Here is a 57302-nt window from a genome sequence, read left to right as displayed (position 1 = left end):
CGGTGCCTGAAGATAAACGCCGGGTGGCCGTGCTCGACGACGACGCGGCGGCCGCACTTGCCCGGCAGGGAACGGCCATTGCGCAGCACTTCGGGGTGCCGCAGGACATCGAGTGGGCGCAGGCGGCAGGGGACTTCTTCATCCTGCAGGCCCGTCCCATCACCGCGCTGCCGGAGCCCTCGGCCGACGCTCCGACGGAGTGGCCGCTGCCCTATCCGAACGGGATGTACTTCCGGGCCAGCATCGTCGAGCAGCTGCCGGACCCGTTATCGCCCCTGTTCGCCGACCTCATCGACGGCGCCGTGGTGCGGTCGCTGAACGCGCTGCTCAACGAGGCATTCGCCAAGAGCGTGGTGCGGCCCGGGGACGTCTCGCTGCCCACGGTCAACGGCTACGCGTACTACTACTACAACAACGCCGGGATGCGGCGGGTCATGGGCAAATCGCTGACGGCGATGCGGGCGCTGGCCCAGGGCAAGGCCAACATGGGAATCAAGGGATGGCGCGACCACTCGCACCCCATGTACCGCGGGCTCGTGAAGTATTGGGCGGCCAAACCGCCGTCGGACCGTCCTGCTCCCGAACTGCTTGAGGGCATTTCCGCGCTGCTGGACGCGGGCGCGGCGTATTACACCGCTGTGCAGTCCATCATCCCCATCGCCGCAACCAGCGAGATCATGTTCCGGGGCTACTACGACAAGCTCGTCCGGCGGCCCGGCGACCCGTCCGCGGAGGTCTTCCTCATCGGCTACGACAGCGAGCCCATCCGAGCGGAGAAATCCCTGTATGACCTGGCGGTGTGGACCCGCGAAAGGCCGCAGCTTGCCTCGGCCATCACGGAGGGATCAGCGGCCGGCATTGCCGAAGCTCTCCGCAGCGGCGAGCCTCCGGCGGGTGTGGACGGGATTGCGGGGGTGGATCAGGGCCAGTGGGACGAGTGGCGTTCCCGCCTCCAGCGGCACCTGGACCGCTACGGACATGCCGTCTACAACCTTGACTTCGTCAACCCTGTGCCGGCCGATGACCCCTCTGCCCTGCTCGAGACCCTGAGGTATTTCGTGCGGGGGCAGGGGAAGGACCCGCACCAGCGCCAGCAGCGGTCTGCCGACCGGCGGGAGGAGCAATGCCGGCTGATCAGCGCCAGGCTGGGGCCGCGCCGCCGCGCCGTCTTCCGTAAGCTGCTGCGCTGGGCGCAGAAGGCGGCGCCCGTCCGTGAGGACGCACTGGCCGACGTCGGACTGGCCTGGCCGCTGATGCGCCGGATGCTGCTGGAACTGGGGGAACGGCTCACGGCCTCGGGCGTCATCGCCGCGCCGTCCGACATCTTCTGGCTACGCTTGGACGAACTCCGCAACGCCGTCGACTTCGGGCTGGCTACGCCCGGCGCGGCCATCACCGGCACGGACCGGCCCGTGCGGGCAGAGGCCGTTGAGCAGCGCAAGATGCTGTGGCGGGGCCAGCGGAAAGCAGCGGCCCCGCAGCTGCTGCCCGAAAGCCGCTGGATGGAACGTGCGTTTGGCAGCATGATGCCCGCACGGACCCAGCAACAGGCGGGGGACGTCATCACCGGAGTTGGCGCCAGCACCGGGCACGTGAGCGCACCGGCCCGGCTGCTGCACGGCCCCGACGACTTCGCCACCATGCAGCCAGGCGAGGTGCTGGTGGCACGCATGACCACCCCCGCCTGGACGCCGCTGTTTGCGATGGCGTCCGGCGTCGTCACGGACGTTGGCGGCCCGCTGAGCCACAGCTCGATCGTCGCCCGGGAGTACGGCATCCCCGCCGTCCTGGGAACGGGCGTGGCCACCCAGCGCGTGTCCAGCGGACAGCAGGTCAAGGTCGACGGCGACGCCGGCACCGTCACGCTCGGCGGCTAAATGGTCAACTAGGTAGCAGTTCAGGGCATTCTCAGGGCTGGGAACGCCCTGAGCTGCTACCTAGTTGGGGGTGAGCACCCGGATCGGGGAGCCGGCCAGCCACGCCGTGACGTCCTCGAGCGCGCCGCCGAAGAAGGCCCGGTAGCTGGCGTCGGTCACATATCCCAGGTGCGGAGTCAGCAGGGTCCGGGGCGCCCCGAGGAGGGGATGGCCGGCGCGTAGCGGTTCCTGGTCGAACACGTCCAGCGCCGCTCCGCGGATCCACCCCTCATACAGAGCGGTGACCAGCGCCTGCTGGTCCACCAGGGGACCGCGGGCAGTATTCACCAGCACGCCGTCCGGGCCGAGCAGCCGCAGTTCACGTTCACCGACTGTTCCCTCCGAACGCGGCGACAGCCGCAGATGCAGGGACACGACGTCGGACTCCCGGAACAACTCGTCTTTGCCGACCTTCCGGGCGCCTGCCGCCGTGGCGGCCTCTTCGGTCAGGTTCTGGCTCCAGGCCAGCACCTCCATCCCGAAGGCCCGGCCGTAGCCGGCGATGCGCGTTCCGATTTTCCCCAGCCCCACAATGCCGAGGGTTTTGCCGGACAGTTCGAAGCCGACGCCGGTCTGCCAGCGCCCGTTGCGCAGGCTGGCTTCCTCCTGTGTCAGGTTCCGGGCGAATGCCAGCAGCAGCGCCCACGTCAGTTCGGGCGCGGCGGTGGGGGAGCCGCCCGTTCCGCAGACGGTGATTCCCAGCCGTGAAGCTGCCTCCACGTCGATCGAGGCATTGGCGGCGCCGGTGGTGACGAGCAGTTTCAGCCGGGGCAGCTTTTCGAGGACCCGGCCGGGAAAGGGCGTTCGCTCCCGCATGGCAATGACGATGCTGGCTTCCTGCAGGGTCTCCACAACCTCAGCTTCAGTGGCGAGGTGCTGGTTGAACACCCTGACGTCGACGCCACGCTGTTCGAGGGAGCCCCAGTCGGCGAAGCTGTGGGCCACGCGCTGGTAGTCGTCGAGAATCGCGAGCTGGTGCATGCTGTCCTTCTGCCTTAAGACCAAAAGAGGCAGGAACCCGCCGGTGCGGGCCCCTACCTCTTGAGGCTAGTCGAGTGGTGCCTGGTTATGGGATCAGCTGGCCTTGACGGCCAGCACCGGGCAGGATGCCTCCAGCAGGATCTGCTGCGCAGCACTGCCCATGATCAGCTTGCCCACGGGAGTGCGGCGCCGGAGGCCGATCACAATAAGGTCAGCCCGGTACTTCTCCGCCGCCTCCAGCACCTCGTTGGCCGCATCGTTGCCGCGCACCGGCTGCAGAACCAGATGCTCAATCCCTTCCCGCTCCAGCCGCGCCGTCAAGGCGGACATGTCCTCAGCCTGGGCGTAGCGCTTGTCAACGATGGCGTCTCCCCGGGAGGAGTTGATGATAACCAGCCGGCTCTGGCTCTTCTGCGCCTCGGTGATGGCGCGGTCCAGGGCTGCGGTGCCCTCGGCCGTGGGGATGTAGCCGACAATGATGCTCATGATTTCTCCTGTCCGTGGTTGGCATGGGCGGCGTCCGCGCGGCGGCGGCCCGCATCAGGCCCCCGATCAGCGGGTGCCTCAACAGCAGGGCCCTCGACGGCGGCCGGGGCAGCAGGCGCCGCGACTGAGGGTGCGGTAGCGGGCCCGGCAGCGGGTCCGTCCACAGCAGGTCCGCCGGCCACGACGAGTCCGCCAGTCCGGGGACGCCGGGCACGCCAGATCCGTGCCGCCAGCGGCCAGAGGAGTACCAGTGCCACGATGACGTAGACCACGACGGCGACCGGCTCGTTCCAGAGGCCGGACACGTCGCCGGCGCTCAGCTGCAGCGCCTGGCGGAGCTGCTTTTCGAGGCGAGGCCCCAGGATCACGCCGAGGATGAGCGGCAGGACAGGCAGCCCATAGCGGCGCATCATGAAGCCGAGGGCGCCCAGGACCAGCAGAAGCATCAGGTCGAACGCCTGCAGGTTCACCGAGTAGGCGCCCAGCGTGGCGAAGAAGAGGATGCCGGCGTACAAGTAGGGGCGCGGCAGCCGGAGCAGCTTCGCCCAGACCGGGGCCAGGGGGAGGTTGACCAGCAGCAGCAGGAAGTTGCCGATGAACAGGCTGGCGATCAGTGCCCACACCAGCGGACCCTCGTTCTGGAACAGCAGCGGCCCCGGCTGGATGCCGAACTGGGTGAACGCGGCCAGCATGACGGCGGCGGTGGCGTTGGTCGGCAGGCCAAGGGCCAGCATCGGGGTCAAGGTGCCGGCTGCAGCCGCGTTGTTGGCTGCCTCGGGCCCGGCGACGCCCTCGATGGCGCCCTTGCCGAACTCCTCCGGGTGCTTGGACAGCCGCTTCTCGGTCACATAAGAGAGGAAGGTGGGGATCTCCGCGCCGCCGGCGGGCAGCGCACCGAAGGGGAAACCGAGGGCAGTGCCGCGCAACCACGGCTTCCAGGACCGCTTCCAGTCCTCCTTGCCCATCCACGGCCTGCCGACCGGGATGATCTGCAGCGGGGTGCGGCGCAGGTGCGCCGCCACCCACAGGGCTTCACCGACGGCGAAGATCGCCACGGCGATCACGACGACGTCGAGGCCGTCGGAGAGCAGCGGCAGGCCGAAGGTGAGGCGGGCCTGGCCGGAGACGAAGTCGAGGCCAACGAGGCCGATTGCCAGACCGAGTCCAAGGGAGGCGAAGCCGCGCAGCTTGGACGAGCCCAGGACGGCGGTGACGGCGAGCAGGGCCAGGACCATGATGGCGAAGTAGCTTGGGGCGCCAAGGCTCACAGCGAACTGCACGACGATCGGCGCGAAGACCACAAGGAGCGAGGTGCCGATGGCGCCGGCGACGAACGAGCCGATGGCCGCCGTCGCCAATGCCTGGGCCGCCTTACCGGCCTTTGCCATCAGGTTGCCCTCGATGGCGGTGATCACCGAGGACGATTCGCCGGGGGTGTTAAGCAGGATCGAGGTGGTGGAACCGCCGAACATGCCGCCGTAGTAAATGCCGGCAAACATAATGAACGCACTGGTCGGTTCAAGGACGGTGGCCACCGGGAGCAGAAGTGCCACAGTCATGGCCGGGCCGATGCCGGGCAGGACGCCGACGGCGGTGCCCAGGATGACGCCGATCAGGGCGTACAGGAGGTTCATGGGGGTCAGCGCGGTCGCGAACCCGTCCATGAGTGAGGACAGGACGTCCATCTAGAGAATCCCTTCAAGGAGCCCGGCGGGAAGGGCAATGCCCAGGCCGAGGTAGAAGCCGTAGAAGGTCAGGAGCGCCAGAGCCAGGGAGATCAGTCCGTCGCGGACATAGTGTCGGCTTCCGAGCGCCCAAACGCTGCCCCAGAAGAGCACCGTTCCGGAGATGACCCAGCCGGCCCAGTCGATCAGCAGGATGTTGGCGATGAAGGCGCCGGCCAGAGGCAGGACGGTCTTCCAGTCGCTCGGGTGGGTCAGGTCGACGTCCTCGCCGGCCTCGGCCTCACCGCGTCCGCCCCGGAGAACGTTCACTGCCAGCAGCACGGCGCAGATGAGCAGGAGTCCTCCCACGATGATCGGCAGGGCCTTGGGGCCCACCGGATCCGACTGGGAGTACGGCACAACCAGGCGCGCTGCGTCAATGAGGACCAGGGCGCCGACCGCCCCGAGCAGGGCTGCGACGCCCAGCTCGGAGCGGCCTTTGAGGCGGGAGGCCAAGGAGGTCACGCCAGGCCGAGCTTCGTCAGGACGTCGGCAACGCGCTTGTCCTGGTCGGTGAGGAAGGACTTGAATTCGTCACCCGTGACGAAGGCGTCGGTCCAGCCGCGCGTCTTCAGCGTTTCCTTCCATGATGCTGACTCATGCATCTTCTCCAGCGTGGCGATCAGGGCGTCGCGGTCGGCGTCGCTGATGCCGGGAGGGGCCACGATGCCGCGCCAGTTGCTGAAGACCAGGTCGATCTTGGATTCCTTGAGCGTGGGGGCGTCAACTCCTTCAAGGCGGTTCTCGCCGCTGGTTGCCAGGACCCGGATATCGCCGGCCTTGATCTGCTGGATGTATTCACCGGCGCCGGAAGCCGCGAAGCCCAGCTTGTTGCCGATGATTGCCGGAAGCAGATCGCCGCCGCCATCGTAGGAAACGAAGTTAACCTTCTTGGCATCGATGCCCACGGCACCGGCAAGCTGCATCGGCAGGAGGTGGTCCGGACCGCCGGCCGAGGAGCCGCCGCCGACGCTGACCTTGGACGGGTCCTTCTTCCACGCCGTCACCAGATCGTCGATGGTCTTGTACGGCGAGTCCTTGGACACCATGATGGCGCCGGGCTCTTCGATGAGCCGGGCCAGCGGGGTGGTATCGGTCAGCTTCGACTGGGACTTGTTGGTGTAGCTTGCGCCGACGACGCCAAGGCCCATGAGCATGGCGAGGTCGCCGTTGCCCTTTTCGTTGACGATGCGGGCCAGGCCAACAGTGCCGCCGGCGCCGGCCAGGTTGAAGACCTCGGGGTTGGTGGCAAGCTTCTCGTCCTCGAGTACCTTCGCCGCGGCGCGCGCCGTGGTGTCGTAGCCGCCGCCGGGCGTGTTCGGCACCATGATGCGAAGCCCGGCGAGGGGTGCGGTGCTTGCTCCGCTCGTGGAGGGGCCGGCGGCAGTCTTGCCGGTAGCTCCGCAGCCGGACGCCATCAGGGCGATGCCTGCGGCTACTGCGGCCACGCGCAGTGCGCTCATTCCGCGCATCTTGTTCCTCTTCTCGTTTTGAACCGTTTTGAACCGTTTTGATCGGGTGCTTCCGATGCTAAGGCCGAACGTGACGGGGCTCACGCTTGTGTAAGCAGAGAAAGTTAAGTTCATTTCGTTCACGTTTCCGGCTCCCCACCACGTTGCCCGCCGAGGTGTTCTGTACGGGGTTCACGCGTTGTGGACTCCGCGGAACACACCGCCCAATGTCCGGTAGCGTGTCCCGTATAGTTCACCCCCACCCGCAGACTCACAGGAAGAACAGCAGCACATGACTCGACGGCGAGGAATGTCCCTTGCGGGGCAGTATCTTCGGCTGCAGCTCCTGATTGTGCTGGCCGTGCTGGTGGCCGTGGTGGCGATTTCGCTGGCCCAGTCGGCGGCAGCTTTTGAACGGGTCGAGGGCCGGCGGGCCCTCTCTGCTGCGGAGACGCTGGCTGCTACGCCCGCAGTGCGAAGCCTCCTGCCGGATGCCCAGCCGCAAAGCGGATCGGTGCTTCCCTCAGTGTCCGAAGCGGTGCGCACGATTTCGGGGTCCTCCCAGGTTGCGCTGGTCCGGTCCGACCGGACGATGGTGACGTCGTCGGATCCGTCTCTGGTGGGCCACCAGCTGGAACTCGGCGACAGTGCGGTGATGTCCGGGCGGGCGTGGACCGGGGTGGTCGGAACCGGGGCAGAGGAGGCCGTAGTGGCCCACGTGCCGGTGCTGGACGACGCCGGCAAGATGGTGGGGATCGCCGTCGTCGGCAGGAGCTACCCCTCGGTGCTCGAGCGGCTGGGCGACGCTGTTCCGAACCTGCTGACGTATCTGGGCGTGGCCAGTGTCCTGGGCGTGGCCGGCTCGCTCCTGCTGGCCCGCCGCGTCAAACGCCAGACGCTGGGCATGGAGCCGGACGAAATCACCGGCCTCGTGGAGAACCGGGAGGCGATGCTGCACGGGCTCAAGGAAGGCGTGGTGGCGCTGGACCCCCAGCAGCGAATCACAGTGGTCAACGACAGTGCGCGGAGCCTGCTGGGTCTGCCGCACGACTGCGTCGGGAAGAACTTGGCCGCTCTGGAGGTGCCGCCTGTGCTGCGCGAGGTCCTCACCCAGGACCAGCCCGGCCCGGACCGGCTGGTCCTCGTGGGGGAGAAGCTGGTGGTCTTGAACCGGATGCCGATGCGCTCGCACGGGCGCGTGATCGGCTCCGTCACCACCCTCCGCGACCGGACCGAGCTGGCTTCGCTGGAACGCGAGCTGGGCACGACGCGGACGGCCACCGACACCCTCCGGGCGCAGGCGCACGAGTTCGCCAACCAGCTGCACACCATCTCGGGCCTGATCCAGATCGGCGAGTATGACGCCGTCGTCCAGTTCGTCAACGGCACGACGTCCAACCGGACGCGGCTGAACGACGACGTGACCAGCAGGATTGAGGATCCGGCCCTCGCCGCGCTATTCATCGCCAAGTCGAGCCTCGCCGCGGAGCGCGGGGTTTCCCTGCAGCTCGTTGAGGAATCCAGGCTGGGCAAGGTGGATGAGGAACTGTCCAGGGACCTGACCACAGTGGTGGGCAACCTGGTGGACAACGCGCTCGACGCCGTCACCAACACCTCCGAAGCGAAGGTCGAGGTGCATATCGAAGAGAACGACGGCGGCGTGCGGGTTGACGTACGGGATTCGGGACCCGGGGTCCCGGTGGAGGTCATGGACGACATTTTCCGGCAGGGGTTCAGTACCAAAAATTCACCCGACGGTGGCCGCGGATACGGCCTGGCGCTCGCCAGGGTGGTCTGCCAGCGGCGCGGCGGGCGGCTCGCGGTGCGGAACGAGCACGGCGCCGTGTTTACGGCACTGCTGATGCGCAGAACTGCCGATGCTTAGGGAGGAACGGCCTTGATCAAGGTACTCATCGTCGACGACGACTTCATGGTGGCCAAGGTCCACGCAGGCTTTATCCAGCGCACGCCGGGGTTTGCCGTCGTCGGGGTGGCGCATACGGGCGCACAGGCGGTGCTGGAGACCGAACGGCTGCAGCCGGACCTGGTGCTGCTGGACATCCACCTGCCCGACGTCAACGGCCTGGACCTGATGCACCAGCTGCGTGACGTGGCGCCCGAGCTGGACGTGCTGGTGATCAGCGCCGCGCGCGAGGTGGAGACGGTGCGGAAGGCGCTCCGCGGCGGGATCGTGCATTACCTGATCAAGCCGTTTTCCCAGACCGACCTGCAGGAGCGGCTGGAGCACTACCGCACCACGTACCAGAGCCTCGATGCGTCGAAGGACGTGGCGGAGCAGTCGGACGTCAACCGCGTGTTTGGGCTGGATCGCGCAGACCGGCCGCTGCCGAAAGGCTGCAGCGCCGAGACCCTCCAGGTGGTGGAGAAGGCGCTGCGTGCCGGTGGCGCCGACGTGTCGGCCGCAGAACTGGCTGTGCAGGTGGGGACGTCGCGCGTCAGCGCGCGGCGCTATCTGGAGTACCTCAACGACGAGGGGCTGGTGGACGTGACACTGAAGTACGGCGTCGGACGTCCCGAGCGGAGGTATGTGTGGAAAGCAGGGTGAACGGCGCGAAGTTCTGGAGGGCCGTCGCTTTCAGGGCTGGGCCCTGACGGCCTCGATGCCCTCCAGTGCGCTGACGGTGACCGCGTCAATGTCCGCCGTGCCGTCGACGCTGACCAGCAGGCTGCGCCGGCCGTAGCGGGCGATGACGGGTTCCGTTTCCTGCCGGTACAGCTCAAGCCGGTGGCGGATGACGTCTTCACTATCGTCGCTCCGACCCTCGGCCTGGGAGCGGAGCAGCAGCCGCCGGACGATCTCGTCGTCGTCGGCGGTAATTTCCACCACGGCGTCGAGCCTGCTCCCGGCGGCGTCCAGGATGCCGTCAAGGTCGTCCATCTGGCTCACGGTGCGGGGGTAGCCGTCCAGGAGGAAGCCGTTCCTCGCGTCCCGTTCCTGCAGCCGGTCCCGCAGCATGGCAGTGGTGAGATTGTCCGGGACGAGGTTGCCGGCGTCGAGGAATCCCTTGATTTCCCGGCCCAGGGGTGACCCGTCGGCAAGGTGGCTGCGGAACATGTCCCCGGTGGAGATCTCCGGAATGTGCAGCTGTCCGCTGAGCCGGTGCGCCTGGGTGCCCTTGCCCGAGCCGGGCGGGCCGATGAGCAGGATGCGGGTCATGCTTTTGGTCCGATCTGCCGAGAAAGCACGCTAGGGCCATTCTTCCGCCCGCCCGGTCCGCCTGCAAGGGTGGGTGCTCATGTGCGGGGTGTTCACAACGTCCGGGGTGTTCCCAACGGTGGCGGCGGCTCCTAGGCTGGTCCCACCAGTCACCGGGCAAGGAGACCCTCATGACCACGCTGCCGGACCGGCCCAACACCGCCCTGGTGGTGCTTGATGTGCAGAAGGCGGTGGTGGCCGAAGCGCACCAGCGGGACGCCGTGGTGTCCAATATCGCCCTGCTGGTGGACAGGGCACGCGAAGCCGGGGTCCCGGTGGTCTGGGTCCAGCATTCCGATGACCGGCTGGAGAAGGGGAGCGAGGCCTGGGAATATGTGCCCGAGCTGGGGAGACGCGAGCAGGAACCGGTGGTGCACAAGTCATTCAGTGACGCCTTCGATGACACCGATCTGGAACAGGTGCTGGCCGCCGCGGCGGCCGGCCGGCTGATGGTCGCCGGAGCTCAGACGGACGAATGTGTCAGGTCCACCATCCACGGGGCGTTCGTCCGCGGCTACGACGTGACGCTGGTCAGCGACGCCCACACCACGGAGGACCTGACCGAATGGGGCGCCCCGCCGCCGGACCAGGTCATTGCCTTCACGAACCTCTACTGGAAATACCACCAAGGGCCGGGCCGGACCGCCGCCGTGGAAGAGACCAAGGACGTCACCTTCAGCGTCTGAACCGGGCTGAGCCCGGCTGAGCCGAACGGGTGCCGGTCAGGTGCCGGGTGCCGGCAATATGCCGGCTGCGCGCTCCTCCAGAAGCTCCCGAGTGCGCTGGTTCCTGGCCAGGCCGGCCGCCGCCATGAATTCGGAGCGCGCCTCCCCGGTCCGCCCGAGCCGGACCAGCAGTTCCCCGCGGACACTGGGCAGCAGGTGCGTTCCGCGCAGGGCGCCCCCGGAGGCGAGGCCGTCCACGATGGCCAGCGCGGCCGCCGGTCCGGTGGCCATGGATACCGCCACGGCCCTGTTCAGTTCCACCACCGGGCTGGGCGCGATCCTGCCCAACGCCTCATAGAGCAGCACGATGCGCTGCCAGTCAGTGTCGTCCACGCTGGGCGCCATCGAGTGGCATTCGGCAATGGCGGCCTGCAGCGCGTAGTTGCCGCGGCCCCGGCCCAGCGCGTCGCAGCGGCGCAGGGCGGCGCGGCCCCGGCCGATCTGCGCCCGGTCCCACCGGGTCCGATCCTGGTCCGCCAGCAGGACCGGAGACCCGTCGGGAGTGGTGCGGGCAGGGAAGCGGGACGCCTGGAACTCCATCAGGGCCACGAGCCCGTGGGCCTCGGGTTCGCGGGGAACCAGCCCGGCCAGGATGCGCCCGACCCGCAGGGCCTCGTTGGCCAGGCCGGGCCGAATCCACGCGTCCCCCGAGGTGGCGGCGTAGCCTTCCGTGAACACCAGATAGACGACGCCGAGGACCGCTCCCAGCCTGGCGCCCCACTCGTTGGGCTCGGGAACCTCGAAAGGCACCCGGGCCGCCGCGAGCGTTTTCTTGGCCCGCACTATGCGCTGCTGCACGGTGACGACGGGAACCAGGAACAGCCGAGCAATCTCCTCGGTGGTGAGGCCGCCCACCACCCGCAGCGTCAGGGCCATCTGGGCCTCCCGGGAGAGGACAGGGTGGCACGCGGTGAACACGAGCCTGAGCACGTCATCCTCCAGCGGAACCCAGGCGACGCCGTCGTCGTCCTCCAGGTCCCGGGCTATGGCCCTGTACCGCTCATCGAGCCGCTCAGAGCGTCGCCACGCATCGATGGCCTTGCGCTTGGCGACGGCGGTGAGCCAGGCGGCAGGGTTGTCCGGTGTCCCGGATTCCGGCCATTGGGCCAGGGCCTCGGCCAGGGCTTCCTGAGCCAGGTCCTCGGCGAAGCCCATGTCCCGGGTGGCGCGGGCGAGGGCCGCGACGATGCGTGCACCCTCGATGCGCCACAGGGCATCTATCCGGCGCCGTACCGCGGCTCCCGCCTGTTCGTTCACAGGGTCTTCACTTACCGTCAGCCGGCTCAGGGCTGGTTCAGCTCCTGGCGCCACAGGGCTTCCTTCTGGATGTACTCGTTGTCCTTGAAGTCAGCGAAGTCGTCGGCTTCAGCTATCCTGCGGACCTCAAGCTTCGATCCGGGACCAAGCGGGCAGCGGCTGGCCCACTCCTTCGCCTCTTCCCTGGAGGCTACCTGGACAATCCAGAAGCCGTTGAACAGTTCATGGGTTTCGCCGTAGGGGCCGTCTGTCACCACTGGCGGTTCCTCGTCGAAATTGACCACGAAGGCCGAGCCTTCGGACAGGTCGGTCAGGCCCTCACCGGCGAGCATGACGCCGGCCTTGATGAGTTGTTCGTTGTAGGCGCCCATCTGGTTGAGGATCTCCTCGAACGGAACCTGCTTCGACGCTTCGATGGCTTCGTCCGTGGCGCGCATGATGAACATGTACTTCATGGTTCTCTCCTTGCGTTGACGTGGACGCCGTGTGCGTCCGTCTACTATCCCGTCGAACGGGTCCGGCGGAAATCGACAGGCCGCCGTAAAATTTTTTCGCGGATCCGGTTCGGCCGGATTGCAGCCCGGATCCTGGCTTTGACCCAGGCTGCGGTTCAGGCGGTGCCGAACGGGTTGTCGATGGCGATCTTCCAGCCCTCGGGTCCTCTGCGCAGGACGTCGGCTGTATTGCCGTGGAGGTCCACCTCGCTGCCGTCGGCCGCTGTGCCTTTGATGGCCCACTCGGCGATGGCCAGGGCAATGTCACCGATGACGTAGACATGGCGCGTGGCCAGACTGATAGGCAGCCCTGCCTGCAGGAATCCCATCATGGCGTTAACGCTGTCTTCGCCCGTGGTGGGCATGCCCGGCTGGGGGACAAAGACCGCATCCGGCTCGAATAATTCCAGCATTCCGTCGATGTCCATGGCGTTGAAGCGCGCCGCCCAGGCCATCTGCATGGCGTGCGGATCCGTTATTCCCACGGTGCCCTCCCCAGGACTCCTGCCGGTCTGAGGTGTGCAATCTATCAGCAGCCGGGTGCGGAAGCTAGGGGAAACTGCGCGCTCCCGGACGGTCCCTGCTATCCACGCCGGCGGACCTCAATCCGGCCATCGGTCATCCTGGCTTCATAGCTTGGCTGGGGCGTGGTTGCCGGCCCGCGGATTATGTGGCCGTCCTCAAGCCGGAACGTGCTGCCATGCCAGGGGCAGGTGACGCAGCCGTCTGCGATTGTTCCCTCGTCGAGCGGACCTCCCATGTGGCTGCACACGCTGTCCAGGGCCAGGACCCGGGATCCGGAGCGGTACAGAAGGACCGAGACTTTGCCCGCGTCCACTTTCCGGTGCTCACCGTCTGCAAGTTCGGACTCCGCCAGAACGGGCTTCCAGTCCCGGGGGCCCGTCCTGCCCGCCGTCTTGTTGACGTTGACCGCGTTGCCGTAGCTGAGGTGGCCGCCGAGGAAGCCGCCAAACATCAGGACGCCGAAACCGGCGAGTCCCAGAGTTTTTCCGACAGTCCGGCTGCCGGACGCCCGGGCCACGGCCGACGACGAGAACAGGCAAAGCGCCGTTCCGTTGGCGACCGCGTGGACCAGCCCCACCCGCCGGGACTTTCCCTGCGTGTCGGACCAGTCGTTGAGGCCGGCGGCCGCGGTTGGAACGGCCGTCGCGATTCCGACGGCGACCAGGATGTCGGCGGCCGGCTCGGAAGCGGGCCCTCCCACGGTGTCCAGGACGGTGGCCATGGTCCAGGCCCCGATCGGGAAATCGGTCAGGACGGGGTGCAGCGGATGGCCCAGTAACGTGCCGCTGAGGGTGTTGCGGACGGGCCGCGGCTGGACGGCTCTTCCAACGGCCTTGGAGATGGCGGACGCCACCCCGTCCAGCCGGTCGAAGTGTTCGATGGCATCAACTAACGCGTGCAGCGGGTTCATGGTGGACTCCTTCGGCCTGGCAGTCAGGACAGGTGGTGCACCAGTCTGCATCGCCGGAGACGCGATGACAAGGTGCCGGCCGCTCCGTCTCCGGTAACGTACTTTCACATGCCGCTGTCTTCGCCACGAATATCCCGCGACCCTGCTGCCCCCGTATCCGAGGGGCTGGTAAGGCCGGTCATGGCGGGCATCGTGACGGCGCTTGTCGGCTTCACCTCGACCTTCGCCGTGGTCCTCTCCGGCCTCCGTGCCGTGGGGGCAAACCCGGAGCAGGCGTCGAGCGGCCTCCTGGCCCTCTGCCTGATGGTTGGCGCCGGGGTGGTGCTCCTCGCCTGGCGGAACCGGATCCCGGTGACCCTCGCCTGGTCAACACCGGGGGCCGCCCTGCTGGCCGTCGCGGGAGTTCCCGACGGCGGGTGGCCGGCCGCCGTCGGCGCCTTTCTGGTGACCGGGGTTCTGATCGCCGGGACCGGACTCGTCCGCCCTTTGGGGCGGCTGGTCAGCAGCATCCCGACACCCCTTGCGCAAGCCATGCTGGCCGGGGTTCTCCTGCCGTTGTGCCTCGCCCCGATGGAGGGCGTGCAGAGCGCTCCGCTGCTGGTGGTACCGGTGTTGCTCTGCTGGCTGGTGCTGTCACGGTTCGCGCCCCGCTGGTCGGTCCCGGGCGCGCTGGCCATCGCGCTCGCCGGCATCGTGGTCCAGTTGGTTGTTGAAGGCCGGGCCGTGCCAACGGCGGGCCTGCTGCCGGCGATGGTGTGGACAACGCCTTCCTGGTCGCTGGGTGCGGTGGCGGGCATCGCACTGCCGCTGTACATCGTCACCATGGCGTCCCAGAATGTGCCCGGGGTGGCGGTGCTGGGGTCCTTCGGTTACCAGGCGCCGTGGCGGGCCTCCATGCTGGTCACCGGTACCGGCACGCTGCTGGCCGCGCCGTTCGGCGGCCACGCCATCAACCTTGCCGCGCTCAGCGCCGCACTGGCGGCCGGGGACGAAGCAGGCGCGGACCGCGGCTGGCGCTGGGTGGCAGGTTTCGTGTCGGGTCTGGCCTACCTGCTCCTGGGAGCCTTCTCCGCCGGGCTCGCCGCCCTCGTGGCTGCGGCTCCCCCGGGGGTGCTGGAAGCCGTCGCCGGACTCGCCCTGCTGGGCACACTCGCCGGGTCTGCCGCCTCGGCGCTGGCAGAACCGGGTGAGCGGACCGGCGCCGTGGTGACCTTCCTCGTGGCCGCGTCAGGGCTGAGCTTCCTGGGAATCGGCGCGGCGTTCTGGGCCCTGCTGGCAGGGCTCCTGGTCCGGGCGGTCCTCCAAGACCGTAACCGGCCGCAGGGCAAAACTGCGGGCTAGTTGCTGGCCGCCCGCTGCGTTCTGTGGTCGGCGGCGGGGTAGACCCCGAGGATCCACAGCTCGGTGGTGAAGAAGCCCAGTTCCTCCAAGGCCAGGCTGAGCGGCAGGTCCTCGGGGTGGCCTTCCACATCTGCCATGAACATGGTCGCGGTAAACTCGTTGCCCACCATGTAGCTTTCAAGCCGGGTCATGTTCACGCCGTTCGTGGCGAAACCGCCCAGGGCCTTGTAGAGCGCGGAGGGGACGTTCCGGACACGGAACACGAAGCTGGTGACTGCCGGTCCGGGCAAGGCTTCCCGGGCCGGCAATTCCGTCTCCCGCGCCAGGACCACAAAGCGGGTGGTGTTGGAGGGGTCGTCCTCGACCGCTGAGGCCAGGACCTCAAGTCCGTAGAGTTCGGCAGCGAGCGGCGGCGCGAGGGACAGCTTGGTGGGATCGTTCCACTCGCGCACCTCGCGGGCTGACCCGGCTGTATCGCCCGCGATCACGGGTTTGAGGCCGGCCTCGCGGATCAGCTTCCGGCACTGGCCCAGGGCGTGGATGTGGCTGTGGACCTCGGTGGCCCCCTCGATGGTGCTGCCCGGGATGCCGAGCAGGTCGAAGTGGATGGGCAGGAAGAACTCTCCCACGATCTGCAGGCCCGAGTGCGGCAGCAACAGGTGGATATCCGCCACCCGGCCAGCGATGGAGTTCTCGATCGGGATCATGGCCAGATCCGTCTCGCCGCTGGACACCAGCTCGAAGGCGTCCTCGAAGCTGGCGCACGGAACGCTCTCCAGCCCCGGGAACATCTGCTTGCAGGCAATATCTGAGTTGGCGCCGGGCTCACCCTGGAACGCAATTTTCTGGGCCATGCTCCGTATGATGTCACGCCCGGCGCCGGCTAACCCAAACGCGGGTTGCCGCGGCACCGGGGTGCTGCTCACCTCTTCGCGTAGTCCGAGAACCCCTGCCAGTCGATTACAACGCAGGCTTCATCGCCAACGGTCCAGGCATCATGTCCGGGCTGCATGATGGCGAAATCGCCCGGCCCGTACTCCATCTCCTCGCCGTCGTCCATGACCACCTTCATCCGGCCGGAGATGAAGTAGCCCATGTGGGCAGCCTGGCAACTGTCGGTCCCTGCGATCGGTTTTACGTGCTCGGACCACCGCCATCCCGGCTCGAACGTGGCACGGCCGACGCCGCCGCCCTCCATGTTGACCAGTTGGAGTTGACCCTTGCCGTCCTCAAACGGCCGGGTCTCCTCGGGCGAGTCAAAATTTTTGCGGATTAAACCTGGCATCTGGACCTCCTGTTGTGGATATTTCTGTTCCGGGGATGAAGGCTTGAATCGCAGTTGCTGCTGCCTGTTATGCCACGTTCTAGGCCTGCCCTGACGGCATGTCAAGGACCGGAAACATAGGCCTCTTCCGCTCGCCGGAATTTCTGCCACGCTTGAGAACGGAAGGGAGTTTTCCCATGTCCGTCCTGGTTGCCTATGCAAGCGCGTTCGGGTCCACCGCCGAGATCGCGGAGCGCATTGCCTCGCGTATGCGGGAGGCCGTGAACGACGTTGAGTGCCGGCCGGTGGACGACGTCGAGGCCACCTCCGGGTACGACGCCGTCATCCTGGGCAGCGCCATTCATAACCAGGAATGGCTGCCAGGGGCAGTGTCCTTTATCAGCCGGTTCTCCGCTGAGCTGGAGGCGATGCCGGTGTGGTGTTTCAGCGTGGGGATGTCCGATGGGCTGCCCAAGTTTCTTCGCGCGCGCGGGGCAGCGCTGCAGCAGGAACGCCTGGCACAGTATTTGCGGCCACAGGTCCCCCTTCGGGACCACAAACTGTTCTCCGGCGTCTACCCGCCCGCCCAGATGCCGGCCATGCTCCGGGGCTTGTTCCGTCTTGCCGGCGGGAGGTTCGGCGACCTCCGTGACTGGGACGCCATCGATGCGTGGGCCGGCGAGGTCAGTGCGCAGCTGGCCGGCCCTCCTTCGCCCGGCCCTCCTTCGCCTGGCCCTCCTTCGCCCGGCCAATAGACGCCGCAACCGATGGCCGCGCGGCGCTACGGAAGGCTCTGGCCGGCGCTACGTTGGTCAAGGAGCCGGCGCAGGGTCCGCAGCGCGGCAAGCGCCCGGTGGTTTACCGAGTCCGCGGGAATGCCCAGCTGCTGTGCCGCTTCGGCCACCGTGAGCCGGCAGTAGTGAAGTGCCACCAGGACGTCCCGCTGCTCGCTCTCAAGCTTCGTCAGGGCTTCCCGGATTCCGTGGTCATTGAGCATGGCATCAGACTCGCGTCGCGGCCTTCGAGAATTCCTAGGGACGCACCCCCACAGTTGGGCAGCATCGCGCGCCCTACCGGGCCGCATCGCCTTCGTCGGTCAGTGCCCGGTCCACCCAGATGCGAAGCAACGAGCGGATGCTTTGCAACAGCTCGCGGAGCACCTGGTTGCCCGAACTGACGGCGATCTCCCGGTGGAACGCGGCGTCCGCCTCGAGGGACGCGGCAAGCGTCCGTTCGGTTGGAAGCCTGGTGCCGACCGCTATGTCTCCGCTGGTGAAGTACGCCAGCAGGCGCTCCGCGAGCCATTGCCATTTAAGCGCTGCCGCAAAAGATTTCCGGCACGTTAAATCTTTGCCGGCTGATCCGCCGTCGGACGTGTACGGCCTCAATGTGACTTGATCGGCGGCCGGTTTTCCTGCCCGACGGGGACCCCTTGCGGCATGGGGGAACTGCCCCTGATGAAGCAGTACGGCGTTTATGCAAACGAATGGATTAGCGCCCTAGTTTTCGCATTATGACCGGCCTGACCTCGTGTTTCTTCTCACGGGCCGTATCCTTGCGGCCTCTGGCGGGGCGTCAATACCGTGGATAAGGACCCTTCGAACGAGCTAAGGACTTATATGCCCTCGCCAGCCGCCACGGATCCACAACCCACCCACCCCGGCAGGAGCCGGATACCAGACCTCGCTCGCCTGACCTCGGGCCTCCGCTGGGACCTGCCGGCGTCCCTCGTGGTGTTCCTCGTTGCCGTTCCGCTGTCGCTCGGCATCGCCGCGGCGTCGGGCGCGCCGGTCATGGCGGGACTGATCGCGGCCGCAGTGGGAGGCATCGTTGCGGGCAGCCTCGGCGGATCTCCACTGCAGGTCAGCGGCCCGGCAGCAGGCCTGACGGTCATCGTCGCCGGCCTCATTGAGCAGTTCGGCTGGCCCGTCACTTGCGCCATCACCGTGGCCGCCGGCGTCCTCCAGGTGCTGCTCGGCATGGCCAAGGTGGGGCGGGTGGCGCTTGCCATTGCGCCGGTGGTGGTGCATGCGATGCTTGCCGGGATCGGCATCATCATCGTCCTGCAGCAGCTGCATGTGATGCTCGGCAGCGAAGCCGGCGAAGCGGCCCTGCACAATATTGTGGCACTGCCGGACAGCCTGGCCGCCGTGGATCCGCAGGCCGCGTTCCTGGGGGCTGTGGTGATCGCACTGCTCGTCGCGTGGAAGCACATGCCGGCCGCCGTCCGCCGCGTGCCCGGCCCGCTGGTGGCCGTGGTGGCCGCGACGCTGCTGTCCCTTCCGTTCAATTCCGACGTCGACCGGATCACCTTCGATGGTTCGCTGCTGGACGCCCTCGCCCTCCCGCACCTGCCGCAGGGGGAGTGGACCGCCATCGCCGTCGGCGTCGTCACCATCGCCCTGGTGGCGAGCGTGGAGTCGCTGCTGTCCGCCGTCGCCGTCGACAAGATGCACCACGGCGAGCGTACAAATTTCAACCGTGAACTGCTCGGACAGGGCGCTGCCAACGTGACGTCAGGCATGCTGGGCGGCCTGCCGGTCACCGGTGTGATCGTCCGCAGTGCCACCAATGTCGAGGCCGGGGCGCGCACCCGCAAGTCCGCCGTCCTCCACGGCATCTGGGTTCTGGTCTTTTCCCTGCTGCTGGCGGGAGTCATCCAGCTGGTGCCGCAGGCCGTGCTGGCCGGGCTGCTCATCATGATCGGCATCCGCCTCGTGAAGGTGGCCGATTTCCAGACGGCACGCATCACCGGTGACCTGGCCGTCTATGCCGCCACGCTGCTCACGGTGGTGTTCGTCAACCTGCTGGCCGGGGTGCTGATCGGGCTCGCGCTGGCAGTGCTGCTGGTCCTGTGGCGTGTGGTCCGGGCCAGCATTCACGCGGAGCCCCTCGGCGGAAGCGCAGAAGGCCGCTGGCGCGTGGTCATCGACGGCTCCTGCACGTTCCTGTCGCTTCCCCGCCTGAGCAAGGTGCTGGCCGCGGTGCCGCCGGCGGCGCAGGTCACGGTGGAGCTCGACGTCGACTACCTCGACCACCCGGTGCACGACACCCTGGAGGCGTGGCGCGTGCGGCACGTGAACAACGGCGGCAGTGTCGAGTTCGAGGAAACCGGCACCGCGACGCTTCACGCCGCCGTGGCGGGAACTCCCGCACGCGGCTCGTCGCGCTCCGCACTGCGCGGCGGCTTCGCTCCGTGGCGGAGCTGGCAGCGGGACGCTGCACCGTTGGCCACGGCGGCAGCCGGACACGTCCCGGCCCCGGTACGCTCCGTGCTCAACGGCGTGGACAGCTACCACCGCCGCCACGCCCACCTGCTGCGTCCGCACGTCCAGGAGCTGTCCACCTTCCAGGATCCGGACACGCTGTTCATCACCTGCGCCGACTCCCGGCTGGTGCCCAACCTGATCACCAGCAGCGGCCCGGGGGACCTGTTCACGGTCCGGAACGTGGGCAACGTGGTGGGAAGCGACCGCCTCGAACCGTCCGTTGAGGCATCGCTGAAGTTCGCCCTCAACGAGCTGTCGGTCACGTCGGTGGTGGTCTGCGGCCACTCCGGCTGCGGCGCCATGACCGCCCTGCTCGCCGGACCTGCCGCTGACCGGAAGGCCGCTGACCAGGAGGCCGCTGGCCAGAGGCCGGAAGGGCAGAGGCCGGAAGGGCAGGAAGAACGTTGCCCCGTTGAGTCCTGGCTGGACCACGGACGGCCGAGCCTCGAGTCGTTCCACGCGGGCCACCCCGTCCAGGCTGCAGCCGAGGAAGCCGGGTACGGCGCGGTGGACCAGCTGGCCATGGTCAACGTTGCCGTCCAGCTCGAGCGGCTGCGGCAGCACGCCAGCCTGCAGGACTCCGTCCGGAGCGGTGACGTCCATGTGACCGGCCTGTTCTATGACATCGCCACGGCCCGGGTCCTGCAGATCACGCCCGCGGGCATCAGCCACCTGGATCCGCTGCCGCAGGCCGAAGAGCTGGCCCCGGCCTGACGGGCCCTAATCCACATCTGAACGGAGTACGCAGTTCGGCGGCCAGTCACGACCGGCCGCCGAACTGCGTACCGCTGCGTAGAGACGAGTGATGCTGGCGGCAAACACGGGTAGCCAACCCCCGTGACTCAAAGTGGACGGGCGCCGTTGAATGGTCTGACACACGCAGGGGTACAGGAAGCAGTGCAAGGAATAGCGCAAGCGAGGAGGGGCACGGCATGGAAGGGTGCAAACCATGAGTTCCGGGCTGGCGTCAGCGGTACAGTTCGCAGGGTCCCTGCCGGGGTCCATCCTGCTCACGCTGGGACAGGCCGTGGTGGTGGTGTGCGCCTGTTCCGACATGGTCCGGCTGCTCTCAGTGCCGCGCTCCCACCGGCGGTACCAGGCCAACACCGTCTTCCGCACGCTGGCCCCGGCGGCGATCCTGACCACGGCGCTCAAGGCGCTGATCGACGCGGCCTCCGGCGCCTGGCCGAACGTCACGGCCGGGATGTTTGTGCTGGTGGTCCTGATCTACCGGTGGCGCACCGACACGGACGAGGACAGCTGGTGGAAGGGCAAGGGCAAGGCGCTTGGGCGGTGGTTCAGTAAGCGGACTTCATTCGGGTTGCGCCCCGCCCCGGCCGCGGCGATGTCCCTCGACGGACGGCCAAGCGGGCATCAGCCGGGACCGTACCCCGCAGCAGCCGTCAGTCGTTGAAGAGTCCCGCCAGGTCCTCCGCGGTGAGTGCACCGCCGGAGAGCGCATCGCCCTCCATCACGTCGGCGAACAGCTGCGACTTCTTGGCCTTGAGTGCCATGACCTTCTCCTCGATGGTGTCCTTGGCCACCAACCGGTAGACCATGACGTTCCGGGCCTGACCAATGCGGTGCGTGCGGTCCACCGCCTGTGCCTCTGACGCGGGATTCCACCACGGATCGAGCAGGAACACGTAGTCGGCCTCGGTCAGGTTGAGGCCGAACCCGCCGGCCTTGAGGCTGATCAGGAACACCGGGGCCGTGCCGTTCTTGAACTCATTGACGACGTCGGTACGGTTCCGGGTGCCGCCGTCGAGATAGCAGAACTCGATGTTCTCCTCGCGGAGGCGCTCGCGGACCTTGCCCAGGAAGCCGGTGAACTGGCTGAAGATGAGCGCGCGGTGGCCCTCGGCCACGAGGTCCTCGAGCTGCTCGAACAGCACGTCCAGCTTGCTGGACCGCACGCCGGACAGCGACTCGTCCACCAGTGAGGCGTCCAGGCTGAGCTGGCGCAGCAGCGTCAGCGACTGGAAGATGGTGAAGCGGTTCTTGTTCACGTCCTCGATGAGGCCCAGGATCTTCTGCCGCTCGCGCTGCAGGTGCGTCTGGTACACCTTCTGGTGCCGCGGGTTAAGCACCACCTCAAGGATTTGCTCCTGCTTGGGCGGCAGATCCTTGATGACCTGCTCCTTGGTCCGGCGCATCATGAGCGGACGGACCCGACGGCGGAGCTTGTCCAGCTGCCCCCTGTCACCGTTCTTCTCCACCGGCTTCTGGTAGTACTCGGCGAACCGCGAAGGGCTCGCGAACAGCCCCGGCGCCACGATGGAGGTCAAGGCCCAGAACTCCATGAGGTTGTTCTCCAGCGGCGTGCCGGTGATGGCCAGCTTGAACGCCGCCGGAAGCTTGCGGGCGCACTGGTAGGCCTTGGACTGGTGGTTTTTGACGAACTGCGCCTCGTCCAGCACCAACCCGGCCCAGCGCCGTCCGGCGTAGGACTCGTAGTCGATCCGGAACAGCGCGTAGGACGTGATGACGATGTCCGCCCCGGCCAGGGCCTCGGCGGGGTCGGCGCCGCTCTTGGCAAAAGTCTCGCCGACGGCGCGGACGGTAAGGCCGGGCGCGAAGCGGGCTGCCTCGGCCTCCCAGTTGCCCACGACGCTGGTTGGCGCCACCACCAAAAAGGGCGTGCCGCCGTCGTTCTCAGTTTTGGCGTCCGCTTCCTTAACGACCCCGGCAGACGCGGCGTGTTCCTTGGCCGCGCACATCAGGGCCAGCGCCTGCACGGTCTTTCCCAGGCCCATGTCGTCGGCGAGCACGCCGCCGAGGCTGTGGCGGTACAGGAAGCTGAGCCAGTTGTAGCCCTCCAGCTGGTACGGACGCAGCTCGGCGTTAAGGGTGGCCGGGAACGGCAGGCCCTGGACGCCGTCCGCCAGCAGCCCGCCCACCGCTGCGCGCCAGGCGGACGCCTGCTCGTCCACGATCCCCAGCTGGGCAAGTTCATCCCACAGGCCAGCCTGGAAGCGGCTGATCTGCAGAGGAGCGTCCTTGTCGCCGGGGTTGTCCTGGAGACTGCGGGCTTCGTCGATGAGGGCCCGGAGCTGGTGCAGCTCCGGAAGGTCGAGGGAGAAGTAGGCGCCGCTGGGCAGCAGCATCCGTGTCTGCCCCGCCGCGAGGGCGGAGAAAAGGGCTGCGAAGGACACCGGCTGGCCCTCGAGGGTGATTACGATGCCAAGGTCGAACCAGTCGCGCTGGTCGGTCGCCTTGGTGGAAATCGCCACCACCGGCGCCTCTTCCGCCTCCCGGTAGTCGGCGATGTCGCCCGAGGTGTCGACGGCGACGCCGGGCGTGTTCCGCAGCCGGGGGAGCACCTCCTCCGTGAAGGCGAGCGTGTCCAGCCCGCTCAGCTCCGCGGCGGCCGCGAGGCGCGGCGTGCCCCAGCCGCCGGTGGCGGATTCACCCAGCTTGGGCACCACGTCCCACGGCTGGCCCACTGCCTCCAGGATCCGGGCTTCCGCCGGATCGTCACGGTAGCCGTGGTCGCCGGGATGGCGCCAGAGCGGCTGTGCCGTGACGATGGTGCCCGACTTGTAGTGCCATTCCCAGTGCAGGCGCACTCGGTGGTCGGCGCCGTAGTTGGCCAGCAGCGAGAGCGTCGGCAGGGCGAGCTCGGGGAGCTCGACGGACTCGTCCGCCGCCGTCACGCGTGCGGTCTGCTTGAGCTTGGGGTAGAAGCCCGTGAGGAAGCGGCCCTCATCCCGGGCCGGGATGTGCAGCGTGCTGCCCGCCGTGACGAAGGCCAGCAGCTCCTCGCTCAGTCCGCTCTCCAGCGGGGCCAGGGTGATGACCTCGTCCGCGGCGACCCCCGGCAGCGCGTCCCCGCTGGAGGTGAGGAAAATGCCGTGCGCCGGGCGTCCGATGGTGCCCACCGACGCCGGATCAACCTCGGTGCCGTCAACCGTGATGGTGGATGCGAGCTCCAGGCCGCCTTCCTGCCCGTCGCTTCCGTAGCGGCCCAGGTTGAGCCCGACCGCCGCCGGCTCCGCCGCCACCTTCACCGGTTCCTGGCCGCGGCTGTGCACCAGCGCGACGCCGATCTGCCGTGCTTCCTCCAGCAGGCCCCACAGGTTCTTGCCGGCGAAGGTGTTCAGCCCCAGCCAGAGGGACGCCGACGAGTAAGGCCGGTTCGCGCCCGCGGTGTGGGCGGCGAGGAAGGCCTGCAGCCACTCCACATGGGCCTGGTTGCACTCGCGCTTGAAGTTCAGGTAGCTCAGGGTGTTCCACGAGACATCGCCGCGGATCCATTTGCCCTTGGCCCCCATGATCACCGGGCGGGCCTTGAGCTGGCGGACGCTGCGGAGCGGATCCCGGCGGCCGGTGTAGGAGAAGTGCGGGGCCGGTTCCTCCACTTCGAACTGCAGGGCCAGGGGAGTGCCACCGCTTTGCTGCGCAGGGCCGGCCTGCGAGATCAGGGGGCTGAGTGCCTGCTCCCAGTCCGAGAGCGCCGGCACGGACTTTTCACGCGACACCCGGGAGACGTCGGCGGGGGACAGGAGCTGCACCCTCACGGCCGGGTTGTCTTCGGCCGCGAACAGCAGCGCGGCCACATGCTTGCAGTCTTTGCGGACCGGGCAGCTGCAGACGCCCACCGTGCAGCTCCAGCCGCCGCCCTTCCGGACCAGTTTGGCCGTGGTGGAGTACGGCACGTCGGAGCCGCCGCGGACCTTGCCGAGCATCAGGCCGGTGGCGGAGTCGAACGAGATCCCGGAGACACGGCCGCCCATGGCATAGGCGAGCCCGGCCGCGAGGGAGCGGTCGTTGATCGCGGGGGTCTGGATTGCCAGTGCCGCACTGTCGTCCGGTTGGGAAGGCATGGGTGCGCGCTACTTTCGGCAGGTCGAAAATCTGCAGGTTATCTGATCCATCTTAGTCGGGCGGAAGGGGCCCTCAAATTGCGCAAACTTCGCCTGGCGTTCACTTCGCCCTCAACCTGCGGGCGCAGGCGGCACGTACGTTGAGAGAGTCCTGAGCACCACCGGCTTTCTGCAGTGAGGATCTCCCATGACTACCAGCGAATACCCCGTTGTCCTGACCGTCAAAGTCGTCGCAGGCGGCAGCAGTGCCAGTGACGCGGAGATTGTTGATTCCAACGTCGCCGTGGTGAACAGCATGTACCAGGAGCTCCTCGGCCCGGGGGAGATCGCACCCAACGCCCTGCGCAGCTACTTCGTGGACTTCTACCTCACGCAGTCCCTGGGCGGCGGCTTTGCGCAGTATGTCTTCACCGCCCCGGACCGTGAGGAGCTTGACGCCTACATCCGCGAGGGCCTGGAGGGCATGGGCGCCGCGGGGCACGTTGACCTCTTTGACCGTACCGCGGAGGCATTCGACGCCCTGTCCGAGGAGGAAGCCGACATCTACCTGGACGGCGCGGCCGACGCCGAGGAGGGCAACGAACTCCCCGAACGCGTGCAGGCCATGGAGGACCTCGACGCCGAATTCGAATCGTTGCTCGAAACGGAGGACATCGTGGCACTCAACGCGGCGTGGCTGCGCGGGCAGGAAGGCCTGCTGGTCCTGAACGACGACGAGCTGACCGGTCACATCGCCCAGCGTGTGGCGGCACTGCCGGACCTTGAGGAGCGGCGCGCCGAGGCCGAGGAAGAGGCCCTCGAGAACGCCCCGGAATTCGAAGTCATCATCCGCGAACTGTGTGACATCGCCGGGTACGAGCTGAGGAAAATCACCATGGGCGATCCGAACTACGACCACAACGGCGAGACCGTGCTCGCATGGCGTTTCAGCACCGACCACGGCGACTTCCTCATGATCGAGGAGGACGAGGAGGCCTTCATGCTCAACCCGGATACCAAGGAAATTGTGGCCGCCGTCGAGTTCGAAGAACTGGACGCCGACCTGGACGAGGACCTGGTGGAGGCGTAGCGCCACCCCAGCTTCCCGGGCCGAACTTGCGCCGTTAGGGCGGCGCGCGTGGACAGCGAACCCCGGTTCTGCGGGACCCAGTTGAGGGGTCCTGCAGAACTAGGTTAAAGGTTTCCGCAGGGTGGCGTCCGGATACTGGCATCCTCTTCAGATCATGGACCTGGAGAGGATCACCCTCGCTGGGTCTCGGCCGGGTGAAGTCTGGGGCCTCTGAGGGGAGCTTTCCATGAAGTCTGCAAGAAATCGTCCACGCCTGGCAGCGGCCATCACGGCTGGCGCGCTGATGGCCTTGGCCGTTCCGACTGTGGCTGTTCCGGCTTTCGCCGTCATCAATAACCCGGTGGCGGCTCCGCACATCATCACTGTTTTCCCGGAACGGGACATGGTCTCCGCTGAAGGTTACGCGGCCAGCGACCGTCCCACGATCCAGGTGCTTCGAGGCGGCGCAGTGATCGGCACGGCGTCCAACCTGGTACCGGCAGCCGGCATCGTTGAGGTCAACCATCCCGGCGGAGGATGCTGGGAAGGCACCACTCCGGACATCCGCTCGGGTGACGTGATCCGTGTCCTGACGGCGCCCGACGTCGGCGACCAAACGTTCGTAGGAAACGTCGTCGTCACGCAGCGGGCTACGAAGATCAACGCCGGCACCGTGGTGATGAAGGGGACGGCTGTTGCCCCCGGCGGCGGGCAGCTTCCAGCGGACCAGCTGGAAGCCAGGATCGTGGCAGCCAACCAGTCGTTCGCACTGAACGGGCGGCGCACGCTTCGTGCCAGCGCCCTCGGGGCAGGGGACGACGGCGACATCACCTACGACGGGCCGGGCCTCACCACCTGGACGGCCACGTGGACGGGTATGGCCGGCGTCGGGGCCGACGGCATCTCCGACGCAGACCGGGCAGCATCGCCCACCAGCTCCGAAAGCCGGGGCATGTGGCTGGGACGCGACCCCGCCGCGGGTGCGGAGGTTACGATTTTCGAGTACGCGGCGATCGGAGGCCCGGCCGGCCCCGAATGCACGGCACCCCTGGCCAAGGGTCCGAGCGTACCTAACCTGGTGGCCGCGAGTGACACGGGCCGGATCAGCACCGATAACATCACGCGAGATACCACGCCCACTTTTGCCGGTGCTGTCGCCTTGACCGACGCTGCAAGCGTCAACCTCTACATCGACGGCGTGGCCAGCGGCTCGGCGTCGGTGGTGAACGGCAGCTACTCGATCACGTCCAACCGGGTGCTGGCCAACGGACGCCACACCGTGACGGCCGGTGAGTTCAGCCCGGACGGAGTCGAAACGCGCTCGGTCGGGTCCCTCGCCGTTACCGTTGATACCGTGGCGCCGGCGGTGACTGCCAAGGCGCCGGCCCTCAACTCGATGATGGCCAGCCAGACTGCAAACGTCACGGCAACCTTCAGTGAAGCGATTACAGGTCTGGGGACGGCATCCTTCACCCTGAAGAACTCCGCGGGAGCGCTCATTGCAGCTCCTGTCACGTGGAATGCCACCACCCGGGTTGCCACCCTGAACCCAAATGCCTCGCTGGCAGCTGACCGGAAGCACACCGCAACGCTGACCGCTGGCATCACGGACATCGCCGGCAACCCGATCGCCGCCAACTCCTGGGCGTTCACCACCGGGCCGCGGCCGACTGTGACTGCCACCACCCCCGGAGCAGGCCGCACCGGCGTGCCCCGGGCGGCGAACTTCGCAGCCTCCATCAGCGAGAACGTGACGGGCGTCGGTGCAGGATCCTTCACGTTGCGGAAAGCAGGCTCAACAACCGTTATTCCTGCCACAGTGACGTACAACTCCGTCACGAAGGTCGCCACCTTGAACCCGAATGCGACCCTCGCTGCGAATACCCGATACACCGCCGCCTTGACCACGGCGATCAAGGACGGGGTTGGAAATCAGCTGCTCCCGGCATCGTGGAGCTTCACGACAGGTCCGTAAGCAGGGGTAGCACTGGCCCTGCAGCAACCAGCGATCGTCCGGCCCGGTGCCGCCTGAAAGGGCAGTGCCGGGCCGGAGCTGTGTTCGTCGGGGCCGCGCCCGCCGCCGTGACCGAGTTTGCGAGCTAAGGGTAGGGCGCGGGTGGGCAGTGATGCTTGACACATGCAAAACGTTTTGTGTACTCTCGTTCACACCGATCCAAAACGTTTTGCAAAGGAAGTCGATGACGACGAGAGTGGGCATACGCGAAGTGGCCAAGGCCGCAGGAGTTTCAGTGACCACTGTCTCCCACGCCCTCAACGACGCCACCAGCTCCCGGGTCAAAGCGGAAACCCAGCAGCACGTCCGGGACGTGGCCAGGAACCTTGGCTACGCTCCCAACCGGCTCGCCAGCGGGCTGCGCAACCAGCGCTCCCAGATCCTGGGCCTGGTCAGCGACGAGATCACCACCACGCCATTCGCCGGGGCAATGATCCGCGGAGCGCAGGACGCGGCCTACGAGCGGGGCTACGTGGTCATGGTGGTGAACTCGGGCCTGGACAGCGAGCTCGAGCACCGCGAAATCACCATGCTTCAGCAGCACCAGGTGGACGGCGTGGTGTACGCCAGGCTGTACCACCAGGGAGTCGAACTGCCGCCGGCGCTCTCGGGGATCCCCACCGTGCTGCTGGACGCCGTCACCGGGGACCCCGCGGTCTCCTCCATCGTGCCGGACGAGGTCGAAGCTGCTGAAACCGCCGTCGAAGCACTCATCAGGGCGGGCCACACGCGGATCGGAATGATCAACAATGTGGACGACATTCCCGCAACGCACGGCCGGCTGGAAGGATTCCATAATGCGCTGCGCCGCCACGGCATCGAGCACGATCCGCGGCACCTCGTCATCGGGCAGCCGATAACTTCCGGCGGCCGTGAAGCGGCACTGGGTCTCCTGAGCCACCCGGACAGGCCAACGGCCCTGTTCTGCTTCAGCGACCGGGTGGCCATGGGCGCGTACCAGGCGGCCGCAGCTCTGGGACTGACCGTCCCGGAGGATGTTTCGATCGTCGGCATCGACAATCTGGAGCTCATTGCGGACTCGCTGTGGCCGGGGCTGACCACGGTGGCCCTGCCGCACTACGACATGGGGCGATGGGCGGTCAACCGCGTTCTTGACGACATTGAGCGCCCGGGGGCGCCGCCCAAACAGGTGCGGCTCGCCTGTCCCCTGATCGAACGGGGATCCGTAGGACCGCCCAGGACCTGACGGCATTTTTCGTAACCAACCACTACCCGGTGTCCGCCTGAAAAGGGACGCAGCCGTTGCAGCGGCCGCGCCCCTTCCGGACCCGGGCCAATCATCCACGCGCAAAATCAGCAGAAAGACTGGACCTTCATGAACAAGCGATTCACACGGATCCTGGCCACCAGCATAGCCGCGGCGGCCCTGATGGGCGGTCTCGCTGCCTGCGGCAAGGGCAGCGCGTCCGCCACGTCCGAGGACGGCAACGAGATCACCATGTGGACCCACAACGCGGGAAACCCTGACGAGCTCGCGGCCATCAAGTCCATCGTCGACAAGTACAACAAGAGTGGCGCAGCCAAGGCTCAGATAAAGGTGCAGGCGTTCCCGCAGGACTCGTACAACGACTCGGTGGTCTCGGCCGCCGCTGCCGGGAAGCTCCCGTGCATTGTGGATATCGACGGGCCCAACGTGCCCAACTGGGCCTGGGCCAAGTACCTGACGCCGCTCAAGCTCTCAACAGACCTGTCCAAAAGCCTCCCCAGCACCGTCGCCAAGTGGGAGGGCGAAACGTATGCGGTGGGCTACTACGACGTTGCCCTCGCCATGTTTGCCCGCGCCTCGGACCTCAAGACGGCCGGCGTCCGCGCCGCCACGGTTGAGAAGCCGTGGACCAAAGAGGAGTTCCAGGACGCGCTGACCAAGCTTAAGGCTCTCGGCAAGTGGCAGTACCCCCTCGACATGGGGACGGCCGGCACCGGTGAATGGCTGCCTTACGCGTACTCGCCGCTGCTGCAGTCCTTCGGCGGAGACCTCGTCAACCGCGACGGCTTTCAGTCAGCGGACGGAGCCCTCAACGGCGACAAGGCCGTCGAGTGGGCCGCGTGGTTCCGCGGACTCGCCGACCAGGGCTTCATGGCCAAGAAGAGCGGCAAGGACTCCACCCAGGACTTCCTGAACAACAAGAGCGGCCTCGTCTACACCGGCTCGTGGGCCGCGGACAAGGCGCGCAAGGCTCTCGGCAAGGACCTGGCTGTCATGCCGTCTGTGGACCTCGGCAACGGCCCGAAGATCGGCGGCGCCTCGTGGCAGTGGGGCGTGACCAGCGGCTGCAAGAACTCCGAGGCCGCGATGGACTACCTCTCCTACTCGCTGAAGCCGGAAAACATCGCCGCCGTAGCCAAGGCCACCGGAACCATCCCGGCCACCGATGAAGCCGCGGCCCTGATCCCCGCCTTCGCAGAGGGCGGCGAAAACCGGGTGTTCATGGAACTCTCCCGCCAGCAGGCCGTCATGCGCCCCGAAACGCCTGCCTACCCGTTCATCGCGACGGAGTACGGCAAGGCCGTCCAGGACATCCTGGCCGGGGCCGAGCCCAAAACTGTCCTGGACAAGGCGGTCAAGGCGATTGACGCCAACATCAAGTCCAACGGCGGCTACAAGAACTAGCCGGCCGCCGGACGGGAGGACGACGGCGGGCGGCACCTGCCGCCGTCGTCCTCCACCCGGCACTGACTGTCAACGGAGACTCCCATGACAACCACCCAGCTTCGCTCCCGTCCCTCCACCTCTCCGGCGCCGGGCGGAACCACCCCGGCGGCGGCCCGCCGCAAGCGCCCGGGCCGCCTGCGCGAACAGCTCAGCGGCTGGGGGATGATCGCGCCGGCCGCGGTCCTCCTGCTCGCCTTCGTGTTCCTGCCGGCGATCCTCGGCTTCGGCCTGGCCTTCACGAACGCCCGCCTCATCTCCCCGCGGCCGGTGGAGTTCGTCGGCATGGACAACTTTGCCCGGCTCTTCACCGACCCCACCTTCTGGCGCGCGCTCCTGAACGTCAGCTACTTCGCCGTGGTGGTGGTGCCGGTGCAGTCCGGCCTCGCCCTGGCCATGGCCCTGCTGATCAACAAGAAGTTCCGCGGCGTGAACTTCTTCCGCACCGTGTACTTCTTGCCCGTGGTCACGTCCATGGTGGTGGTGTCGCTGCTCTGGCTCTTCATGTACCGCAAGGACGGGCTGATCAACGAGCTGCTGTCCACGTTCAGCTTCGGCCTGATCCAGGGCGCGGACTGGCTGAACGACCCCGCCACCGCCATGCCGGCCATCATCGCGCTGTCCATCTGGCAGGCCGCCGGCTTCCACATGATCATCTGGCTCGCCGGGCTGCAGAGCATCTCCGGTGAGCTGTACGAGGCCGCGCAGCTGGACGGGGCCAGCCGCTGGCACCAGTTCCGGTACGTGACCTGGCCGGGCCTGAAACACACCCGCAGCCTTGTGCTGGTGACCATCACCATCCAGGCCCTCGGCCTCTTCGATCAGGTCAGTGTGATGACACAGGGCGGCCCGCTCGACTCCACTACCACCATCATCTACGAGGCGGTCCGTTCCGGCTTCAAGCAGCAGGAGACCTCCTACGCTTCCGCCATCTCGCTCGTATTCTTCGTCCTGGTACTGCTGATCTCCGCGGTCCAGCGCTACCTGACCCGAGAGAAGGACTGACGTGAAAAACGTGCTCCGCCTCAATTCGATCGGCGCCATGGCCGTGCGCATCCTGTTTGCCGCCGTCGCCGCCTTCCCCATCGTGTTCATGCTCGTGTCCTCGCTCAAGCCGGACCAGCAGATCTTCGGCGACATGTCCTCGGTGGCGGCCTTCCTGCCCGTCGGCAACATCTCGCTGGACAACTACACCGCCGTCTTTGACCGGGTTCCGGCCGCCCGCTTCCTTATCAACTCCGTCGGTATCTCTGCCGTGACAGTGGTGCTGGGAATCTTCATCAACAGCCTGTGCGCCTTCGCGCTGTCCCGAATGCAGGTCCGCGGCAAGCGCGTTGTGTTCACGGCGATCCTGGCAACCCTCATCGTGCCGTTCCAGACGCTGGCGCTGCCGCTGGTGTGGTGGGTGAACCAGCTGCCCTACTTCGAACTCAACGGCTTCAGCCTGGAGATCTCGAAGGGCTGGCTGGACACGTACCAGGTCCAGATCATCCCGTTCATCGCCAACGCGTTCTCCATCTACCTGTACCACCAGTACTTCGAGTCCATCCCCAAGGAACTGGATGAAGCCGCCCGGATCGACGGCGCCGGCTGGTTCAAGATCTACCGCCAGGTGGTGATGCCGCTTGCCGGTCCCGCCACGGCCACGGTGGCCATCCTGACGTTCCTGCCCGCCTGGAACTCCTACCTGTGGCCGCTCATGGTGGTCCAGTCCGAGGAGCTTCGCCCGGTGATGATCGGCATCCAGTACTTCTTCCAGCTGAACGTCTCCTGGGGTGAGGTCATGGCCTATGCCTCGCTGATCACGGTTCCCGTGGTGGTCCTCTTCATCGCGTTCCAGCGCTCCTTCATCAACAGCATCGCCTCCAGCGGTGTCAAAGGCTGACCAGCCCTCTTCCTAGTTCGAAAGCGAACCATGACTTCCCTGAATGCAACGCCCGCACTCGACTGCCGTTACCGGCCCAAATGGCACTACGCCGCCGAGCGCAACTGGCTTAACGACCCCAACGGGCTGGTGCACTCCAACGGGGTTTACCACCTCTTCTACCAGCACAACCCGCTAGGCGACGTGTGGGGCAACATGTCCTGGGGCCACGCCACCTCGGCGGACCTGCTGAGCTGGAATGAGCAGCCCGTGGCCATCCCGTGCGACGAGCAGGAGGCTATTTTCTCAGGATCGGCCGTCGTGGACACCCTGAACACCAGCGGTTTCGGCGTCGGGGGAGTGCCGCCACTGGTGGCGGTCTACACCAGTGCCTACTCCCCGGCGTCGCCGCTCGCTGGGCGGCAGACGCAGTCGCTCGCGTTCAGCACGGACGACGGCGCCACCTGGACCAAGTACGCGGGGAACCCGGTGCTGGACCGGGCGTCCGCTGACTTCCGCGACCCCAAGGTCTTCTGGTACGACGGCGATGCCGGCAGCTACTGGGTGATGGCCGCCGTCGAGGCCGTCCGGCACGAGGTGGTGCTCTACAAGTCCGCCGACCTCAAGTCGTGGGAGCATCTGAGCACCTTCGGTCCTGCCAACGCGACGGGCGGGGTCTGGGAATGCCCGGACCTGTTCGAACTGCCCGTGGACGGCGATCCAAGGAACACCCGGTGGGTCCTCGTGGTGAACCTGAACCCCGGCGGGATCGCCGGCGGTTCGGCGGGGCAATACTTCCTGGGAACGTTCGACGGCGTGACGTTCCGTTCCGAAACCACCGTCACCGAGGGCATGCAGGCCGACGACAGCCGGATGCCCGACTACGGCTGGCTCGACTGGGGACGGGACTACTACGCCGCCGTCTCGTTCAGCAACGCCCCCGACGGGCGCCGCCTCATGATCGGCTGGATGAACAACTGGCAGTACGCCGCTTCGACACCGTCACAGGGCTGGCGCAGCGCCATGTCGCTGGTCCGCGAGGTCCGCCTGGAGACCCGGGCCGGGCGCCCGGTGCTGGTGCAGGCTGCGGTGGACCCGTTCGCGGCTTCCGGGACTGAGCTGCTCGCCGCCGGGCCGGCGCCGCTTGCGGACGGAGTGCAGTGGCTGCCCGTGGAGGCATCCGGGGATGTGCTGCGCATCGACGCCGAATTCCGGCCCGGTTCCGCAGGCAAGGTGGGGCTGGTGCTGCGTGCCGGCGAATCGGATGGCGTGCCGGAACGAACGGTGCTGGCCTACTCCGGCGTTTCCGGGGAGTCGCTGTCCGGGGAGTCACCGTCCGGGGAGTCACCGTCCGGCGAGCTCAGCCTGGACCGGACGGCCTCGGGGAACGTCGGGTTCCATGCTGACTTCCCGTCCGTGGAGCGCGTGCCGGTTTCGCTGGACAGCAGCGGCCTGCTGCGGCTGACGGTTTTCCTGGACCGGTGCTCCGTGGAGGTCTTCGCCCAGGACGGACTGGTGACCCTTACGGACCAGATCTTCCCCGCGGAGTCCAGCACCGCCGTCGGGCTGCTGGCCGAAGGCGACGGCGCCACCCTGGTAAGCCTCATCGTCACCGGCTGAGCCTGCAAACTAAAGCAACGCGGGGTCACTTACAGCCCAATAACCGGCGGCAGGTTCAAGGGGTCGTTGCAACACCTGAGTGATTGGTGTTGTTGTGGGACGTTTTGGTCGGCCTGAGGTGTTGCGTGAGGTTGTGCGGGTGTTCTGGGAGGCGAGGTCTTCCGGGTTGTCCGATGAGGTGGCGGCGGAGGCTGCCGGGCTTTCCGTTACTGCGGCACGTGGGATCGTCCGTCAGCATGGTGGGGTGGATCCTTCGATTACGCCCCCGTGCGGGCGGTACCTGTCCTTTGATGAGCGTGAGTTGATCGCTGTGTGGCGCGCGGAAGGGTGCAACGTGCGGGAGATCGGCCGTCGTCTGGGCCGGAGCGCGTCCACCATCAGCCGAGAGCTTGGCCGGAACGTCCGCAACGGGGGCCAGCGGCCTTATCTTGCGTCCGCGGCCCAGAACCGCGCCCAGAAGCTGGCGCGGCGGCCCAAGGCCCGGAAACTGGCCTCCAACGAGGCCTTGGCGCTCTACGTCGCCGGGATGCTAACGGCCCGTGAGAGGTTGTCCCCCGAGCAGATCAGTGTCCGGCTGAGGATTGATTTCCCCGATGATGAGAGCATGCGCATCAGCCCGGAGACGATCTATCAGTGCATCTACATCCAGGGCCGCGGAGGGCTGAGAGCCGAGCTCTCCGCAGCCCTGCGCACCGGCCGCGCGGTGCGCCAACCAAACCGGCGGGCCGGGATGCGAAAGCCCCGGGTCCCGAAGGAGCTGCTGATCAGCGAACGCCCGGCGGAGGCCGATGACCGGGCGGTGCCCGGACATTGGGAGGGCGACCTGATCATTGGCACGCCCGGCACCGGGGCGATCGGAACGCTCGTGGAACGCACCAGCCGCTTCGTGATGCTTCTGCATCTGCCCAACGGACACACCGGCGAGCAGGTGCTGGCCGCCATCCAGGAAACCCTGCCCACGCTGCCTGCCCACTTGCGCCGGTCCCTGACCTGGGACCAGGGGGCGGAGATGGTCGGCATCCATGACCGGGTCAAAATCGCCACGGGAGCAGAAGTGTACTTCTGTGATCCTCACTCACCCTGGCAACGCGGCACGAATGAGAACACTAACGGACTCCTGCGCCAGTACTTCCCCAAAGGGATGGACCTCACCGCCGTCACCCCCGAGGACCTCGACTACGCCGCCGCCGGCCTCAATGGCCGCCTCCGCAAAACACTCGGCTGGAAAACCCCCGCACAAGCCCTCCAGCAAATTCTGGAAGAATCAGCAGCATAGGACGCGTGTTGCAACGACCACTGGAATCCGCCCCGGAACCCTTCCTCACCTTTCGCCGCTTCACGCCGAACCCTTCCTCAGGTGTGGTGAGCGCATACTCCTGCCTGTGGATAACTTCTGCGGGGCGGGGCGGTTTCGCGCAACAATGCCGTATGCAAACACGAACCGATCTTCCTGTCAGCCTGGTGTCTGCCCCGTTCACGCTGGGATCCGCGAAAGCGTCAGGTGTTCCACCCAACAGACTGCGCCGGTCTGACGTCGCGCATGTAAGTCGCGAGCTGTACCGCCCGACTGGCTGGAGCTTCGAGCTAGAGGCCGCGGCTCGGGCACTTTCTGCGGCATCGCCCGGCGCCTGGATCTCGCACGTCACAGCGGCTCGGATCCGAAGCCAAATCCTCCCGCCGTGGCTGGCGGACTCGACCGAGCTGCATCTGAGCAAACCCCATTCCCTGCCTGAAGTGCGGAGAAGAGGGGTGATCGGTCACAGCGTGCTGGCATCGGAGGGTGAGAGCGAATTCGTCGACGGCATCCATATCAGCAGCAGGTCCCGCACCTGGCTCGATATGGCGAGACGGCTGTCGGAGAGCGAACTGGTCTGCATGGGCGATGAACTGATTTGCGTTCCAAGAGCGGAATTCGAAGACCGCACCGAACCGTTCGACACGCTTGAGGGATTGCGGTCCCTCGTCGCCCGCCATCCGAATCTTCAGGGAGTGGTCCGGGCGCGTGCCGCGATCGAGCGGATGCGCGTCGGAGCGGATTCCGCGCCCGAGTCGCTACTCCGCCTGGCGATGGAGGACGCAGGCCTTCCGGAACCCCAGTTGCAGGTGCCACTGCGAGAGGACAAGACCATCGGGCCGACTGCCGATCTCGGCTACAGGCATCGGCGGCTGGCCATCCAGTACGACGGCGACCACCACCTTCTCAAGCCCCAAATCTTCAGCGATAGGCGGCGTGACAAGGCATTCGAGGCTGCCGGGTGGACCGTTGTTGTGTTTGGCAAGAAGGATTTGGCCGACGGCTTCGCAGGGGCCATCCACCAGATCAAGCGTGGAATGCGAAGGAGCCTGCTGGACCATCCTCAGGCGTCGGGATTTGCAGATGACGTCTGAGGAGGGGTTGGTGTTGGGGCGGCGAAAGGTGAGGAGGGGTTGGGGTTGAAGCGGCGGGACGTGAGGAAGGGTTTAGAAGAGGCCGACCGGGTTGCCGTCGTCGTCCACGTCCATGCGCATGGCAGCGGGAACGGCGGGAAGGCCTGGCATGGTCATCACCGCTCCGGTCAGGGCAACGATGAAGCCGGCGCCGGTCTTGGGGATGAGGTCGCGGACGTGGATGGTGAACCCCTTGGGCGCCCCCAGCCGCGAGGCGTCGTCCGTGAATGAGTATTGCGTCTTAGCCATGCAGACCGGCAGCCCGGACCAGCCGTTCTTCTCGATGTCCGCCAGCCGGCGCAGGGCAGGCACCGAAAAGTCCACGCCGTCGGCGCCGTAGATTTCCTGGACGATGGTGCGGATCTTGTCCTCCACGGACATGTCCAGCGGGTAGAGATGCCGGAACGAGGACGGCCCGTTTACCGCGGCGGCGACCTTGGCAGCCAGCTCATCGCCGCCGTCGCCGCCCCCGCCCTTTCCCCAGATGTCAGCCACCGCGGCCTGGATGCCCTCGCCGGCGCACCAGCCGAGCAGCCAGTTGAGCTCCTCCAGGCTATCGGCGGGGAACTTGTTGATCGCCACCACCGGCGTCACGCCGAACCGCTCCACATTCCGGACATGCCGGCGCAGGTTCACCACGCCCGCGGCCAAGGCCTCGACATTCGGCTCCTTCAGCCGGTCCTTGCGAACCCCGCCTTGCATCTTGAGTGCGCGAACGGTCGCAACCACCACGACGGCCGCCGGCGCCACATCAGCGATCCGCGCCTTGATGTCCATGAACTTTTCCGCGCCGAGGTCGGCCCCAAACCCCGCCTCCGTCACTACGATGTCGGCAAGCCGGCGGGCGGTCTGCGTGGCGATCAGCGAGTTGCAGCCATGGGCAATGTTCGCGAACGGCCCACCATGGACCAGTGCGGGGGTGCCGGCGATCGTCTGGACGAGGTTCGGCTTGATCGCATCCTTCAGCAGCAGCGTCAGCGCGCCCTGCACGCCCAGGTCCGCCACGGTGACTGGCGTCCGGTCATAGGTGTAGCCGAAGGTGATGCGGCCCAGCCGGTCCCGGAGATCGGCCACGTCGGTGGCGAGGCAAAAGACCGCCATGATTTCGGATGCGACGGTGATGTCGAAGCCGTCCTGGCGGGGCACACCCTGTGAAGGCCCGCCGAGACCAATGACCACCTCGCGAAGGGACCGGTCATTCATGTCCAGTACCCGCTTGAACGTCATCCGGCGCGGGTCGATGTTCAGTTCATTGCCCTGGTAGATGTGGTTGTCCACAAGAGCCATGAGGGCATTGTTGGCGGATGTCACGGCATGGAAGTCGCCGGTGAAATGCAGGTTGATCTCGTCCATGGGCAGTACCTGGGACAGCCCGCCGCCGGTGGCCCCGCCTTTCATGCCGAGGATCGGGCCCAGCGAGGGTTCACGCAGCGCGACCATCACCTTGTGGCCAGCCCGCGCAAGCGAATCCGCGAGTCCCACGGTTGTGGTTGATTTTCCTTCTCCGGCGGGCGTTGGCGACATCGCGGAAACCAAGACCACTTTTCCGGCCGGCGCCGGGGCTGACAGCTTTGCGGGGTCGATCTTCGCTTTGAAGCGGCCGTAGAGCTCGACTGCCTCGGCATCGATGCCGGCGGCAGCGGCGATCTCCTCGATCGGCCGGAGCACTGCCCTGCGGGCAATGTCCAGGTCGCTCAGGGGGGTGCTGCTCTGGCCGGTATCGCTCAGGGGGGTGCTGTCAGACATCGTCGTCCTTTCCGAAGGTGTTTAGCCGGTGAGCCGTGACCCGTAGACGGCGGCCATGGGGTGGCTGGAGGCATATTCGTCGACGGCGGCGTGGTAGCTGTCGAGGGTGATGGCGGCGGTGCGTTGCCAGCCGGAGTTTGCTGCGTGGATGGCGGCGGCGGTGCCCATGTGGTGGCGGGTGGCGGGGTCGTCGTGGAGGGCTTCGAGGGCGTCTGCCCAGTCAGATGCCCGGTGGCCGTCCACCAAAAGGCCGGTGCGGCCGTGGCTGACCGCGCGGGCCAGTCCGCCGACGCGGGTGGCGACCACAGGGGTGCCGCAGGCCTGGGCTTCCAGCGCCACGAGGCCGAAGGATTCGCTGTACGAGGGCATGACGACGACGTCGGCCGCCCGGTACCAGGAGGCCAGTTCCGGTGCGCCGACCGGCGGATGGTGGGTGACGGCGTCGTCCAGTCCGGCGGCGCTGATCAGGGTTTTAAGGTTGAAATCCTTGGCGCCGCTGAGCGCACCAAGGATGGTGAGCTTGAGGTCGATGTCGGGGCGGCGCTGGCGGAGCAGGGCGGCGGCCTTCAGCAGGATTTGCGGGCCTTTGAGCCGCTGGATACGGCCGGCGAAGAGCAGGTGGAAGGTGCCGGGTGCGATGCCGTGTTCGGTCCGGGACCGGGTCCGGAACGCGGGGGTGAAGACGGCGAGGTCGACGCCGGGGGGTGCGACGTCGATGTGGTCGAAGTCGGCGCCGTAGTGGGAGACGAGTTCGGCGGCTTCGGCGGTGGTGTTGGCGATCAGGCGGGTGGCGCCGTCGACGATGCGGTTCTCGCCGTCTTCGCGCCGGCGGGGTTCGGGTTGTTCGCCGGAGTTCAGGAGGAGGTTCTTGACTTTGGCCATGGTGTGCATGGTGTGCACGAGCGGGACGTTCCAGAGGCCGGAGAGTTCGATGCCGGCGATGCCGGAGACCCAGTAGTGGGAGTGAATGAGGTCGTAGCGGCCGTGGGGCTGCCGGGCGCGGACGCGTTCGATTTCGGCGACCATGCTGTGCAGCAGTTCGGGAAGTTCTTCTTTGGGGAGTTTACGGGGCGGTCCGGCCAGGACGTTATGGACGCAGACGCCGGGGTCGGGGTGTTCGACGGCGGGCTGGCCGGCGGCGGTGGAGCGGGTGAAGATTTCCACTTCGATGCCGGTTTCGGCCAGGGCGGAGGCGAGGCCGCGGATGTAGACGTTCATGCCGCCCGCGTCCCCTGAACCCGGCTGTTCCATGGGGGAGGTGTGCAGCGACAGGAGAGCCACACGCTTAATGACGGACATGAGCCTCCCTCCTCGCCGTACTACTGGAACTGCATCGGATAAAACACTACTCCTGAACCGTCCCGGCAACGGTGGCGGTTCAAGTGCTCCAGACGTGGTGTTTCACACGCCAACCAGGGCGGCCAGCGGATGTGGCACGGCCCTGTTAAAACCGCACAGGAGCCCTGCCGCCGCCCAGCGGGGTGCCGCCCAATGCGCGCCGTCCGCGCCGCCACAACCTGGGCAACTCCGGAAACGCGCCTTCGTAGCCGCTGAGCAGCGCGTTGGCCAGCGCCGCCGAGCCGACCAATGGATGTTCGGCGAAGGCTTCCAGCGCCGCATCCCGGTCGCCGGCAGAAGCCGCACGCACAGTGAGCAGCTCCACTTTCTTGACCTGCTGCAGAAGCCCGAGTTGCGGTTCGGCGGGCCGGGCCTGCGGAATGGGCACTGCCCCCTCCGGTGTGACCGTGCAGGGAACTTCGACGACGGCGTCCGCCGGCAGCCCGGGAATAGCGGCCTGGGAGCCGCCCGCCAAGGCGAGGGACTGCCCAGCGGAGTTCGGCGTGTTGAGGATCAGCTCCGTGGCATCATCCCCCGCCCGGCCGACGCCGGGACCCCCGGCCAGCGCCCGCATCACCGCCAGCGCCACCTGCTCGTAACCGCCGCCGGCAAGGTCCTCGGGGTTCCGCGCCTCGCCGCCGGCCCTGGCCTCGGCCAGATACCCCTCCTCACGGGACCGCCTCGCGGCCTCCCACAAGCCGAATGCTTCGTCACCGGCGGTGGTCAGCTGCGGGTACAGCTCAGCCTGCTGGCCGTGGATCGACTCACCGCGGGTCGCGGCCATCGCCCGCGTGGCCGCCGCCACGCGCGCTGCCTCGTAGTAGTAGACCAGGTACTCGTTCGGCAGCAGTCCCAGCTCGCGCAGGAATGGCTGCGGAAACAGCCTGCCCTCCTCGAAGCCGGCGAGGGCATCCGCGTCGGCCAGCAGGCTGGGAAGGACATCCCGCCCGCCGCTCTCCAGCCGGTACAGCCAGCCAAGATGGTTCAGCCCGTAGTAGCCCACGCCGTCGAGCCTTCCCGCCGGCAGCGGTACCCCGGCCGCCCGGGCGGCACGGTGGACAAGGGCACTGGCGGAATCGCAGATACCGATCACCTTCCGGCCCAGCACGGGAACCAGCGCCTCGGTGACCATCCCGGCCGGGTTGGTGAAATTGATCAGCCAGGCGTCCGGGCAGTGCGTCCGCATGTTCGCCGCCAGCTCCACCATGGCAGGGATGGACCGCAGCGCGTAGGAGATGCCGCCCGCGCCGGTGGTTTCCTGACCCAGGAGCCCGAGGTCCTGGGCCACCCGTTCGTCGGCGACACGCCCGGCCGTGCCGCCCGGGCGGACGGCGGCGAACACAATGTCCGTCCCGCTGAGGGCTCGGGGGAGGGACGTCGTGGACGTCACCGCGGGCGGACGCCAGGAGGAACGCCCGACGGCGGAACTTCCGTCCGGAGCGACCCTCACGTCCGGCGACATGGACCGAAGCACAGCCTCGATGGCGGCGAGCCGGCCGCCGTCGACGTCGAACAGCACCACCTCGCTGACCAGGCCCGAATAGGGCCCGGAACACAGGGCACGGTAAACGAGGGGAACCCGGAATCCGCCGCCGCCGGCGATCATGAGCTGCATGGCAGGAGTCTATGCGCAGTAGCCGACAACATGGCCTGAACTGCGGGGACGCAGCCGCGCAGTCCCATCCCAACCCCCACATCGCGGGGTTTCAACGCCAAGGTACACGGCGTAATGTGCCGAACATGGAGGCGAATCCAGCACGCCGTTTCGACCCGCTCTCGGCCGTCCGTACCCAGGCGGCCGGCGAGTTCGACCTGCTGCTGGCCGGGACCGTTTTTCAGGACATCATCTTCACCGGGCTGCCGCACGCGCCCGAGCCCGGAACGGAAATCTGGAGCGAAGGGATGGGCAGTTGCCCCGGTGGCGTGGCCAACCAGGCCATCGCAGCCGCGCGCCTTGGCTTGCGGACCGGGCTGGCGGCGGCCTTCGGCGACGACGGCTATGGCGACTACAACTGGAAAATCCTGGACCGGCAGGAGCACGTGGACCTGTCCCTGTCCCGCCGCATCCCCGGCTGGCACTCGCCGGTGACCGTATCCCTCAGCGTGGACCACGACCGCTCGATGGTCACGCACGGGCACCCGGCGCCGGTGACCTCCTCCGAGCTGATCGGGAATCCGCCCCGCGCGCTGGCTGCCGTGGCGGACCTCGGGCATGAACTGGAGCCGTGGGCGCTCGCGGCGCATGAAGAGGGAGTGAAACTGTTCGGCGACGTCGGCTGGGACCCCACCGGCGAGTGGGCCCACGCCAGGCTTGCGAACCTGCAGTATTTCCATGCCTTCATGCCCAACCAGCGCGAGGCCATGGCCTTCACCGGCAAGGACGATCCCTGGGCGGCGCTGTACTCCCTGGCGGACCGGGTGCCGGTGGCGGTGGTGACCCTGGGGGCGCAGGGGGCCGTGGCCGTGGATTCGGAAACCGGCGAGGAGGAGTGGGTGCCCTCCCTGCCGGTAGCCGCCTATGATCCCACCGGTGCCGGGGACTGCTTTGGGGCCGCGTTCATCGTCGGCAGCCTGGCAGGGTGGCCCCTCAGCGACCGGCTGCGGTTCGCCAACCTCTGCGCCGCGCTTGCAGTCCAGGAGGTGGGCGGGTCCCTCGCGGCGCCGGGCTGGGGCGACATCGCCGACTGGTGGAAGCGCGCCAACGCCCGGCCGGAACGCCGCGGGAGCCAGTGGCTGCGCCGTTACTCCTTCCTGGCCGACATCGTCCGGGATGTTCCTCTTCAGGCGCAGAGGCGCGCGGCCGCCACCATCGCGCACCTCTCGGACGCCTGAGCGCCCGGCACGCTGCCGGTCCGGCAATTATTCGGCCCGAAGCACCAGCACTAGAATCAATAGCGTGATTTATCCAGCAGCAACAGGAGACCGCCCGGCAGTAACGGGCGCGGCCGGGACCTCCCATGGTTTCAACCGGACGGCCCATGAACGCTCCGCAGTGATCGACCTCGAGGCTATCCGGCACAACGTCCGCCGGCTCGCCGCGGCCGCCGAACCGGCCAAGGTCATGGCAGTCGTCAAGGCCGACGCCTACGGCCACGGCGCAGTGCAGGTGGCGCGCGCGGCCCTCGAGGCGGGCGCCAGTTGGCTGGGTGTCGCCCACATCTCCGAAGCGCTGGCGCTGCGCGCGGCAGGCATCGAAGCCCCGCTGCTCGCCTGGCTGCATACCCCGGAAAGCAACTTCGGTGCGGCGGTTGCCGCCGGCGTCGACATCGGGTGCTCCGGCTGGGAGCTGGAACAGATCGTGGCTGCCGCCCGCGAACAGGAACGGCCGGCCCGTGTCCACCTGAAGGTGGACACGGGGCTGGGCCGCAACGGGGCCACCATCGAGGCGTGGGACCGGCTGGTGGGCGAAGCCGTGGAGTACCAGGACCAGGGGCTGCTGCGCGTGGTGGGCATCTTCTCCCATCTTGCCGTGGCCGACGAGCCCGAGCGCCCGGAGACCGATGACCAGCTCGCCGCGTTCCGCGAGGTGCTGGCCATCGCCGAAGACGCCGGCGTGGACCCCGAAGTCCGCCACCTGGCCAACACCCCCGCCACGCTGTCCCGGCCGGACACGCACTTCGACCTGGTCCGTGCGGGGCTGGGAATCTACGGACTCTCGCCCTTCGAGGGGCAAACCTCCGAGGAACTGGGCCTCCGCCCCGCGATGACCCTGCGCACCGTCGTGTCCCACTGCAAGGACGTGCACTCCGGCCAGGGCGTCTCCTACGGCTTCAACTACCGCACCTCCGGCGAGAGCACGCTGGGGCTCATTCCGCTCGGCTATGCCGACGGCGTTCCCCGCGTCGCCACCGGCGGCCCGGTCCGTGTGGAGGGCGTCACCTATCCCGTGGTGGGACGGATCGCGATGGACCAGATGGTGATTGACCTCGGCCCGCTGGACGTTTCCCGGGGCGGCCACAGCGTCCTCGGGGCAGAGGCCGTCCTTTTCGGTGACGGCTCCGACGGCGGCCCCACGGCCGATGACTGGGCCCGCGCCGCCGGCACCAACAACTACGAGATCGTCACCCGCATCAGCCCCCGCGTGCCCCGCACGTACATCAACGAATCGCCCGCCAACGAAGCGCCGGCCGGCGGATCGCCCGCAAGTGAACCGACGGCAACCGGAACGCCGGCGCCATGAGTGTTCCGGAAACCGGCGGCATCCCGGACACCGGCGGCATCCCGGAAACCGGCAACGCTCCGCTGTGGGTCCAGACGCTGACGGTCACGACGGCGGACCAGACCCACGCGCTCGGCGCGGCTCTGGCGGAGGTGCTCCGGGCGGGGGACCTCTTGGTGCTCACGGGCGAACTGGGCGCCGGCAAGACAACCTTCACCCAGGGCCTCGGCGAGGGCCTGGGCGTCCGAGCGGGCATCATTTCGCCGACCTTCGTGCTGGTGCGCATTCACCCCAACCTCCCCGACGGGCCCCACCCGGGCGGGCCGGACCTGGTGCACGTGGACGCCTACCGGCTGGGATCGGCGTCGGAAATCGACGACATCGACCTGGAGAACACGCTGGACTCCGCCGTGACCGTAGTGGAGTGGGGCCGGGACCGCGTGGAGCACCTGGCCGAGAGCCGGCTCGAGGTGGAACTGCACCGCCAGCTGGGCGGCGGCACCGCAGCCCACCATACCGGGAACGGCGCCCTGGACTTCGAGTCCGAGGACGACGACGAGCCCCGCACCATCATCATCCGCGGCTTCGGGCCGCGCTGGGCTGAACAGCCCGAACTCGCCGCGGAAGGAATCTCCTGATGCTCATTCTTGCCATTGACACCTCAGCCGTGGCCAGCGCCGCGCTGCTGTCCGACGACGCCCTGGAAGGCGTGGTGGGCAGCTTCTCCACCGAGGACACGAGGAGTCACGCCGAGGTCCTTGCGCCGGGAATCGAGCGGCTGCTGGCAGACGCCGATGTGACCGGGGCCGACATTGACGCGATCGTGGTGGGCGTTGGTCCCGGTCCCTTCACCGGGCTCCGGTCCGGGATTGCGACGGCGCGTACCCTCGCCTTTGTCTGGAACACACCATTGCACGGCATGATGAGCCTCGACGCCGTCGCCCTCGAGGTGGCAGAGTCCACCGATGCGCCGGCCGAGTTCCTTGTGGCCACGGACGCCCGGCGCAAAGAAGTCTACTGGGCGCGCTACACGATGGCCGCGGGACAGCTGCCGAAGCTCACGGACGGGCCGCACGTGGGCTTCGCCGCGGACCTCCCCGACCTCCCGGCTTACGGCGCGGGCGCAGGGCTCTACCCCGAGGCCCTCCGCGCGGATCCGGACTTCAGCACTGAACAACCGGACGCGCTGTACCTGGGCCAGTTTGCGCTGGCGAGGCTGGAAGCGGGCGAGGAGCTTCTGGACTCCACGCCGCTCTACCTCCGTGAGTCCGACGCCCAGGTCCCCGGCCCCCGGAAGCGTGCCCTGTGAACCTGCTGCCTGAAACACCCGGTGCTTCCGACACACCCGGCAACCCGGCACCCGGCAACGCTCCTGTACTGCCTCGCCGACTGGACTCGGGCGTGACCATCCGGGACATGCTTCCCGCGGACATCCCTGCCGTCCACGAGCTGGAGGTCCGGCTGTTTCCGGTGGACGCATGGCCGCTGCAGATGTTCTGGGACGAACTGGTGCAGCCGGAAACCCGCCGGTACCTCGTGGCCGAGGCTCCGGAGGGCATCGTCGGCTATGCGGGACTGATGTGCGTGGAGCCGATCGCCGACGTCCAGACCATCGCGGTGGTTCCCGAATATGAGGGCAGGGGCATCGGCACGGCGCTCCTCACCGACCTGATCGCGGAGGGGCGGCGCCGCGGCGCAGCCGACATCCTGCTCGAGGTCCGGGCCGACAACCCGCGCGCCCAGCAGCTGTACATCCGCTTCGGGTTCGAACAGATCCACGTGCGGAAAAGGTACTACCGCGACGGCGTGGACGCCCTGATCATGCGGCTTCAGCTGGAGGACGTGCTCGCTGTGCACCAGGACATCGTGCACCAGGACATCGTGCACGACGCCGGACCCCGGCCTGTGCAGACTGAGGAAGCCGGCCGCGCCGGCGAGACCGCTCCCACGGAGGCAGACCAGAAATGAACCGTTCGCAGCCGCTAGTACTCGGCATTGAGTCATCGTGCGACGAAACGGGCGTAGGCATCGTCCGCGGCACCGACCTCCTGACCAACACGGTGTCCTCGTCCATGGAGGAGCACGTCCGGTTTGGCGGCGTCATCCCCGAAATTGCCTCGCGTGCCCACCTGGATGCGTTCGTTCCAGCCCTGCAGGCGGCCCTGGCCGAGGCAGGCGTGACCCTGGACGAGATCGACGCCATCGCGGTGACGTCCGGTCCAGGGCTGGCGGGTGCCCTGATGGTTGGAGTGTGCGCCGCCAAGGCGCTCGCCGTGGCCACCGGCAAGCCGCTCTACGCCATCAACCACCTCGTGGCCCACGTGGGCGTCGGCCTGCTCACCCCGCGGCCCGGCGGCGACACAAGCAACACCGTAAAGCCAATACTTCCCGAGAATCTCGGCGCCCTGCTGGTTTCCGGCGGGCACACCGAGATTTTGCGGATCCGCAGCATCACGGACAGCGTCGAGCTGCTCGGTTCCACGATCGACGACGCCGCTGGCGAAGCGTACGACAAGGTCGCCAGGATCCTCGGCCTGGGCTACCCCGGCGGTCCGGCCATCGACCGGCTGGCGCGCGAAGGAAACGCCAGGGCCATCCGGTTCCCGCGCGGACTGACGCAGCCCAAATACATGGGCACCGCCGAGGAGCCCGGCAAGCACCGCTACGACTGGTCCTTCAGCGGCCTGAAGACCGCGGTGGCCCGGTGTGTGGAGCAGTTCGAAGCCGCGGGTGATCCCGTGCCGGTGGCGGACATCGCCGCAGCATTCCAGGAAGCAGTGGTGGATGTCATCACCTCCAAGGCGGTCCTGGCTTGCCGCGAGCGGGGCATCACGGACGTGCTGCTGGGCGGGGGAGTGGCCGCCAATTCGCGGCTGCGGCAGCTGACAGAACAGCGCTGCTCTGCTGCCGGCATCAGGCTGCATGTTCCGCCGCTGGACCTGTGCACGGACAACGGGGCGATGGTGGCGGCGCTCGGCGCGCAGCTCGTTATGGCCGGCATCGAACCCAGCGGCATAGCCTTCGCGCCGGACTCGTCCATGCCGGTGACCACGGTCTCTGCGCCAAGTAGGTCGCAGATCAGGGCGTTCTCGGAGCTGGGAACGCCCTCAACTGCTACCTAGTTGGGTTACGCGGTGGGTCCGTTCCGCATCTGCTTCACGAGGTCGAGGACCACGGCCTGGAGGTTACCGCCGCTTTCGGCGGCCACCCGCCGCTGGCGCTGGTATCCCGCGCCGCGGCTGATGATCTTTTCGACATCGGCCAGCTCATCCGGGCAGCCCAGCTCCGCGGCGATCGGTTCGAGCCGGTTGAGCGTCTCCAGCAGGTGGTCGGTGACGAGCTGCTCGTTGCCCTCGGCGTCGAGGATGATGATCGCGTCCATGCCGTACCGGGCGGCCCGCCACTTGTTTTCCTGGACGTGCCAGGGCGGCATGGTGGGGATGCTGCCGCCGGCGTCGAGGATGGTGGAGAATTCGTGGACCAGGCACTGCGTCAGGGCTGCCACCGCGCCCACTTCCTCGAGGGTGGCCAGGCCGTCGCAGATGCGCATCTCGATCGTTCCGAGGGCCGGCACCGGGCGGATGTCCCAGCGGATCTCCGAGATGGTGTCGATCACGCCAGTGGTGAACATGTCCTGGACGTAGGACTCGTACTCTTCCCAGCTGGCGAATTGGAAAGGCAGTCCCGCCGTCGGCAACTGCTGGAACATGAGCGCCCGGTGCGAGGCGTAGCCGGTGTCCTCGCCGCCCCAGAACGGACTGGACGCGGACAGCGCCTGGAAATGCGGGAAGTAGTTGACCAGGCCGTCGAGCACGGGGAGGACCTTGCTGCGCCGGTCCAGGCCAACGTGGACGTGCACCCCGTAGATGACCATCTGCCGGCCCCACCACTGTGTGCGGTCAATCAGCTTGGCGTAGCGTTCCTTGTCCGTGACCGGCTGCAGCTGCGGCGGGCTGAACGGGTGGCTTCCGGCGCAGAACACTTCCACGCCCATCGGGTCCGTGACTTCACGAAGGGCAGCCAGCGAGCGGGCGAGGTCTTCCTTCGCTTCCGCGGCGGTCTTACAGATGCCGGTGACCAGCTCCACGGTATTGAGCAGCAGTTCCTGCTTGATGTGGGGGTGCTCGTCGTCCTCGTTCAGCTCGGGGTGCCGTGCCACGACCCCGCGCAGGACCTCGTTGGCCACCGACGACAGTTCACCGGTCTGCGCATCCACCAGTGCGAGTTCCCATTCCACACCAAGAGTTGATTGCCTGGATGAAGCGAAATCAATCTTCATGTGTTCCTCGCTGTGTGCTGGCCTAATGACGCCGGGTCCGGTCGCCGTCCGTTCCTGGCGAACGGCTGGCAGGGGAACGGTCATCCAAGTCTAGTGCAGGGGTAGCATCGAAGTGATGGCTTGGCTACACAGGGCGCGTGAGAGTGTTCACACCACCAGCCGCCCCAATTTCCCCCGGAAACGTCGCGGTATTGCACCTGCGCGCAACGCACCGGCGGCGTCTGCAGCAGCGCTCGCGGCGCTGTTCGCGCTTGCGTCGTGCACGCCGGCGGCACCCCAACCAGGACAGGGTACGACGACGGCGCCCGCGGCTTCCGCTTCCGGCTCACCGCAGGCGGCACAGAGGTCTTCACCGCACTCGGGTTCACCCCAGACAGAGACACAGAGTCCGGCCCCGTCCACGGCGAACCCCGCACCGAAGGGCAGGGCGGCGCTGGACTGGGGCCCGCAGCAGCGGGACGCCGACGCCGCCGCCGCGGCGGTGGCCAAAATGACCCTGGAGGAGAAGGCCGGGCAGGTGCTCCTGCCCTTCTACACCGGCCTTGACCATGAAACCCAGGCCGCCACGGTGGAACGGCTCCACCTTGCCGGTTCCATGATCATGGCCGACAACGTGCCCGGAACGGCCACCGGCCTGGTGGATGTCCCGGCGCTGGCGGGGGTGACGCGCCGGCTCGACGAGGCGTCCCGTTCCGGCGGCCGCACCTGGCCCGGCCTGATCGGCGTTGACCAGGAAGGCGGAGCGGTGAGCCGCGTCGGCGCCCCGCTGACCCGCTGGCCCACTCCCATGAGCTACGGCGCCGCCGGCAGTGCGCCCCTCGCCGCCCAGGCCGGCACCGGGCTGGCGGCAGAACTCGCGCCGCTGGGCTTCACCGTGGACTTCGCGCCCGCGGCCGATGTCACGATGGGCCCCGCCGATCCCACCATCGGGGCGCGTTCCATGTCCGCTGACGCCCGTGCCGCGGCATCCCTGAGTGCCAACTTCGCCAAAGGCATGCTGGCCGGCGGCGTGCTGCCCACCGTCAAGCATTTTCCCGGGCACGGTTCTGTGACCACCGATTCCCACAAGGGGCTCCCCGTCCAGAACGCCACCCTCGCGCAGTTGAAGGCGCGGGACTGGAAGCCGTTCCAGGCCGCGGTCAAGGCAGGAGCACCGATAGTCATGACCGGCCACATTGCCACACGCGCCCTTGACCCGGGCGTGCCGGCGTCCCTCTCGAAAGCGACTTACGCGGCGTTGCGCGGCCTGGGCTTCAAGGGCGTGGCGGTCACGGACGGGCTGAACATGGGCGCGGTGGCAGGCCGCTATCCCCACGGTTCCGCAGCGCCGGCCGCGCTGGCAGCCGGGGCGGACCTGCTGCTGATGCCGGCGGACGCGGCCGCCGCGCATGCCGCCATTGTCCGGTCTGTCACCGGGGGGAAGCTCCCGTTGTCACGCCTCGAGGAGGCGGCCCGCCGGGTGGTCACCATGATGGTCTGGCGGGGACGGACGGCACAGCCAAAGCCCACGGCGGCACCGGGCAGCGGGGAGGCTCTTTCCGCAAAGATCTCGGCGCGGGCCATTACGGTGGTCACGGGGAGATGCAAGGGTGCGTCCGTGGCCGGCCACGTGCGGGTGGCAGGCGGCACGGCTGTGGACCGGGCCCGCTTCGCCGCCGCGGCCAAGGCCGCGGGGATCGCGCTCGGAACGGGGCCGCTGGTCACGCTCATCGGCTACGGCGGCGGGCCCGCGAAGGGCGACATTGCGGTGGCCCTGGATGCCCCATGGCCCTTGGCGCAGTCGGTCGCACCTACGAAGATCGCCCTCTACGGCCGAACGCCCGGAGCGTACAAAGCGCTGCTGACCGTCTTGGCGGGGAAGGCAACCGCCCCCGGAAAGCTGCCGGCCGCCGTCGGACCATACCGGCCCGGCACGGGCTGCAAATAACAACCGGCTTCAGGTAATAAAGCCAGCCTCGCCGTTTAATGGAGGGGTGCCGATTCTCAATAAAGACATGACCCTGTGCATTTCCCTCTCGGCCCGGCCGAGCAACAACGGGACCCGCTTCCACAACCACCTGTACGACCAGCTGGGCCTGAACTGGATCTACAAGGCCTTCGCCCCCACCGACCTGGCCCAGGCGATCGCGGGCGTCCGCGGCCTGGGGATCCGGGGCTGCGCCGTCTCCATGCCCTACAAGGAGGACGTGATCCCCCTGGTGGACGCCATGGACCCGTCCGCCAAGGCCATCGATTCGGTCAACACCATCGTCAACGACGGCGGGCACCTGACCGCGTACAACACGGACTACACGGCGATCGAGCAGCTGCTGCAGCGCAACGCCGTGCCTTCTGAATCTTCGGTGCTGCTCAAGGGCGCCGGCGGCATGGCCAAGGCCACGGCCGCTGCCCTGCGCGACGCGGGGTTCAAGGACGTGACCATCATCGCCCGCAACGAAGCAACCGGCCGTGCGCTCGCCGATCTGTACGGCTTTGGCTGGCGCGCAGAGCTCGGCACGGGCCCGGAAGCCACCGCGGACATGGTCATCAACGTCACGCCGATGGGGATGGCCGGGGGACCTGACTCCGACGCGCTGTCCTTCCCCACCGAAACCATCGAAGCCGCCAAGATCGTCTTCGACGTCGTGGCGCTGCCGGCGGAAACGCCGCTCATCAAGGCGGCGCAGGCGGCCGGCAAGCAGGTCATCACCGGAGCCGAGGTGGCCACCATCCAGGCGCTGGAGCAGTTTGTGCTGTACACGGGAATCCGCCCCACCGACGCGCAGGTCCGGGACGCCGAGGCGTTCGTCCGTGCCCAGTAGGTCCTGTTAGCAACCAGCGGTCAGACGGGCTCTACGGAGACAGCCACTCTTTCCTCCCCGATCCGGGTGAGGACCAGGGTGGCTGTCTTTTTGCCCGCAGCCTTGCCGCCAGCTTTGCCTGCGCCCTTGCCGCCAGGCAGCAGCTGCTTGCGGAGCTCCTCCGGGGTGACGGACGTGCCGCGCTTCTTGATGTCCAGAACGCCGACGCCGTTCTCCCGGACCCAGGCCTTGAGCGCCTTGACGTTGAATGGCATGACCTCCAAAACCCGGTAGGCCCGGGCGTACGGAGTGTCCACCAGCTCCGGGGCGCAGATGTAGGCGATGTGCTCGTCCACGAGATGGCCGCCCAGGCCAAGGGCGAGGTCGGCCACGAGCCCGGCGCGGATGACGGCGCCGTCCGGCTCGTACAGGAAACCCTCCACCGGGCCAACCGGCGCCACGGGTCCGGCGTCGAACTCCTCGCCGCTGGTGAGTTCGGCGGCGCCGTCGGCACCGATGACCAGGGCGGCCCGGCGGATTCCGGGACGGGCCACGGCGTTGAACCATAGCGTCACTTCTGTGACGTCGCCGCCCACCGAGACCCACTGTGCCTCGCAGCCGGCAGGCACCGACTCGTGCGGCATGCCGGGCCCCATTTTGACCCCGACGGCGCGCCCCGCGGCGGCCAGCGACTCCACGAAGGACAGTGGCGGAGAGAACGCCTCGGGGTCCCAGATCCGTTTGGTGCCGGACGTGGTGGTGGTGCGCCGGGCGGGGTCCAGCCAGACGCCCGCCCCGTCCTCCAGCTCCACCGACGTAGCGTCCGAATGGACCACCGTGGCGTGCGGAAAGGGAATGAGGTTGATCGTGGCGCAGGCGGCGGTGGTCTCGTCGACCTCCACGGCGGTCACGGCAATGTCCAGCGACGCCAGGGCCATGGCGTCCGCGCCGAGGCCGCAGCCCAGATCGGCAACGTGTCCGACGCCCGCCTGGGCAAAGCGCTGGGCGTGCCGGGCCGCCACACTGAGCCGGGTGGCCTGCTCCAGGCCGGCCTGCGTGAAGAGCATCTGCCGGGCAAACTCGCCGAACTTGACCTCGGCCCTGGTCCGGAGCCGTGACTGCGTCAGGACGGCGGACACGAGTTCGGGGGAGTGGCCGGCCTTGCGAAGGGTTGAGCTGAGGGTGAAGGAGTCGTCTTCCCGGTAGGGTCCGAGCGAGGCCAGCAGCTCCCATCCTTCTTCTGTGAGGAGCGGGGCGATCTGGTCCTGCGGTGCTTCAGACATGGGATCAAGCCTAGTGGAGCGGCCGCCCCAAGCTCTTCCCGATAGGGTGGACTGAATGGAATCCAGCGAAACGCCAACCCCAGGACAGCCCGATTCAGGTCAGCCCGAAAGCACCAGCCCCGGTCCGGCGCAGCATCATAGCCGCCTGGTCCGATACGCACGGCCGGTCCTGATCGCCGGAGCAGTTGTCGCCGTCGTCTGTCTTGTCCTGCTGGTGATCATCTTCCTGCTGGACTCCTTCAATTCCACCGTCTACTCGGTTGGCGGCAAGAACATCAGCGACGCCACCGAGGAAGCCCGGCAGATCCGGGACCTTTACCTGGGGGCGCGTGTTGGCGGCATCGTGGTGCTCATCGTGTCGGTCGTGACCGCGGCGGCGGCCGCCGTCGTGCTTGTCCGCGAACAGCGGAAAGCGGGGGACGAAGACGCCGACGGCGGCGAGGACCTGGGGTTCGACGACCTCGCCGGGCGCTGAATGAAGGGTCCGCGGGGGTTACGGCGGATGAAATTCTGGCACTCGCCTTGACCGAGTGCTAACCCCTTACATAGAGTCATCATTAGCACTCTCCCTAGGAGGGTGCTAACACACGAAGAGCTGCCAGCCTGGCTGCTGCCGGCACCGCGACGACGGTCTGCCGCCACGGCGCAACAGTTTTTACTGTCCATGAATTTTGACGAAAAGGAGAGGTCCGAGTGTCGGTCTCTATTAAGCCTCTTGAGGATCGTATTGTTGTCCGCCCGCTCGAAGCCGAGCAGACCACGGCTTCCGGCCTGGTCATCCCGGACTCCGCCCAGGAGAAGCCGCAGGAAGGCGAAGTTGTTGCAGTAGGCCCCGGCCGCTTCGAAGACGGCAACCGCGTACCGGTCGACGTAGCCGTTGGGGACGTCGTCATCTACTCCAAGTACGGCGGAACCGAAGTCAAGACCGGCGGCACCGAGTACCTCGTGCTCTCCGCCCGCGACGTTCTGGCGATCGTCGTTAAGTAACTCTTTGGATCCCCGTGCCGCTGCCCGAGTCTGATTTCATTCTGACCGGGCGGCTGCGCGGGGTTCTGTCTTGAAAGGACAAACCATGGCAAAGCAGCTTGCGTTTAACGACGCTGCCCGCCGGTCGCTCGAAGCCGGCATCGACAAGCTCGCCAACACGGTTAAGGTGACGCTTGGTCCCCGCGGCCGCAACGTCGTGCTGGACAAGAAGTGGGGCGCCCCCACCATCACCAACGACGGCGTGACCATCGCCCGGGAGGTCGAGCTGGACGACCCGTACGAGAACCTTGGCGCCCAGCTGGCCAAGGAAGTCGCCACCAAGACGAACGACGTCGCCGGTGACGGCACCACCACCGCAACCGTGCTCGCCCAGGCACTGGTCAAGGAAGGCCTGCGCAACGTTGCCGCCGGCGCCGCTCCTGGCCAGATCAAGCGCGGCATCGAGGTCTCCGTCGAGGCCATCGCAGCACGCCTGCTGGAGAACGCGCGTCCCGTCGAGGGCACCCAGGTGGCCAACGTTGCCGCCATCTCAGCCCAGAGCGACGAGGTTGGCGAGCTGCTCGCCGAGGCATTCGGCAAGGTTGGCAAGGATGGTGTGATCACCATCGAGGAATCCTCCACCACGCAGACCGAGCTGGCTCTGACCGAAGGCATGCAGTTCGACAAGGGCTACCTGTCCCCGTACTTCATCACGGACACGGAGCGCCAGGAAGCCGTCCTCGAGGACGCCCTCATCCTGATCAACCAGGGCAAGATCTCCTCGGTGCAGGAATTCCTGCCGCTGCTGGAGAAGGCGCTGCAGAGCTCCAAGCCGCTGTTCATCATCGCCGAGGACGTCGACGGCGAGGCCCTGTCCACGCTGATCGTCAACCGTATCCGCGGCACCCTGAACGTGGTTGCCGTCAAGGCTCCGGGCTTCGGCGACCGCCGCAAGGCCATGCTGCAGGACATCGCCACGCTGACCGGCGCCCAGGTTGTGTCCCCGGAACTGGGCCTGAGCCTGGACTCCGTTGGCCTCGAGGTGCTGGGTACTGCCCGCCGCATCACGGTGACCAAGGACAACACCACCATCGTCGACGGCGCAGGTTCGGCCGAGGACGTTGCCGCACGCGTTGCGCAGCTGCGCGCCGAGCTGACCCGCACCGATTCCGACTGGGACCGGGAAAAGCTGCAGGAGCGCCTGGCTAAGCTGGCTGGCGGCATCGGCGTGATCAAGGTCGGCGCAGCCACCGAGGTTGAGCTGAAGGAAAAGAAGCACCGCATCGAAGATGCAGTGTCCTCCACCCGCGCCGCCCTCGAAGAAGGCATCGTGGCCGGCGGCGGTTCCGCCCTGATCCACGCGCTGAAGGCACTCGACGAGGACCCGGCCGTCACGGCACTCGAAGGTGACGCGGCTGCCGCCGTCGGCATCGTCCGCCGTGCACTGGTCCAGCCGCTGCGCTGGATCGCCCAGAACGCCGGCCACGACGGCTACGTTGTGACCGCCCGGGTTGCCGAGCAGGACAACAACCACGGCTTCAACGCCAAGTCCGGCGAGTACGAGGACCTGATCGCGGCGGGCGTCATCGACCCCGTCAAGGTCACCCGTGCCGCTCTTCGCAACGCAGCCTCCATCGCTGCGCTGGTGCTCACCACCGAAACCCTCGTGGCTGAAAAGCCGGCCGAGGAAGACGAGCACGCAGGCCACAGCCACTAGGCTGCAGCCCGCTCTCGCGGCTTCACAAGAAGGCCCGTCCAGCAGCCGCTGGGCGGGCCTTCTTTGCGTTTTCCTCGCACCTGGCCCAGGCAGCTGGCGCCTGGCATCTGGCCCAGGCACCTGGCGTCTGGGGTCTTGCGCTAGCGCCGGGCGCGAAGGGCCTGCCGCCGCAGCCGGAGCGCGTCGCCGTCGGGAAGCCGTTTGGTGACCAGCCGGTAAAAGTAGAGGACCGCGACGGCGGCAGCCACGATGCCGCCCAGGTTCAGCAGCAGCTGCAGGGCTGACCCGGCCGCCTTGCTGAATTCGCCAAGGACCAGCGCCACGGCTACGAAGCCGGCCGCGGGCACGGTGGTCACTGAAATGAAGACGCCGATCAGGGCGGCCGAGCGCCCGCTGATGACGGAAAGCATCCCGGCGGCACCGGCGAGGACGGCCACGATCAGCGAAAACGGTCCCGGGTGGTAGATGAATTCGGCCGCCGAGGCCCGGTCCAGCACGTCCCGCGGAAACAGGCCCAGCGGCAGTGCCAGCCAGGTGATCAGCGCTGTGATCAGCATTGCTGCGGGGAAGCCCACACCCAGGGCAACCGCCGCGCGGCCGCCGAGCCTCCAGTTTCGGCGCACCACGGCAACCGCCAGTGCAGCGAGCGGTCCGAACTCGGGCCCCACGGCCATGGCACCGACGATGGCGATGGTGGAGTCCGTGACGATGCCGATCGCTGCGAGCAGGGTGGCCAGCACAAGGAACGACAGGAGGGTCCAGCTGAGCCGGGACTCCTCACCGGTCTGCCGCGACACCTCGTCCCAGATGACCGTGTCGGCGCCTTCTCCGGGGGCGGTCTCCTCGGCCTTGTCGGCCCTGTCGGAAAGAACCAGGTCAGGAGCTGTAAGTGCAATTGAACCGAGGCTCTCAACGTTTAGGGCGCGCAGCTTCTCCATCAGCTCCTCCACCGATTCCCGGGCAACGTGCACCAGGACCACGTCGCCCTTGGGAAGGATCGAGGCACCTGTGTGCAGTGCGACCTCGGCCGTACCGGCCTGCTGCTGGCACAGGTCTGCCACGAGGGTGGTCAGTTCGGCTGGTACGCAAATCCGCATCTGGACGATCACCTGGCACTCCAATCAACGCCACCAACTTCCCTTAGTCACCGACTCTATAGTGCCCAGGAAACCGGAATCCGTCCTGCTGAGACGCCGGTCACATCTCGAGCGGTTGATTGGTCTCAAATATCACGAAACGGTAACGTGGTTACTTTGTGCTGCCGTTTGAGGGGTTATCTGTGCCAGAAACCAAGGAACACACGCAGGAGCCGCGGGCTGCCCGGCTGAAGGCTAAACCGGGCTACCGTCCCGAGGTCCAGGGCCTTCGCGCCCTCGCGGTGCTCATGGTGGTCACATACCACGTGTGGCTTGGCCGGGTTTCCGGCGGCGTGGATATCTTCCTCCTCATCTCGGCATTCCTGCTGACCATGTCCTTCATCCGCAAGGTGGAAAAGGGTGCGCCGCTGCGCCTCGTGAGCCACTGGCTGCACCTCTTCAAACGGCTGATCCCGGCCGCCGTCGTGGTGATCCTCGGTGTCCTGGCCGGAACCTGGCTGGTTCTGCCGCAGAGCCGCTGGCCCGACGTCCTCAACGAAGCATGGGCCTCCCTCCTCTACGGGCAGAACTGGCTGCTGGCCAACACTGCGGTGGATTACTACGCGCAGGACCACTCCGGAGCCAGCCCGCTCCAGCACTTCTGGTCGCTGTCCATCCAGGGCCAGGTCTTCATTCTCTGGCCCCTCATCTTCGCCGGCTCCGCCTTGGTGTGGCGGCTGCTGCGGGCCCGCCGGGACGTCAGTTACCGGACTGTTTTGTTGTTTGCCTTCGGCGGCATCTTCATCGCTTCCCTGGTGTACTCCATCGACCAGACGGCCAGCAACCAGGCCTACGCCTACTTCGATACGCGGACCCGGCTTTGGGAGTTCGCACTGGGATCGCTGCTGGCACTGGCGCTGCCCCACCTTAAGCCGGTGAAGGCGCTGCGCGTTGTGCTGGGCTGGGCCGGGCTCGCCGCCATGATCTCCTGCGGGCTGCTGCTCACCGTGGACCGGTCCTTCCCGGGCTTCATTGCGCTGTGGCCCACCCTGGCCGCGGCCGCCATCATCGTGGCCGGCCAAAGCGGCAGCAGATTCGGCGTGGACAGGCTCCTGACAGCAAAGCCGCTGGTGGCGCTGGGGGACAACTCCTACGCCCTGTACCTCTGGCACTGGCCGGTCCTGGTCCTGTCGCTTGCAGCCACCGGGATCGAAAAGCCAAACCTGGTCCAGGGCCTCGCCATTGTGGCCGGTTCCGTGGTGCTGGCCGTGCTCACCACCCGCTTCGTGGAAAAGCCCCTGCGCGAATGGCACTGGCCGCAACTGCGGGCCTGGCGAACCGCCGTCGTGATTGTTGCCTGCGGCGCCCTGCTGGCCGGGCCGGTCGCGGTGTGGCAGACCAAGCTGACCGCAGAGGAAGCGGCAGCAGCCGCGCAGCCGCGCGAGCTGACTCCGGGCGCCGCCGCGCTGGCACCGGAGAACGCCGGCAAGGCGACGCCGGAAGCCACCGTGATTCCCGCGCCTGCCGCCATGAAAAACGAGTGGGCGGACATCGACGGCCTGTGCACCGACGAAAACGTCCCCAGCGACCCCCTGCTCAACGGCTGCCTGCAGAACAGCAAGCCGGACAGGGTCACCAAGCGGATCGTGGTGCTTGGCGACTCCCACGCGCAGCAGTACATGGCCGCGCTCGGCCCCATCGCCAGGGACCACGGCTGGGAGGTGGTCACCCTCCTGAAGGGCAACTGCCGGTTCGGTGCCGAATCCCCGGAGCGCGACGCCGACTGCAACGCCTTCAACAAGGCCAGCGCCGAGTACGTCATGGAGCACAAGCCGGACGCAGTGTTCACCGTGGCATCTCTCACACACAAGGAAGCCCCGTTCGAAACGGAGGTGTCCGGCTACCTGGAGGGCATCCAGCAGTTCACC

The 57302-nt window shown here is 67.5% G+C and carries 50 protein-coding genes (2 of these 50 cut by a window edge); 29 read left to right on the top strand and 21 right to left on the bottom strand.

The annotated features are described in order from the left end of the window. On the top strand, nt 1-1877 hold the 3' portion of the coding sequence (locus G9E11_RS09470; RefSeq protein WP_190605046.1) for a PEP/pyruvate-binding domain-containing protein. Its footprint begins 823 nt before the window's first position; 1877 of the gene's 2700 nt are visible here — the last part of the coding sequence; its start codon lies off the left edge, out of view; the stop codon is at nt 1875-1877. Between the two features lie 60 nt (nt 1878-1937). On the opposite strand, the gene G9E11_RS09465 is transcribed toward G9E11_RS09470, so the two are convergent. From G9E11_RS09465 to G9E11_RS09445, 5 genes are all read right to left on the bottom strand, one after another. Further along, entirely contained in the window at nt 1938-2897 is a 960-nt protein-coding gene (locus tag G9E11_RS09465) for a D-2-hydroxyacid dehydrogenase family protein (RefSeq protein WP_190605045.1), read from the bottom strand. Between the two features lie 93 nt (nt 2898-2990). After that, nucleotides 2991-3383, bottom strand: a complete 393-nt coding sequence (locus G9E11_RS09460) for a universal stress protein (RefSeq protein WP_190605043.1) — start codon at nt 3381-3383, stop codon at nt 2991-2993. Then, nucleotides 3380-5068, bottom strand: a complete 1689-nt coding sequence (locus G9E11_RS09455; protein WP_190605041.1) for a tripartite tricarboxylate transporter permease — start codon at nt 5066-5068, stop codon at nt 3380-3382. The genes G9E11_RS09460 and G9E11_RS09455 overlap by 4 nt, the downstream gene beginning before the upstream one ends. Continuing rightward, entirely contained in the window at nt 5069-5572 is a 504-nt protein-coding gene (locus G9E11_RS09450; RefSeq protein WP_190605039.1) for a tripartite tricarboxylate transporter TctB family protein, read from the bottom strand. Beyond that, on the bottom strand, nt 5569-6579 hold the full coding sequence (locus tag G9E11_RS09445; protein WP_190605037.1) for a Bug family tripartite tricarboxylate transporter substrate binding protein: 1011 nt from the start codon (nt 6577-6579) through the stop codon (nt 5569-5571). Before G9E11_RS09445 ends, G9E11_RS09450 begins: the two co-directional genes overlap by 4 nt. Nucleotides 6580-6868: 289 nt before the next feature. Here G9E11_RS09445 and G9E11_RS09440 point away from each other — a divergent pair, with 289 nt between their 5' ends. Both G9E11_RS09440 and G9E11_RS09435 read left to right on the top strand, forming a co-directional pair. Next, nucleotides 6869-8443, top strand: coding sequence for a sensor histidine kinase (locus tag G9E11_RS09440; RefSeq protein WP_190605947.1), 1575 nt, complete (start codon nt 6869-6871; stop codon nt 8441-8443). 12 nt (nt 8444-8455) lie between these two features. After that, nucleotides 8456-9124 carry a response regulator gene (locus G9E11_RS09435; RefSeq protein WP_190605035.1) on the top strand — a complete coding sequence of 223 codons (669 nt, stop codon included), beginning with the start codon at nt 8456-8458 and terminating at the stop codon, nt 9122-9124. A gap of 30 nt (nt 9125-9154) precedes the next feature. On the opposite strand, the gene G9E11_RS09430 is transcribed toward G9E11_RS09435, so the two are convergent. Further along, complete coding sequence (locus tag G9E11_RS09430; protein ID WP_190605033.1) at nt 9155-9736, bottom strand: adenylate kinase; 582 nt, start codon at nt 9734-9736, stop codon at nt 9155-9157. 170 nt (nt 9737-9906) lie between these two features. Here G9E11_RS09430 and G9E11_RS09425 point away from each other — a divergent pair, with 170 nt between their 5' ends. After that, nucleotides 9907-10461, top strand: coding sequence for an isochorismatase family protein (locus tag G9E11_RS09425; RefSeq protein WP_190605031.1), 555 nt, complete (start codon nt 9907-9909; stop codon nt 10459-10461). Nucleotides 10462-10497: 36 nt separating this feature from the next. On the opposite strand, the gene G9E11_RS09420 is transcribed toward G9E11_RS09425, so the two are convergent. From G9E11_RS09420 to G9E11_RS09405, 4 genes are all read right to left on the bottom strand, one after another. Then, nucleotides 10498-11757 (bottom strand): RNA polymerase sigma factor, encoded by a 1260-nt coding sequence (locus tag G9E11_RS09420; protein ID WP_190605029.1) that lies wholly within the window; start codon nt 11755-11757, stop codon nt 10498-10500. 26 nt (nt 11758-11783) lie between these two features. Further along, nucleotides 11784-12212: a YciI family protein gene (locus tag G9E11_RS09415; RefSeq protein WP_190605027.1), complete on the bottom strand. Its 429-nt coding sequence runs from the start codon at nt 12210-12212 to the stop codon at nt 11784-11786. A gap of 155 nt (nt 12213-12367) precedes the next feature. Continuing rightward, entirely contained in the window at nt 12368-12736 is a 369-nt protein-coding gene (locus G9E11_RS09410; protein WP_311764330.1) for a YybH family protein, read from the bottom strand. A 98-nt stretch (nt 12737-12834) separates the two neighbouring features. Then, on the bottom strand, nt 12835-13686 hold the full coding sequence (locus G9E11_RS09405; RefSeq protein WP_190605025.1) for a Rieske (2Fe-2S) protein: 852 nt from the start codon (nt 13684-13686) through the stop codon (nt 12835-12837). A gap of 108 nt (nt 13687-13794) precedes the next feature. On the opposite strand from G9E11_RS09405, the gene G9E11_RS09400 reads away from it, so the two are divergent. Then, nucleotides 13795-15027, top strand: a complete 1233-nt coding sequence (locus tag G9E11_RS09400) for a benzoate/H(+) symporter BenE family transporter (RefSeq protein WP_414635182.1) — start codon at nt 13795-13797, stop codon at nt 15025-15027. On the opposite strand, the gene G9E11_RS09395 is transcribed toward G9E11_RS09400, so the two are convergent. Together G9E11_RS09395 and G9E11_RS09390 are read right to left on the bottom strand one after the other, a co-directional pair. After that, on the bottom strand, nt 15024-15881 hold the full coding sequence (locus tag G9E11_RS09395) for a prephenate dehydratase (protein ID WP_190605023.1): 858 nt from the start codon (nt 15879-15881) through the stop codon (nt 15024-15026). The two genes, G9E11_RS09400 and G9E11_RS09395, sit on opposite strands and share 4 nt — an antisense overlap. A gap of 68 nt (nt 15882-15949) precedes the next feature. Continuing rightward, a complete protein-coding gene (locus G9E11_RS09390) occupies nt 15950-16312 on the bottom strand; it encodes a cupin domain-containing protein (protein ID WP_190605021.1) in 363 nt (120 codons plus the stop codon). Nucleotides 16313-16488: 176 nt separating this feature from the next. On the opposite strand from G9E11_RS09390, the gene G9E11_RS09385 reads away from it, so the two are divergent. Further along, on the top strand, nt 16489-17046 hold the full coding sequence (locus G9E11_RS09385) for a flavodoxin domain-containing protein (protein ID WP_190605019.1): 558 nt from the start codon (nt 16489-16491) through the stop codon (nt 17044-17046). Nucleotides 17047-17072: 26 nt separating this feature from the next. Here G9E11_RS09385 and G9E11_RS09380 read toward each other — a convergent pair whose 3' ends face one another. Both G9E11_RS09380 and G9E11_RS09375 read right to left on the bottom strand, forming a co-directional pair. Next, complete coding sequence (locus tag G9E11_RS09380) at nt 17073-17288, bottom strand: sigma factor-like helix-turn-helix DNA-binding protein (RefSeq protein WP_190605017.1); 216 nt, start codon at nt 17286-17288, stop codon at nt 17073-17075. A 73-nt stretch (nt 17289-17361) separates the two neighbouring features. Next, nucleotides 17362-17679 (bottom strand): FCD domain-containing protein, encoded by a 318-nt coding sequence (locus tag G9E11_RS09375; protein ID WP_246468840.1) that lies wholly within the window; start codon nt 17677-17679, stop codon nt 17362-17364. 231 nt (nt 17680-17910) lie between these two features. On the opposite strand from G9E11_RS09375, the gene G9E11_RS09370 reads away from it, so the two are divergent. Together G9E11_RS09370 and G9E11_RS09365 are read left to right on the top strand one after the other, a co-directional pair. Next, complete coding sequence (locus G9E11_RS09370; protein WP_190605015.1) at nt 17911-20274, top strand: SulP family inorganic anion transporter; 2364 nt, start codon at nt 17911-17913, stop codon at nt 20272-20274. 235 nt (nt 20275-20509) lie between these two features. Next, nucleotides 20510-20974 carry a hypothetical protein gene (locus G9E11_RS09365; RefSeq protein ID WP_246468839.1) on the top strand — a complete coding sequence of 155 codons (465 nt, stop codon included), beginning with the start codon at nt 20510-20512 and terminating at the stop codon, nt 20972-20974. Here the strand turns inward: G9E11_RS09365 and G9E11_RS09360 are convergent. After that, nucleotides 20964-24386: a DEAD/DEAH box helicase gene (locus G9E11_RS09360; RefSeq protein ID WP_190605013.1), complete on the bottom strand. Its 3423-nt coding sequence runs from the start codon at nt 24384-24386 to the stop codon at nt 20964-20966. The two genes, G9E11_RS09365 and G9E11_RS09360, sit on opposite strands and share 11 nt — an antisense overlap. A 187-nt stretch (nt 24387-24573) precedes the next feature. On the opposite strand from G9E11_RS09360, the gene G9E11_RS09355 reads away from it, so the two are divergent. The 9 genes from G9E11_RS09355 to G9E11_RS09315 all read left to right on the top strand — a co-directional run bounded on the left by G9E11_RS09355 (nt 24574) and on the right by G9E11_RS09315 (nt 35991). After that, complete coding sequence (locus G9E11_RS09355) at nt 24574-25455, top strand: DMP19 family protein (RefSeq protein WP_190605011.1); 882 nt, start codon at nt 24574-24576, stop codon at nt 25453-25455. A 226-nt stretch (nt 25456-25681) separates the two neighbouring features. Further along, nucleotides 25682-27409, top strand: coding sequence for an Ig-like domain-containing protein (locus G9E11_RS09350; protein WP_190605009.1), 1728 nt, complete (start codon nt 25682-25684; stop codon nt 27407-27409). Nucleotides 27410-27632: 223 nt separating this feature from the next. Further along, nucleotides 27633-28655 (top strand): LacI family DNA-binding transcriptional regulator, encoded by a 1023-nt coding sequence (locus tag G9E11_RS09345; RefSeq protein ID WP_190605007.1) that lies wholly within the window; start codon nt 27633-27635, stop codon nt 28653-28655. Between the two features lie 129 nt (nt 28656-28784). Further along, nucleotides 28785-30080: a sugar ABC transporter substrate-binding protein gene (locus G9E11_RS09340; RefSeq protein ID WP_190605005.1), complete on the top strand. Its 1296-nt coding sequence runs from the start codon at nt 28785-28787 to the stop codon at nt 30078-30080. Nucleotides 30081-30164: 84 nt separating this feature from the next. Continuing rightward, on the top strand, nt 30165-31124 hold the full coding sequence (locus G9E11_RS09335; RefSeq protein ID WP_190605003.1) for a carbohydrate ABC transporter permease: 960 nt from the start codon (nt 30165-30167) through the stop codon (nt 31122-31124). Nucleotide 31125: 1 nt separating this feature from the next. Continuing rightward, entirely contained in the window at nt 31126-32004 is an 879-nt protein-coding gene (locus G9E11_RS09330) for a carbohydrate ABC transporter permease (protein ID WP_190605001.1), read from the top strand. Between the two features lie 30 nt (nt 32005-32034). Next, nucleotides 32035-33603 carry a glycoside hydrolase family 32 protein gene (locus G9E11_RS09325; RefSeq protein WP_190604999.1) on the top strand — a complete coding sequence of 523 codons (1569 nt, stop codon included), beginning with the start codon at nt 32035-32037 and terminating at the stop codon, nt 33601-33603. Between the two features lie 79 nt (nt 33604-33682). Continuing rightward, complete coding sequence (locus G9E11_RS09320; protein ID WP_414635181.1) at nt 33683-34879, top strand: IS30 family transposase; 1197 nt, start codon at nt 33683-33685, stop codon at nt 34877-34879. 152 nt (nt 34880-35031) lie between these two features. Further along, complete coding sequence (locus G9E11_RS09315) at nt 35032-35991, top strand: endonuclease domain-containing protein (RefSeq protein WP_190605941.1); 960 nt, start codon at nt 35032-35034, stop codon at nt 35989-35991. A 72-nt stretch (nt 35992-36063) separates the two neighbouring features. On the opposite strand, the gene G9E11_RS09310 is transcribed toward G9E11_RS09315, so the two are convergent. From G9E11_RS09310 to G9E11_RS09300, 3 genes are all read right to left on the bottom strand, one after another. Continuing rightward, complete coding sequence (locus G9E11_RS09310; RefSeq protein WP_190604995.1) at nt 36064-37776, bottom strand: formate--tetrahydrofolate ligase; 1713 nt, start codon at nt 37774-37776, stop codon at nt 36064-36066. Nucleotides 37777-37797: 21 nt separating this feature from the next. Beyond that, entirely contained in the window at nt 37798-39075 is a 1278-nt protein-coding gene (mshA, locus tag G9E11_RS09305) for a D-inositol-3-phosphate glycosyltransferase (RefSeq protein WP_190604993.1), read from the bottom strand. Nucleotides 39076-39220: 145 nt separating this feature from the next. Then, entirely contained in the window at nt 39221-40729 is a 1509-nt protein-coding gene (locus tag G9E11_RS09300) for a family 4 glycosyl hydrolase (RefSeq protein WP_190604991.1), read from the bottom strand. A 125-nt stretch (nt 40730-40854) separates the two neighbouring features. On the opposite strand from G9E11_RS09300, the gene G9E11_RS09295 reads away from it, so the two are divergent. From G9E11_RS09295 to tsaD, 6 genes are all read left to right on the top strand, one after another. Continuing rightward, nucleotides 40855-41946, top strand: coding sequence for a carbohydrate kinase family protein (locus G9E11_RS09295; protein ID WP_190604989.1), 1092 nt, complete (start codon nt 40855-40857; stop codon nt 41944-41946). Between the two features lie 64 nt (nt 41947-42010). After that, nucleotides 42011-43294 carry an alanine racemase gene (alr, locus tag G9E11_RS09290; protein ID WP_190604987.1) on the top strand — a complete coding sequence of 428 codons (1284 nt, stop codon included), beginning with the start codon at nt 42011-42013 and terminating at the stop codon, nt 43292-43294. Beyond that, the gene (tsaE, locus tag G9E11_RS09285) at nt 43291-43911 is read left to right on the top strand and encodes a tRNA (adenosine(37)-N6)-threonylcarbamoyltransferase complex ATPase subunit type 1 TsaE (RefSeq protein WP_246468838.1); all 621 of its coding nucleotides are present in this window, start codon (nt 43291-43293) and stop codon (nt 43909-43911) included. The genes alr and tsaE overlap by 4 nt, the downstream gene beginning before the upstream one ends. Further along, the gene (gene tsaB, locus G9E11_RS09280; RefSeq protein WP_190604985.1) at nt 43911-44582 is read left to right on the top strand and encodes a tRNA (adenosine(37)-N6)-threonylcarbamoyltransferase complex dimerization subunit type 1 TsaB; all 672 of its coding nucleotides are present in this window, start codon (nt 43911-43913) and stop codon (nt 44580-44582) included. The genes tsaE and tsaB overlap by 1 nt, the downstream gene beginning before the upstream one ends. A 107-nt stretch (nt 44583-44689) precedes the next feature. Continuing rightward, entirely contained in the window at nt 44690-45241 is a 552-nt protein-coding gene (rimI, locus tag G9E11_RS09275) for a ribosomal protein S18-alanine N-acetyltransferase (RefSeq protein ID WP_190605937.1), read from the top strand. Then, nucleotides 45238-46395: a tRNA (adenosine(37)-N6)-threonylcarbamoyltransferase complex transferase subunit TsaD gene (gene tsaD / locus G9E11_RS09270; RefSeq protein ID WP_190604983.1), complete on the top strand. Its 1158-nt coding sequence runs from the start codon at nt 45238-45240 to the stop codon at nt 46393-46395. Before rimI ends, tsaD begins: the two co-directional genes overlap by 4 nt. Nucleotides 46396-46400: 5 nt before the next feature. Here the strand turns inward: tsaD and G9E11_RS09265 are convergent, their stop codons facing one another. Further along, nucleotides 46401-47552 (bottom strand): glutamate--cysteine ligase, encoded by a 1152-nt coding sequence (locus G9E11_RS09265; protein ID WP_190604981.1) that lies wholly within the window; start codon nt 47550-47552, stop codon nt 46401-46403. Between the two features lie 115 nt (nt 47553-47667). On the opposite strand from G9E11_RS09265, the gene G9E11_RS09260 reads away from it, so the two are divergent. Further along, nucleotides 47668-49479, top strand: coding sequence for a glycoside hydrolase family 3 protein (locus G9E11_RS09260; RefSeq protein ID WP_246468836.1), 1812 nt, complete (start codon nt 47668-47670; stop codon nt 49477-49479). A gap of 46 nt (nt 49480-49525) precedes the next feature. Next, the gene (locus G9E11_RS09255; RefSeq protein ID WP_311764329.1) at nt 49526-50353 is read left to right on the top strand and encodes a shikimate 5-dehydrogenase; all 828 of its coding nucleotides are present in this window, start codon (nt 49526-49528) and stop codon (nt 50351-50353) included. 20 nt (nt 50354-50373) lie between these two features. On the opposite strand, the gene G9E11_RS09250 is transcribed toward G9E11_RS09255, so the two are convergent. Beyond that, the gene (locus tag G9E11_RS09250) at nt 50374-51615 is read right to left on the bottom strand and encodes a THUMP-like domain-containing protein (protein WP_190604976.1); all 1242 of its coding nucleotides are present in this window, start codon (nt 51613-51615) and stop codon (nt 50374-50376) included. Nucleotides 51616-51670: 55 nt separating this feature from the next. On the opposite strand from G9E11_RS09250, the gene G9E11_RS09245 reads away from it, so the two are divergent. The 3 genes from G9E11_RS09245 (at nt 51671) to groL (ending at nt 54298) form a co-directional block, all read left to right on the top strand. Continuing rightward, nucleotides 51671-52090, top strand: a complete 420-nt coding sequence (locus tag G9E11_RS09245; RefSeq protein WP_190604974.1) for a hypothetical protein — start codon at nt 51671-51673, stop codon at nt 52088-52090. A 218-nt stretch (nt 52091-52308) separates the two neighbouring features. After that, nucleotides 52309-52602: a co-chaperone GroES gene (gene groES, locus G9E11_RS09240; protein ID WP_003805290.1), complete on the top strand. Its 294-nt coding sequence runs from the start codon at nt 52309-52311 to the stop codon at nt 52600-52602. Between the two features lie 85 nt (nt 52603-52687). Beyond that, a complete protein-coding gene (groL, locus tag G9E11_RS09235) occupies nt 52688-54298 on the top strand; it encodes a chaperonin GroEL (protein WP_111905247.1) in 1611 nt (536 codons plus the stop codon). Nucleotides 54299-54438: 140 nt separating this feature from the next. On the opposite strand, the gene G9E11_RS09230 is transcribed toward groL, so the two are convergent. Further along, entirely contained in the window at nt 54439-55395 is a 957-nt protein-coding gene (locus G9E11_RS09230) for a DUF389 domain-containing protein (protein ID WP_194717992.1), read from the bottom strand. A gap of 182 nt (nt 55396-55577) precedes the next feature. Here G9E11_RS09230 and G9E11_RS09225 point away from each other — a divergent pair, with 182 nt between their 5' ends. Then, nucleotides 55578-57302, top strand: the 5' portion of a protein-coding gene (locus tag G9E11_RS09225) for an acyltransferase family protein (protein WP_311764328.1). 336 nt of this gene lie beyond the right edge of the window; only the first 1725 of its 2061 coding nucleotides appear in the window; it begins with the start codon at nt 55578-55580; the stop codon falls past the right edge of the window.

It is taken from the genome of Arthrobacter ipis (assembly GCF_014694315.1).
Taxonomy (GTDB): Bacteria; Actinomycetota; Actinomycetes; order Actinomycetales; family Micrococcaceae; genus Arthrobacter; species Arthrobacter ipis.
This window is presented reverse-complemented; position numbering and strand designations above follow the sequence as displayed.

Bases quoted from the DNA above. Each gene is read 5' to 3' on its own strand.
- G9E11_RS09465 (WP_190605045.1), bottom strand. From the start codon at position 2,897: ATGCACCAGCTCGCGATTCTCGACGACTACCAGCGCGTGGCCCACAGC.
- G9E11_RS09415 (WP_190605027.1), bottom strand. From the start codon at position 12,212: ATGAAGTACATGTTCATCATGCGCGCCACGGACGAAGCCATCGAAGCG.
- G9E11_RS09460 (WP_190605043.1), bottom strand. From the start codon at position 3,383: ATGAGCATCATTGTCGGCTACATCCCCACGGCCGAGGGCACCGCAGCC.
- G9E11_RS09300 (WP_190604991.1), bottom strand. From the start codon at position 40,729: ATGCAGCTCATGATCGCCGGCGGCGGCGGATTCCGGGTTCCCCTCGTT.
- G9E11_RS09405 (WP_190605025.1), bottom strand. From the start codon at position 13,686: ATGAACCCGCTGCACGCGTTAGTTGATGCCATCGAACACTTCGACCGG.
- G9E11_RS09400 (WP_414635182.1), top strand. From the start codon at position 13,795: ATGCCGCTGTCTTCGCCACGAATATCCCGCGACCCTGCTGCCCCCGTA.
- G9E11_RS09360 (WP_190605013.1), bottom strand. From the start codon at position 24,386: ATGCCTTCCCAACCGGACGACAGTGCGGCACTGGCAATCCAGACCCCC.
- G9E11_RS09430 (WP_190605033.1), bottom strand. From the start codon at position 9,736: ATGACCCGCATCCTGCTCATCGGCCCGCCCGGCTCGGGCAAGGGCACC.
- G9E11_RS09340 (WP_190605005.1), top strand. From the start codon at position 28,785: ATGAACAAGCGATTCACACGGATCCTGGCCACCAGCATAGCCGCGGCG.
- G9E11_RS09390 (WP_190605021.1), bottom strand. From the start codon at position 16,312: ATGCCAGGTTTAATCCGCAAAAATTTTGACTCGCCCGAGGAGACCCGG.
- G9E11_RS09325 (WP_190604999.1), top strand. From the start codon at position 32,035: ATGACTTCCCTGAATGCAACGCCCGCACTCGACTGCCGTTACCGGCCC.
- G9E11_RS09350 (WP_190605009.1), top strand. From the start codon at position 25,682: ATGAAGTCTGCAAGAAATCGTCCACGCCTGGCAGCGGCCATCACGGCT.
- mshA (WP_190604993.1), bottom strand. From the start codon at position 39,075: ATGTCCGTCATTAAGCGTGTGGCTCTCCTGTCGCTGCACACCTCCCCC.
- tsaB (WP_190604985.1), top strand. From the start codon at position 43,911: ATGCTCATTCTTGCCATTGACACCTCAGCCGTGGCCAGCGCCGCGCTG.
- G9E11_RS09260 (WP_246468836.1), top strand. From the start codon at position 47,668: ATGGCTTGGCTACACAGGGCGCGTGAGAGTGTTCACACCACCAGCCGC.
- G9E11_RS09245 (WP_190604974.1), top strand. From the start codon at position 51,671: ATGGAATCCAGCGAAACGCCAACCCCAGGACAGCCCGATTCAGGTCAG.
- G9E11_RS09355 (WP_190605011.1), top strand. From the start codon at position 24,574: ATGACTACCAGCGAATACCCCGTTGTCCTGACCGTCAAAGTCGTCGCA.
- G9E11_RS09440 (WP_190605947.1), top strand. From the start codon at position 6,869: ATGTCCCTTGCGGGGCAGTATCTTCGGCTGCAGCTCCTGATTGTGCTG.
- G9E11_RS09345 (WP_190605007.1), top strand. From the start codon at position 27,633: ATGACGACGAGAGTGGGCATACGCGAAGTGGCCAAGGCCGCAGGAGTT.
- G9E11_RS09445 (WP_190605037.1), bottom strand. From the start codon at position 6,579: ATGCGCGGAATGAGCGCACTGCGCGTGGCCGCAGTAGCCGCAGGCATC.
- G9E11_RS09425 (WP_190605031.1), top strand. From the start codon at position 9,907: ATGACCACGCTGCCGGACCGGCCCAACACCGCCCTGGTGGTGCTTGAT.
- G9E11_RS09365 (WP_246468839.1), top strand. From the start codon at position 20,510: ATGAGTTCCGGGCTGGCGTCAGCGGTACAGTTCGCAGGGTCCCTGCCG.
- tsaD (WP_190604983.1), top strand. From the start codon at position 45,238: ATGAACCGTTCGCAGCCGCTAGTACTCGGCATTGAGTCATCGTGCGAC.
- G9E11_RS09250 (WP_190604976.1), bottom strand. From the start codon at position 51,615: ATGTCTGAAGCACCGCAGGACCAGATCGCCCCGCTCCTCACAGAAGAA.
- tsaE (WP_246468838.1), top strand. From the start codon at position 43,291: ATGAGTGTTCCGGAAACCGGCGGCATCCCGGACACCGGCGGCATCCCG.
- G9E11_RS09315 (WP_190605941.1), top strand. From the start codon at position 35,032: ATGCAAACACGAACCGATCTTCCTGTCAGCCTGGTGTCTGCCCCGTTC.
- G9E11_RS09335 (WP_190605003.1), top strand. From the start codon at position 30,165: ATGACAACCACCCAGCTTCGCTCCCGTCCCTCCACCTCTCCGGCGCCG.
- G9E11_RS09370 (WP_190605015.1), top strand. From the start codon at position 17,911: ATGCCCTCGCCAGCCGCCACGGATCCACAACCCACCCACCCCGGCAGG.
- G9E11_RS09310 (WP_190604995.1), bottom strand. From the start codon at position 37,776: ATGTCTGACAGCACCCCCCTGAGCGATACCGGCCAGAGCAGCACCCCC.
- G9E11_RS09395 (WP_190605023.1), bottom strand. From the start codon at position 15,881: ATGGCCCAGAAAATTGCGTTCCAGGGTGAGCCCGGCGCCAACTCAGAT.
- G9E11_RS09230 (WP_194717992.1), bottom strand. From the start codon at position 55,395: ATGCGGATTTGCGTACCAGCCGAACTGACCACCCTCGTGGCAGACCTG.
- rimI (WP_190605937.1), top strand. From the start codon at position 44,690: ATGCTTCCCGCGGACATCCCTGCCGTCCACGAGCTGGAGGTCCGGCTG.
- G9E11_RS09385 (WP_190605019.1), top strand. From the start codon at position 16,489: ATGTCCGTCCTGGTTGCCTATGCAAGCGCGTTCGGGTCCACCGCCGAG.
- G9E11_RS09455 (WP_190605041.1), bottom strand. From the start codon at position 5,068: ATGGACGTCCTGTCCTCACTCATGGACGGGTTCGCGACCGCGCTGACC.
- groL (WP_111905247.1), top strand. From the start codon at position 52,688: ATGGCAAAGCAGCTTGCGTTTAACGACGCTGCCCGCCGGTCGCTCGAA.
- G9E11_RS09295 (WP_190604989.1), top strand. From the start codon at position 40,855: ATGGAGGCGAATCCAGCACGCCGTTTCGACCCGCTCTCGGCCGTCCGT.
- G9E11_RS09380 (WP_190605017.1), bottom strand. From the start codon at position 17,288: ATGCTCAATGACCACGGAATCCGGGAAGCCCTGACGAAGCTTGAGAGC.
- G9E11_RS09265 (WP_190604981.1), bottom strand. From the start codon at position 47,552: ATGAAGATTGATTTCGCTTCATCCAGGCAATCAACTCTTGGTGTGGAA.